Source organism: Megasphaera hexanoica (genome assembly GCF_043520715.1).
In the GTDB taxonomy this organism is placed as follows: domain Bacteria; phylum Bacillota; class Negativicutes; order Veillonellales; family Megasphaeraceae; genus Megasphaera; species Megasphaera hexanoica.
Genome location: NZ_CP171361.1, coordinates 1,322,658 through 1,380,328, shown reverse-complemented (window position 1 = coordinate 1,380,328; position 57,671 = coordinate 1,322,658). Strand labels below are relative to the sequence as shown.

The following is a 57,671-nucleotide window of genomic DNA, read 5'->3' as shown; positions in this document are numbered from 1 at the left end:
TGGCCGTACAAGGTCGTCATGCCATTGCCGTGATCAATGACGACGGCATTGCCATAGCCGCTGATCCAGTCGGCTTCGACGACGACGCCACCCATGGCCGCCTTGACTGGCGTACCGTAATCCACGCCGATATCCATACCGGAATGAAGGATCTGCCGGCCATAAATGGGATGGATGCGGTATCCGAAGGGAGATGTAATGACGCCCTTCACAGGCCAGATCATATCACCCTTGCCAGGGCCTGCAAAGGGTCTGCGCCCTTTAAAATCTTTTTTGATGGATTCACTGAAGGGCTTGGAAATGCTGTCTTTGGAATCGTGCCAGTGGCTCCATTGCTGTACCTTGCCCGACTTGTCGTTCACATCGATGACGACGCGGTTGCTGATTTTCTGTCTGGCATTGCCATCCAGCGTAAAGACTTTCAGGTCTTTCGTATTCACCGCTTTGGGCACGCGGATGCGGACCTCCGCATGAGGGCCCTTATTTCCCAGTTCCATCCGTGAAATGACGTTTCGATTTACCTGAGGGCGGGGATTGATACTCCGGCTCAGGTTGGTATTGGGAATCGTGACGACGATATTGTAGCCGCTTTTATCAATGGCAAACCGCGGCTGGACCGGCCCGGTGACATCCAGGACGGTGCGGACAAAGGGTGTATCGGCATCGTTGCGGGTCACGACGCGGACATTGGTAATATTCGTTTTAGATGCCCCTTGGGAAATTCCCACGGGCAGCAGGCTGGCCACGACAATGAGAGGCCAGATCAGAAATTTCTTGTACACACTATCTTCTCCTTTATGTGCTATGAATTCAACGCCTCTATTATAGCACATCGGGAATAGAAACTTAATCTCCACTCTAAGGAATTATCGTCACAGCCAGACGACCTGGGCGATGGCATACTGGCCGTCATGTGCCAGGGACAAGGACAACTCCCCCCGTTCCTCCAGCAGTACCGCACAGGCTCCGTGCAGGACAAAGGAGGGTGCGCCCAGCTCATCGTGCCGCACTTCCACATCGGTCCAGGCCCCTTTGCGGAAGCCCGTGCGGCAGGCTTTCCAGAATGCCTCTTTGGCAGCAAACATGGCGGCAAAGGAAGCATACTGTCCCTTTCCCCGGCTGCGGCAGTAGGCAATTTCCTGTTCCGTAAATAAGCGCTGCAGGGACTGGCCGCGGGTACAGACCAGTTTTTCCATGCGCCCGATTTCTACAATATCTACTCCACAAGTCATACAGAGTCCTCCCAGACGGGCATGTTCCCGTTTTAAATCTTGTTTGATGTTTGATGTTTGAGGTTTGATGTTTGAGGTTTGAGGTTTGATGCTTAAATCGACAAGAGGCTGCCGCATTAAGTATTTCCTTAATGCGGCAGCCTCTCTTCTGACCCATGCTCTTTACCATTTCTGCATGCGGATACAGACGGCAATGCCTTCCAGCAGCACCTTGAACGTGGCAAAGGCGACGGTCACATCATCATATACGTTAGGTGCCACTTTATACGAAATAGTGACTTCCTTTTTCTGATAATCATACCGCAGGCCATGCAGATTGGATTCAAACGTATACTGCGGCGCCGGTATCTTGAACTGTGGCGGCTTTTCGACCTGAAGGCCATGCAGCATGCGTTCCAGAAGAACGCGTTTAGGGACTTCTACCTGAAGCATTTCTTCCACAAAATTATCCAGCACAGACATGGATGCCTCAGTTTTCGTCAAAGAAATAGGCGTGGATGGCACGGACAGCTGTATCTACCTGGTCTTCAGAAATGAGGCAGGTGATGCTGATTTCCGAAGTGGAAATGATTTCAATGTTGATATTGTTTTTGCCCAGGACGCCGAACATGCCGGAAGCAATGCCCGGATGGCCGGCCATGCCGGCACCGACGACGGAGACTTTCGCCATCTTGTCATCGATGAGGATATCTTCGACAGGCATCATCCCTTTGATCTGTTCCAGTACGTCTTTAGCAGACGCCAGTTCATCCCGGGAAATCGTAAAGGTAATATCCGTTACGCCTTCGTTGGCAACGCGGACACTCTGGACGATCATATCGACGACTACGTTGGCATTGGCCAGTGTTTCAAACAATTTATACGCGTAGCCCGGTTTGTTGGGGATTCCCAGAACGGTGATTTTAGCAACATTTTTATCTTCTGCGACGCCGCGGATCAGATACTGTTTGATTTCCATGGAATAAGCCTCCTGTATGATAGTACCTTCGTTTTCGGAAAATGTGGAACGGACATGGATGGGAATATTGAAACGGCTGCCCATTTCAACGGCCCGGGGCTGCATGACGCCAGCGCCGAGTTTGGCCATTTCCAGCATTTCTCCGTAGGTAATTTCTTTCATTTTCTGCGCATTGGGCACGACGCGGGGATCCGATGTATAGATGCCTTCTACGTCCGTGTAGATTTCGCACACATCGGCATGGATGGCACCGGCGATAGCGACAGCCGTCGTATCCGAGCCGCCCCGGCCCAGTGTGGTGATATCGCCCGAATCCGTAATGCCCTGGAACCCGGCGACGATGACGATATTTCCTTCATCCAGCGCTTTTAAGATGCGGTCCGGCTGGATATCCAGGATACGGCCCTTGTTAAAGGCGTCACTGGTAGTGATGCCCGCCTGGGCACCCGTAAAGGAAATCGACTTGTGGCCGGCTTCCTGGAAAGCCATGGCCATCAGCGCAATGGAGACTTGTTCCCCCGTAGAAAGAAGCATATCCATTTCACGGCCATATGTTTTCGATGTGATCTGGCTGGCCAGTTCAATCAGTTTATCCGTTGACTTACCCATAGCTGATACGACGATGACGATTTTGTCATCGGGCTGGGATCCTTTGAGCACGCGCTGTACGATAGCGCGCATCTTATCCGGCGTGGCTACTGAGCTGCCGCCAAATTTCTTCACAATTAATGCCAACTTATATCCCTCGCTTTTATTGAATTAAAGCCTGTAGTATACGTCGCTAAACGACTACCTCCTGCCATGATATCATGCACTACGCCTATTGTAAAGTATCAAAAAAATGTATACAAAAATTTTGTCATGTCTGACGAAATTTATACTGGTAATACGCTGCCTCCTGTCATCCAGACCAGCAGAATGTACCAAAAAAGACTGCCACACCGCAGATGGTGCAACAGCCTTTCCCTGTCGTGATATGATGAGTAATCAGTAAGCCGAGTTTTGTTCTGCCCTGCGGCAGCGACAATCATCTATCTAGACATACTGTTGCCAGCATGTTCAAGCGACACAACCCGGAAGATCAGCGGGCCGCTTCATCCCTTCCCTATTCGGTCTTGCTCCAGATGGGGTTTACCTAGCCAGTACATTACTGCACTGCTGGTGCGCTCTTACCGCACCGTTCCACCCTTACCGCTTGCGCGGCGGTACACATTTCTGTGGCACTATCCCTAAAGTCACCTTCGCCGGACGTTATCCGGCATCCTGCCCTGCGGAGCTCGGACTTTCCTCTGACCCGGAGGCCAGCGATTGTCATTCATACTCATCTGCGTAATCGTATCATAAATCGCCCGTGCCGTCAAGGGATGGTCGTTCATCGTTCGTCGTTCATCGTTCGTCGTTTGTCCTATCGCGGCCAGTCGTAAAGGGCCGGAATGCCGTATGCCGACCGGGCCTGGCTGACAGCCCGGCGTACGGCCTGTTCCACCGCATAGGCAGCAAGGGTGCCGACGGTGTTGAGCTCTGCCGGCACATTCCCTACGCTGAGTGCGTACAGGGCATCGCCGTCGGCCGTCGTATTGACCGGCCGGATGGTCCGCACCAGACCGTTGCTGGCAAGTGCTGCGATTTTTCCCATATGGGCCTTGTCAAAGGCCCCGTTGGTCACGACGGCCCCGATAGTCGTGTTGGTCGTCCCGCCGGCGGCCTGGCGCTGGGAGAACAGCGTGTCCGTCGTGCCGTATTCTTCCAGGAGCACCCGGCGCGTATCGGCAAATCCCCTGCCTTCACGGCTGCGCATGCCTGCCAGGATCCGGCCGTCTTCCCCGAGCACGTCGCCCAGGGCGTTGACGGCCACGACGGCGCCGACCTGCAGGTCCCCGGTCTGTACGGCATAAACTCCCAGGCCGGATTTCATCATATAGGAAGGACCGCAGCATTTCCCGACCGTCGCTCCCGTACCGGCGCCGTGATTGCCCATGAGGGTATGATTCTGTTCGGCCTGTACACAGGCTTCATATCCCATGGCCGCATCAGGCCGCACATTGCTGCCACAGCCCAGATCGTAAATACACGATGCCAGTACGAGAGGGACCTTGCAGATCCGCGTGTCGAAGCCGATATCGTGTTCTTCCAGATACTGCATGACGCCGGCTGCCGCGTTGAGGCCAAAGGCACTGCCGCCGCTTAAGAGTACAGCATGGATGCGTTCCGCTGCCGCCCGGGGATTGAGCAGTTCCGTCTCCCGGCTGGCCGGGCCGCCACCGCGCACATCCAGTCCGCACGGCGCCCCATCGGGACAAATGAGGACGGTGCATCCCGTTCCTCCGGCCGCATCTTCACTGCTGCCGATACAAAAGCCCTGTATATCCTGTAAGGAAATTTCACGCAACATGTTCTCACCTGCTATTTCTTTTCAAAGTCTTTCCAGAGCATGCTGGGCTGGATGCCCGTATTGTTCTGATATTTGCCGCCGTGATAGGTATCGTATTCCCCATCGATATCGTGATAGTAAATCTGGCAGATTTCCACATCAGGATAAATGCGGATCGGCTGGACGCAGAAGATTTCCAGTGTCCAGTAGCCGGCAAATCCCACATCGCCGAATCCCGCCGTGACGTGGATGAACACGCCCAGACGTCCTACGGAAGAACGGCCTTCCAGCATGGGGATGTAGCCATCGGTCTTCGTGTATTCGTTGGTCCGGCCCAGATAGAGCTTATTGGGCTGGAGGACATATCCCGATTTGGGGATGTAAATAGTGGAAGCCGGATTGGGTTTTGCCATATCCAGTTCGTGATGATCGTACACCATCAGTTCGTGGTATAAGGACAGATTGTAGCTATTGGGGTTGACCCGTTCCGGATGAAAGGGCGTGATGATGATCTCCCTGCCCAGATGTTTGACGATTTCCTTGCCCGATAATATCATAATTTCACCTTTCTTCAGGAAATGTAGTAGTTCCGTTTTGTCTATTATAGCCCAGCACAAAGAGCCTGTGCAAGCTATTTGTTATGATAGAGACTGGGCACGCCGTCTACATCGGCACACCGCGTATGGCACGATGGCGTACTGCAAGTCCAGTAGACACCATACGGCCCTTCCCGCTTCTGGAAATAGCCATCCCGGCAGCGCGGGCACTTGTAGGTCTTATCGATGTCCGCCGGGGATGCCGCCTCCACCGGCTCCGTGGCCCGGCAGGACGGATACTGGCTGCATCCGTAAAAATCGCCGTACTTGCCATGGCGCAGGATCATCATGCTGCCGCACTTCGGACAGCGCCTGCCTTCGCCTTTCTGCCGGCCCATATCGGCTTTTCCTGCGGCGGCGATGAGGGTTTTCAGGAAGGCAATCTGATCGGCCAGGAAAGCATCGAGGCTGTCTTTTCCCTCACTCATCTTGTACAGCCGGTCTTCCCAGATGGCCGTTTCGTCGGGATAGACCATGGCATCGGGCAGGGCATCGACGAGGAGATAGGCCATATCCGTCGGTTTCAGATATTTCTTCTTTCCCTCTTCGACGAGGAATTTACGCTGGATGAGCTCACTGATGATGGTGGCCCGCGTCGCTTCTGTGCCGATGCCCTGCACTTCCTTCAGTTTCTTCTTCAGAGAATCGTCTTTAACATACTTATATATTTCCTTCATGGCAGCCAAAAGCGTAGACGCCGTGAACCGCGGCGGCGGCTTCGTCTGCTTCTGATCGACGTTCCCCTTTTCATAGCGGACCTTGTCCCCCTTGCGGACGGCCGGCAGGTCTCCTTTGGCTTCGTCGTCTTCCTGATTCTTATCGTTGCGGTACAGCTCTTTCCATCCCCACTGGGTTACGATTTTGCCATGGGCGGCGAACTGTTCTCCTGCCGCTTCGATGGTAATCTTCGTCTGATCGTATTCGTACAGGGGATAGAACTGGGCGATATAAGCCTGGGCAATGAGATAATACACATGCTGCTGCATTGCGTTCAGATGGGCAAAATCGCAGCGCACCGTCGTCGGAATGATGGCGTGGTGGGCTGTAATCCTGCTGTCGTTCCAGGCCCGGCTCTTGATGGACGGGTCGGCGCCGGAAACCCAGCCCGGCAGCTGTCCTGCCTGTATCTGCCGCAGGTTGTCCAGTATGCGCGGCACGTCCTTGCGCTGGTTGAGCGGCAGGTATTCGCAATCAGACCGGGGATAGGTCGTCAGTTTCCGTTCGTACAACTGCTGGGCCGTATCCAGGACCTGCTGCGGGCTGTACCCGTAGCGCCTGCCTGCCAGTACCTGAAGAGCCGAGAGGGATAAGGGCAGTCGCTGTGCTTCTTTTTTCTTCGTCTTCTTCCGTTCGGCAATCGTCCCGCCGGGATCAGCCTCCAGCCTGGAGAGCAGTTCCTCTGCCTGAGCCTTGTCGATGACCCGCCCTTCCGGGTCGAGGCCGGCCTGTGTATCCTTAGGCTGCCACTGCGCCGTGATCAGGCCGTTTGGATGACGGAAATCAGCCTTGACGACGTAATAGGTGACGGACTTGAAATCATCCAGTTCCCGCTGGCGGCGCACGACCAGGGCCAGGGTCGGCGTCTTTACCCGGCCAATGGGCAGGACCACCTTATGCCCCTGCCGGCGGGCCGCCAGGGTGTACGCCCGGGACAGGTTCATACCGATGAGCCAGTCGGCCCGGCTGCGGGCCAGGGCCGATTCTTTCAGGTGGCGGAAATCGCCGTTATCCCGCAAATCCGCCAGGGACTCATGAATGCTTTTTTCATCGAGGGCATTGAGGAGGATGCGCCGGACGGGTTTCGTATTGCCGATATAGTCCAGTATTTCATCGATGAGCAGCTGCCCTTCCCGGTCCGGGTCGCCGGCGTTGACCAGCGTATCCGCCTGTTCGATGAGCTGGCAGATGATCCGGAACTGGTCCTTGCTCGCCGGGCTGACCAGAAGTTTCCACGTCTGCGGTATGATGGGCAGGTCCTCTGCGCGCCACGTCTTATAACGGCCATCGTAGTCCTGCGGTTCCGCCTGCTGGAGGACGTGGCCGTATGCCCAGGTCACGATGCCCCCGCCCGTGCGGATGAAGCCATTGCCCCGCTGCTGCGGTGGAGGCAGGCAGCGGGCCAGTTCCCGGGCCATACTCGGTTTTTCAGCGATAAACAGTGTCGTCATTACCTAACATCCTCGTTCAACTATATATTACCGTTCTTCTTTTTCCTCTTCATAGCGGCGGCCCTCTTCTTCCCGCCGGAGGGTGACCCGTGCCAGGTCGCCGGCCGCCCGGATGGTACGGACAAAAGCCGGGGGAATGAGTCCGGCTTTCAGGGACTGGCCGATGAGCCGTCCCAGGATGACCCCCTTATTGCTGTACAGCCAGGAAAAATAGTAGACGCAGAGCGCATCCTGGTTGCGGGGATTCACATGCCAGAGCATGCGGGGCGGGTAGTCGTGATAATTGAGGTCGAGCTTGCGGCAGGCCTTCTTGAGCATGTCCGTCGTCGCCCGGGCATGTTCGCCATTGGCCGTATCGATGATGCGGTCCAGCTCGCGCCGTTTCCCGTGGGAAATCATCGTCTTCACCAGATCCATTTCGAAGCAGATGCCGTCGGTGAAAAACGTATTCTTCTCATGCCCCTTGCTGCCTTTCACATCGGCGTCGTACAACACTACCGTGGGAATATGGAAGAATTGCAGCAATTTCCGGATCTTGGCAATGGAACTTTCCCCGCGGGCATTGATCAGGCAGATGCCGTAGTAATCAAAGGGAAGTCCCAGGGTCGTGCCGAAGAGGGAAAAACAGCCATACTCCGTTTCCCCTTCCACGATGATGACACTCCGCGAATAAAGTGCTTCCTTCACTTCGGGGAAGTGCATGATCAGGTGCTTTTCGATTTCTTCACTGAAATGAATCGTCGCCCCGCAGGCCGCCCGGACCTGACCGCCGTCATGGCGGTAAAAGCGGACGATGTTGCGGTAGTCATCGACCAGGGCATCCGTAGAATGGGTGACGACGAACAACTGGCCCCGAAGGCCGTCTATGTGGAACAACCCCTTCAGCAGTTCGGCAAAGCGGGGATCCTCGTTGCTGAGGAGCTGCTTGTAATAATGGAGGATAGACCGCTGCATATACGGATGAAGATGGATTTCCGGTTCGTCGATGGACGTGATGAGCGGCAGCCAGCGCCGTCCTTTTTCATCGACGATCAGATTGTGCTCGATGGGAACGGCCTTGCTCTGGCACATGATATAAATCTGGGTAATCAGTTCCAGGGCGACGAGGGAAATGAATTTCATGTTATCTGCCAGGGACCGGTCCTGCCGGCGCAGCAGACAGGACAAGAGGAAAATATCGACATAATAAGACGAATCGAAATGACCGTACCGGGCTTCATGGCGGATGAAATTCTGCAGTTCCGGCGTAAACTCCGCAATCTGCGTCTGTCCCCACGAGGTAAGCATGTCTTCAATGGCCCGGTATACCCGTGCCGGGGCCGCGTATTCCTGGGGAAGGGACGAAGAATAGGACACGTAGCGGATGCGCCGGATGACATCCAGCGGCAGTTGTTCCCCCGTCTGTTCATCATAGAGCCGGGGATAGATTTCCTCTACGTTTTTTTCCATACGCACCCGGATAGAGGTCATATGCTCTTCCGGAAGGTCGGCAAAGGCCTCTTTATCGCTGTCGAGGAGCTGCAGTTCCAGGGTGATGACGATAGGCTGCAGTACTGAATCATAGTCATCTTCTGTAATGCCGCAGCCTTCGCTCATGAGCTTCAGCAGCCTCAGGAAACTGCTCTTGCCGATGGCATTTTCCCCGACGAGATAGTTCGCCTTTTCGTGAAACGTCATTTCTACATCCCGGAAATTCCGGTAATTTTCAATGCGTATATATCGTATGTACACATGCGTCACCTGCCCGTACTTCAGATTATCCTGTGTATGCCAACACAGAACCGCTATGTATAGTATTCGACACAAAAACACAAACCCCTGCCGTCACCGGGCCGGTTCTTTCCCCGGGGCAGTAAAATACGGCCGCAGCCGTACTGCAGCCGTATAGATCATCTCATATGGAATATAAGGAAAGCCATGATAACCGCCAGTAACAGCAGGGAAACGATGCGTATCATCCTGCCTCCGCCAGCGGCCTGTCTGCGGCGGGCGGAACTCTTCCGGTGCCTCCGCCGGACCGGCCCGGGATTTTCCCCGGCAGGTCTTATACTCCCGGCCATGCCATTTCCTTGCCGCCGAGAATGTGGGCGTGCATGTGATGGACCGTCTGGCCTGCTTTTTCACCCGTGTTGTAGACGACGCGGTAGCCTTCCTTGTCGAGGCCCAGTACCTGGGCTACTTTCTGGATGGCATAGAGCATCTTGCCGGCTACGTCGGCGTCGTCCGGCGTCAGGGCGGCGATACTGGCAATGTGTTTCTTGGGGATGACCAGGACGTGTACCGGTGCTACGGGAGCAATATCTTTGAAGGCATAGAAATCGTCGTCTTCATACACTTTCGTGCTGGGGATTTCACCAGCAGCAATCTTGCAAAATAAGCAGTCTTCCATTTAAATCTCCTCCTTAATGATGCCTGTTAATCTATGGTCGCAGGCTCCCGTCAGCACGACGGGAACGATGGAACCTTCCTGATGGGGTGCAAGGCCGCTGACGCAGACCCGTTCATAGTTTTCCGAAAAGCCTTCTCCTTCCGGGCCTTCCTGTTTTTCAATCAGCACCCGGACGGTCTGGCCAATCATCTCCTGCAGCCACTGGTCTTTCTGCCGGGCTGACAGATCCTGTACGATTTCTACCCGCCGTTTCTTGACGGCCGGATCTACCTGGTCTTCCATAGCCGCGGCGGGCGTTCCCGGCCGGGGCGAATAGGGAAAGGCGTGGATGTGGGAAAAGCGGAGCTTCTGTAGCGTTTCCAGTGTTTCCTCAAACAACTCATCCGTTTCACCGGGAAATCCCAGGATGAGGTCCGTCGAGACCGTCAGGTGGTGGATACGGCTGCGCAGTGTCTCTATAAGATGGATAAATTCCTCTTTTGTATATTTGCGGTTCATGGCTTTCAATATGGCGTCAGAACCCGATTGCAGGGGCAGGTGCAGATGGGGGCAGATGCGGTCCGACTGATTCATGACATGGATGAGCTCATCGTCTACTTCCAGAGATTCCAATGACCCGAGGCGGATGCGCTGTACGTCCGTTTCTGCCAGGAGACGCCGCAGTACCAGGGCCAGGCCCGGATGGTCTGGCAGCTCCCTGCCGTAGGCGCCGAGGTGGATACCGGTCAGGACCAGTTCTTTGAACCCCGCTTGTGTCAGCCGCCGGGCTTCTTCGATGATGGCATCGGGCTGGCGTGACTTCAGGGCGCCGCGGGTGTAGGGAATGATGCAGTACGAACAGAAATTATTGCACCCTTCCTGGATTTTGAGATCCGCCCGCGTATGTTCGACTGCCGAGGGATACAGAGGGATTTCCTCGAAGGCATCGGCGCTGCGGGCATCGTGGACGGCCGTCACAGCCGCCCCGCCGCCCCGTTCCAGGAGCATCTGCACCATGGGAACGATGCGGTGCCGTTCGTTGGTGCCTATGACGGCATCGACGTCGGGCATGGATGACAACAGCTCCGGCTTGAGCTGGGCATAACATCCCGTCACAACGACGACGGCTGACGGATTGACTTTCTTAGCACGGCGGATGAGCTGCCGCGATTTTTTTTCACCTACCTGGGTGACCGAACAGGTATTGATGACGTAGACATCGGCAGCATCGCGGAAATCCCGTTCCTCATAGCCTTCCTTTAAAAACAGGCCGCGCATACTGTCTGTATCGTACTGGTTGACCCGGCATCCCAGGGTCACAAAGGCAATAGTTGGCATTATCTGAATCCTCTTTCATACATAATGATGGCAAGGGCCGCTACGGCCGCCGTCTCCGCCCGCAGTATGCGGGGACCGAGGGAAACGGTCTGGCAGCTGGCAAGTTCCGTAACGGCCCTTTCTATTTCTTCCCTGGCAAATCCGCCTTCCGGTCCGATGCAGATGACCACGTCCCCGGTCTGCACGGCGGCACAACAATCGCGCAGTGGCCGCGTTTCTTTCTCAAAGGGAATGATAAAGGGCATCGTTCCGTACGCTTTCAGTAATTCTGGAAAAGACAGGACATCTGCTACTTCCGGTATATCATCGCGGCCGCACTGTTTGGCCGCTTCCTGGGCAATGCGCTGCCAGCGGAGGCGCCGGTCCCTGCGGCGCGTGTCGTTTAATTTTACTACACAATGCTCCATTTGTACAGGAACGATCATGCTGGCCCCCAGCTCGGCGGCCTTCTGGACGACCCATTCGAACTTGTCATTTTTGAGTAGTCCCGCCGCCAGGATCACCCGGCCGGAAGACCCGTCTTTCTGCCCGGTCTTCTCCAGGGGCTCGAGGAGCGCCCGCTGACTGTCGGCCTCACGGATGCGGCAGTCATAAGTCACGCCGGCTGCGTCCGTCACAGCGATAGAGTCCCCCTGGCGTTTGCGCAGCACCGTAATGATGTGGCGGGAATCGTCCGCCGACAAGTAAAAAGCGGATGTAATGGGAAAATTGACGAATACCTTGCGCATTAGTTCCTCCTGAGCAAAACGGCATACCAGCCATCCTGCAGCGTATCTGACACCCATTCATATCCCGTCTGTCCTGCCATGTCCCGTATTTCCCCTATGCGGTCATCAATGATGCCGCTGACGATGACATAGGAACCGGCATGGGTATAGCTGCCCAGGTCGGGCAGCAGGGATAGGACGGCGTTGGTGACCAGATTGGCCGTGACGACATCGGCTTTCTCCCCCTTGTCCGATATGGCGCCGAGGAGGTCGCTGTGCATGACTTCCACGCAGTCGCTCAGTTCATTGAGTTCCACGTTGACTACAGCCTGATCCACGGCCTTCTGGTCGAGATCGACGGCCGTCACATGACCGGCACCCAGCCGGGCCGCCGCAATCGCCAGGATTCCCGTGCCGGTCCCGATATCATAGACGAGCTGTCCCGGCTGTATGACCTGTTCCAGATAAGACACGCACATGGCCGTCGTCGCATGAAGGCCGCTGCCAAAGGCGACACCCGGGTCGATGCGGATGACCGCTTCGACCGGCCCCGGTTCAGCCGTTTCCCACGATGGCGATACCCAGAGACGGGGGGAAATCTTCGTGGCGTGAAAGTAATCCTGCCAGCGGTACAGCCAGTCGGAATCGCTCGTCTTACGGGTCATGATATGCCAGCGTCCCATGCGGGGATTCCGTTCCTGCAGCGCCTTCATGCCCTGCCGGACGGCCGGTTCGGCCTTGTCGTCGTCTGCCGGAAAATAGGCCGTGATGCGGATCAGATCATCGTACGTTTCCTCATCGTGGATAACCGATCCCTGGCTGCCACAGTCGCACAAAATAAGAGAGACTACATCGGTAAATTCCGGAGATACAAACACATCTATTTCTTTATATTCCATATCTTTCTCCTGTCTGCTTCGGCAATTCATCCAGCAGGCGGCCCGGATGCATCGCCTGCCGTCCGCTGATTTATTTACTATTATACCATATTTTCCCCGCCTTCTGGCGACGAAAAAAGAGCCGTCCTGAGACAGCTCTTCCGGTCCTCCCCCGTTTCTGTACCGCTAAAGGAACACCGCTTATATAATATAAAACCACGTTTCGTCGTTTTCATCGACGTTCTTGACGGCCTGTTTATCTTCATCGAAGCGCAGTTCCTGATTCTTGACACTGACCTTGGTCCCCGGCGCTACCGATTTGGTGATAAATACGTTGCCGCCGATGACCGAATCGTGGCCGATGACCGTATCGCCGCCCATGATGGAAGCACCAGAATAAATGGTCACATGGTCTTCAATGGTCGGGTGACGCTTCTTGTGGACCAGCTTGCGGCCATCTTTCAGGGAAAGCGCCCCCAGGGTAACGCCCTGATAGAGTTTGACGTGTTCGCCGATTACCGTCGTTTCCCCGATGACGATGCCCGTGCCGTGGTCGATCATGAAATACTTCCCTATTTCTGCACCGGGATTGATTTCAATGCCCGTCACGCCATGAGCGTATTCCGACATGACCCGGGGGATGATGGGAATCTGCATTTTATACAGGATATGGGCCACGCGGTGGACGGAAATGGCAAACAGGCCGGGATAAGAAAAGATGACTTCCGCCTTGCTTTCCGCTGCCGGATCGCCTTCGTAAATCGCCTCGATATCCGTTTCGATATATTCCCGGATTTTGGGAATTGTCTTGAGCAGGGTCAGTGTCGCCTGTTCGGCCCGCTGTTCCACGTTATCAATCTTGACGTTCTGGGTCATCCCCTTATATTTCAGGGCGATGGTAATCTGCTTGCAGAGATTATAGGCCACATCTTCGATGACGACGGTCAGATTGTTGCCGATGTCATAGAAGCGGTAGGTCTTGTCTTTGATATATCCCGGATAAATGATCCGCAGTAGTTTGGTAATGATATCGACAATGACCTTTTTATTCGGTTTATTGAAAATATCCAATTTATCGATTTCCCGCTGCCCGTCGTGATTGTAGTCCGCCAGGATGCTGTCGACAACGCCTTGTATGTTTTTTGAAATCAGTTCGCCCATGTTCAACCCTTCTTATCGCATAAATATAAATATAACTATTATAGTACACTTTATAAGTATACTTGTCAAGTGCATATTTCACATGGAAATAGAAAGATAACGTAGAAGGCTGCTGCATGGAGCAAAACCTGTCATGCAACAGCCTTCCGGTGAGTTTGATATTTGAAGTTTGATGTTTGAAGTTTAGTGTTTGACGTTTAGTGTTTTTGTTATCCGATATACGTGACCAGTATGTGCAGGATTTCTTTCATGTCGATGGTGTCTTCCAGTACGCGGAAGGTGCAGCAGTCAATGGACGGAGCCCAGATTTTGAATTCCGTATCCATTTCCGAATTATCGCTCACTTCTGCCGAATAAGCCGTAATCTTGCTGTACGGGATGACCAGGGCCGCTTTGTGCCGTGCCGTATAGGCTTCGACGCGGACGCCGATGATTTTCCGGTCCGTCAGCACGACTACATTGCGCTGGGCGTTGAATTCGAGCAGTACCTGTTCGCCTTCGGCCAGAAGGTTCTGATACAATTCTTTCCTGAATCCGATTTCGTTCTTTTCTGCCAGGGTAAACTTCTTATCGTCTTTATCTGCAAACATGGTATGATCCTCCTAACGTGTAATGGAAATAAGGCTCTCTGTGAGAGACAGACTATCCTTATTATAATATTCTCCGTCATGGGAAAAAATCCTGCCGGACCGGAAAAAAATTTTCCGGACAAAACAAAAACACTGCCCGTACAGATGATACCTGCACCGGCAGTGTCCTGTGGCAAATTATGCATTTCCGGCAATCGTACCGGAGTTATTCATGGAGCGGATGAAGTCGGTCACTTTCTTTTTTACTTTTTCAAAGAAACCTTCTTCTTTAGACTCCCCCACCCAGGTTTCTCCACCAGCCCGGGCAAATTCTTTCAGGAGTTCTTTTTGTTTGGCGTTCATGCGCTTCGGCGTCATAATGTTGACCTGCACATGATGGTCACCGCGGCGGCCATTGGAGCCCAGATAAGGTACGCCGTGCCCTTTGATCCGGAAAATAGTGCCGCTCTGGGTACCGGCCGGCACCTTCAGATCGACCTGCCCGTCGATGGTTTCCACGCGGATGGTGCAGCCCAGCGCCGCCTGTGCAAAGGTAATGGTCTGTTGGGACACGACATCGTTGCCCTGACGGGTAAACTGCGGATCGCGGCGCACGAATATGTACACATACAGATCGCCATGGCCACCACCGCGTACGCCCGGTTCGCCTTCGCCGGCTACGCGCAGGCGTGCGCCATCATCGACACCAGCAGGAATCTTGATTTTCAGTTTCTTGCGTACCTTCACTGTGCCTTCGCCGTGACATTTCTTGCATTTTTCATGGATAATCTTGCCAGTCCCGCCACAATGGGAACAGGTCCTGACGTTGACCATCTGGCCAAAAGGCGTATTCTGTACGACCCGCTGCTGGCCTGTGCCGTGGCAGACCGGACAGGTATCTACCTTGCTGCCCGGTTCGGCACCGTTGCCGTGGCAATGTTCACACGTTTCATTCTTCGGCACCTGGATTTCCATTTCCGTCCCGAAGGCAGCCTGTTTGAATGTAATGTCCACATCGAAGCGGAGATCAGCTCCCCGTTCCGGACCATTAGACTGTCGGCTGCCCTGGCCGCCAAAGAAGGAATCAAAGATATCACCAAATCCACCGAAACCGCCAGAGCTGAATCCGCCCTGACCGAATCCGCCGAATCCGCCAAAGCCTCCCTGGCCGAAGCCGCCGGCTCCGCCTGCGCCATTCTGGAACGCATCGGGGCCGAACTGGTCGTACTGGGCACGCTTGTTCTTATCGGACAAGACGCTGTAGGCTTCGTTGACTTCCTTGAACTTTTCTTCTGCAGCCTTAGGGTTGTCCCGGTTTTTATCTGGATGATATTTTATTGCCAGTTTGCGAAACGCTTTTTTGATGTCCGCTTCGCTGGCGTCCCTGGGAACGCCAAGTACTTCATAATAATCTTTTTTGCTCATATGGGCAGCCCCTCTTTACTTACAACTTACTTCTGGTCGTCATCGACAACTTTGTAGTCGGCATCGACGACTTTTTCACCGTTCTGGCTTTCCTGCTGCTGTGCGCCGGCACCCTGTTGTGCCCCGGCCTGCTGCTGGGCAGCCTGCTGCTGTGCATCGGCCTGTTTGTACATATCGCTGGTCAGGTCGTAGAGCGGTTTGGTCAGAGCTTCCGAAGCAGCTTTAATCTTATCGACATCATCCGTCTTGATGGCTTCTTTGAGGTCGGCAATCTTCGATTTGATTTCCGAAACTTTGGAAGCATCGGCTTTGTCGCCCAGATCCTTGATGGTCTTTTCAGCCTGATAAATCAGGGAATCGGCATTGTTCTTGGCTTCAATAGCTTCCTTGCGTTTCTTATCTTCCGCTTCGTGGGCAGCTGCTTCCTTGACCATGCGGTCGATTTCACTCTTGTCGAGGCCGGAAGACGATTTGATGGTAATCTTCTGTTCCTTGCCCGTGCCCAAATCCTTAGCTGCTACGTTTACGATACCGTTGGCATCGATATTGAATGTAACTTCGATACGGGGTACTCCACGGGGAGCAGCGGGGATACCGGTCAGTTCGAAACGGCCCAGCGTCTTGTTATCGGCAGCCATTTCCCGTTCGCCCTGCAGGACGTGGACATCGACAGACGGCTGGTTATCGACGGCTGTCGAGAAAATCTGGCTTCCCGAAGTCGGGATGGTCGTGTTGCGGTCGATGATCTTGGTGAAGACGCCGCCCAGCGTTTCAATCCCTAAGGACAGCGGCGTTACATCGAGGAGCAGTACGTCTTTGACATCGCCTACGAGGACACCGGCCTGGATAGCAGCGCCGACGGCAACGCATTCATCGGGGTTGACGCCTTTGCTCGGTTCTTTGCCCAGTACCTGTTTGATGGCTTCCTGAACAGCCGGGATACGGCTGGAACCACCGACGAGGATGATCTTGTCGATTTCATTGATGGAGAAACCCGAATCGGCGATGGCTTTACGGGTCGGTTCCATCGTAGCCTGTACGAGGTCTTCCGTCAGTTCGTTGAATTTAGCACGGGTCAGTGTCAGATCGAGGTGTTTCGGGCCCGTGGCATCGGCCGTGATGAACGGCAGATTGATATTGGTCGAAAGGACCGTAGACAATTCAATCTTGGCTTTTTCAGCGGCTTCTTTCAGACGCTGTTCAGCCATCTTATCCTGCGACAGGTCAATGCCGGTCTGGCTCTTGAATTCACTGATCATCCAGTTCATGACTTTATTATCGAAATCGTCGCCGCCGAGGTGGGTATTACCGTTGGTAGCCTTTACTTCGAATACGCCGTCGCCCAGTTCGAGGATGGAAACATCGAAAGTACCACCGCCGAGGTCGAATACGAGGATCTTGCCGTCGCCGCCTTTATCCAGGCCATAAGCGAGGGCTGCAGCCGTCGGTTCGTTGACGATACGGAGTACATCGAGGCCGGCGATCTTACCGGCGTCTTTCGTAGCCTGACGCTGGGCGTCGTTGAAGTACGCCGGAACGGTGATGACAGCCTGGGTAACTTTTTCACCGAGATAACTTTCGGCGTCTTCCTTCAGTTTCTGCAGGATCATGGCCGAGATTTCCTGAGGCGTATATTTCTTGCCCTGGATATCGACGGTGTAATTTTCACCCATATGACGTTTAATAGAAGAAATCGTGTTTTCCGGGTTGGAAACAGCCTGACGTTTTGCCAGCTGGCCGACCAGGCGTTCGCCCGTCTTGGAAAAACCAACGACAGACGGCGTCAGTCTGGAACCTTCTGTATTCGTGATAACCGTCGGTTCGCCGCCTTCCATAACAGCTACAACCGAGTTTGTCGTACCTAAATCAATACCAATTACTTTAGACATAAGTAATTCCTCCAATCTTATACTTTCTACGATACTTAACCGTTAAATGCAACTTTAACCATAGCCGGGCGCAATGTCTTGTCACCCAGCAGATATCCTTCCTGCAGGACTTCCACAACGACGTCATTATCGTATTCATCGCTGGGGACCCGCATGACTGCCTGATGATAATTCGGATCAAACGGTTTGCCTACGGCATCAATTTTCGTAACACCTTCTTTTTCGAGAACCGTCATGAGCTGTTTGTAAATCATGGTATAGCCATCTACAAACGATTTGAGCTCATCGGAAAGGGAATCCTGCGGCACTTGCAGGGCCCGTTCGAAATTATCGATGACCGGCAGGATGTTCTGGAGGACATCCATTTTGACGACTTCAGAAATCTGCTGCTTTTCTGTTGCAGTCCGCTTCTTGAAATTGGCAAAATCGGCCTGGAGGCGCAAGTAGCGCGATTTCATTTCCGCTGCTGCCGCCTCTGCCTGTGCGCTGGCATCCGGCTGCTGTGCCTTCTGGCTGTCCGCCTGTCCGGCACCGGCACCATCATCTGCCGCTGTTTCTTCTGCTATTTCATCAGCCGGCTGTTTCGTTTCTTCCACAGCCTCTGTCGTCGTCTGTTTTTCTTTTTCTTCTTTTTTCTTGTCTTTACTCATGACCTGCATCCCTCCTATTTATCGTCCTGGTAATGTTCCAGAATATGGGTCACATGCTGTTTCATAAAATCGAGTAAGCCAATGATCCGGGCATATTCCATGCGGGCCGGTCCCAAAACAGCAATCTTACCGAGGACTACGTCATTGGCCGTAAAGGTCGCTTCAATAATGCTGCAGTCATTAATCGGAGATAATTTAGTTTCTTCACCGATACGCACCGTTACCGGTTTGTCCGTTTGTTCTCCCTCATCATGCAGGATATTGGCTACAATATCCTGTTCCTCCAGCATGGTAAACAGGCTTTTCGCCTTATCGACATCCTTGAACTCCGGCTTATTCAGGAGTTCCATCGTCCCGCCTTTATACAACTGCTGCTGACGGCGGAACGCCCTGTGAAGTGAGCGGAAAGCAGTCCGGTACAAATCAAGGTCATCTACCACATCGTCGTGGAACTGCTGCAGCATGTCCATGTTGATTTTGGCCATGGGCACGCCGGACAGGAAATTCGTCAATTTCTCAGCGACGATGTTGAGTTCGTCCACATCGACGCCATCCGGTTTGGAATAAATACAGTTTTCAATCTGCCCGGAATCGGTAACGACAATCATGATAGCGCGCCGGTGATCCAGCGGCAGGAACCGTATGTATTTCAGCCGGGAACCGGGCTGCTGCGATGTCATGACGAGGGTCACATTGTGCGTAATCCTGGCCAGTCCCTTCGCCGTATTCTGAAATATCTGATCGACATCGCTTACCTTGTCCTGAAACCATGTTTCGACAAATTTCTTTTCATCATTTGTCACCTTTTCCGGTTTCACCAGGCAATCGACGTAGAACCGATACCCTTTAATGGATGGAATCCGGCCAGCCGACGTATGGGGCTGTTCCAGATAGCCCATCATTTCCAGGTCAAACATTTCGTTACGGATCGTTGCGGCACTGACGCCCAGATTATACTTCCGGGCAATGGTCCGGGACCCGACAGGTTCGGCAGACGTGATGTAATCCTGAATGATAGCTTGCAATATTTTTTGTTTTCTTTCATCCAAATTCATTTCCTGTCACCTCGATGCCGCGTTGTTTTAGCACTCTTTTTATTGGTGTGCTAACAACTATATAAAAGATAGCATGATTGAGCCGATTTGTCAATGATTTTAGGTCAAAAAAGTCAAAAAGTCAAAAATATTTTTCTCTCATACTATTCTTTTGACTTTTATGGTCAAAAAAAATACAGTGCCATCACTGACACTGTATTTTTATTACCTTGTAGAAAAACCGGTTATTCGCCTTTGAAATCGGCTTTACGTTTTTCCATGAACGCTTTCATGCCTTCCTTCTGATCTTTTGTAGCAAAGCAGAGGCCGAAGACATTGCTTTCGAACTGGATACCTGTAATGATGTCGCACTGTAAGCCGTTGTTGATAGCTTTCTTAGCGATCTGTACTGCTACAGGACCCTGTTTCATGATTTTCTTAGCGGTCTTGATGGCAGCCGGCATTAATTCAGCCTGAGGAACGACTTTGTTGACCAGGCCGATGCGGAGAGCTTCAGCCGAATCAATATTCTGGTTGCTCAGGATGATTTCTTTTGCCATGCCAGGACCTACGAGGCGTGCAAGACGCTGTGTGCCACCGAAGCCGGGGATGATGCCCAAGCCGACTTCCGGCTGGCCGAATACGGCGTTATCCGAAGCATAACGGAAATCGCAGGCCATGGAGATTTCGCAGCCGCCACCCAGAGCATAGCCGTTTACAGCGCAGATAACCGGCTGTGGCAGTCTTTCAATCTTGGTGATGACGCCAGCACCATATGTGCCCCAGTCACCAGCCTGTTTCGGGTTGTAATCAGCCATTTCTTTGATATCTGCACCAGCAACGAAGAATTTGTCGCCAGCACCGGTAATGATGACTACCTGTACGTCTTTCGAGCCGGCAATGTAGTCAACGGCTTTTTCAATATCACGGACCGTAGCGGCGTTCAGGGCGTTAGCCTGTTTCGGACGGTTGATCGTAATTGTAGCAATACCTTCTTCTACGGTGAAGAGAATGTTTTCAAATTCCATAGGTAGAATCCTCCTTAAGGTCAGTATCAAGCTATCCAGCGGGCATTATTTGCTGTAATCGTAGAAGCCTTTGCCCGTCTTGCGGCCGAGCCAGCCGGCAGCAACGTATTTACGGAGGAGCGGGCACGGACGATATTTCGGATCGCCAAAGCCTTCATAGAGAACTTCCATAACGTGGAGAACGACATCGTTACCAATCAGGTCGCACAGTTCGAGCGGTCCCATCGGATGGTTGTAGCCGAGTTTGCAGACAGCGTCGATACCTTCTTTGGAAGCAACGCCTTCCATGAGGGCATAGCATGCTTCATTCAGCATCGGAACGACGACACGGTTAGCAGCGAAGCCCGGGAAGTCTTCAACTTCAACAGGGGATTTGCCAAGGCCTTCAGCGCATTCTACAACGGCTTTCGTCGTAGCATCGTCAGTTGCGATACCTTTGATGATTTCGACCAGTTTCATGACCGGAGCCGGATTGAAGAAGTGCATGCCGATAACTTTTTCCGGACGTTTCGTAGCCGTAGCAATCTTGGTGATAGGCAGGGAAGACGTATTGGAAGCGAGGATTGTATTAGCCGGGCATTTTTCATCGAGGTTCTTGAAGATGCCGCATTTGATCTTTTCGTCTTCGATAGCAGCTTCGACAACGAGTTCAACATCTTTCATGTTGTCTTCCGTGATTTCTACGATACCGGTCAGACGGCCCATGATTTCAGCTTTCTGGTCTTCCGTCATTTTACCTTTCGTAACTTTTCTGGTCAGCTGTTTGTCGATTTTTTTCATGCCGCCATCGATGAATTCCTGTTTGATATCGTTCAGGATAACATCTACACCGTGTTCAGCAAATACCTGAGCAATACCGGAACCCATCGTACCTGCACCAATAACCATGACTTTTTTGAACATTTGAAACTCCTCCTTTATTAGCGTGATTTTTTTCACTTTTTGTCTCAAAAAAAAATCACTTTTTGGTAAATATAAGATGCACTGCTTACATTCATAGTATAACACGTTTGGAAAAAAAGTCCACTAAAAAAACAGACATTTTCATAACTTTACAGAATCATTGCCTATTTTACCTTTTATATACGGCATTAAAACGGCCTTTTTCCATGCATTTATGTTGTTTAATCATCGATTTCCATAAATCAATGAACTTTAGGCATGGCCAGATAACTTTGTACCAGTAATGTACAACATACATAACAATAAAATAAGAACCGGAAAAATATCCGGTTCTTATTTGTGAATTTGTACACATTCACGAACTATTTTATAAATTTTTGATATTGTTTAAGGCTTCCAACAGTCCCTTGCGGCGTTCATACTGGTTCCGGTACAGGGCCGTATGATCACGGCAGGGCACAAACTCTTCCCTGACGGCCAGCTGCTGCTGCAACGCTGTTTTCAGGTCGGTCACATCCCCGGCGGCAAAGGCTGCCACCAGGCAGTTGGTCGGCACGGCCCCGCCGGCGACCTTCAAGGTCACGACACGGGTATCGAGCATATCGGCCTTGATCTGATTCCACAGCCGGTCGCGGCTGCCGCCTTCGGTGATGGTCAGCTGCGTAAGATCAATACCGGCGCTGCGATAGCGGTCGGTGACTTCCATATAGTCGTAGCCGATGCCCTCCAGCACACAGCGCCACAACGCCCCCTGGTCGTCGTCCAGGGTCAGGCCCGTAAAGGTACCGCGTACATTAGGATAATCGCCATTGCCACCGGTCAGGTACGGGATGAACATGGCGCCGCCGCAGCCTGCGGGATGACGCCGGGCCAGGTCGTCCATTTCTCCGTAATAGGCATCATCATCGGCCTTGCGGGCAATGTTATCCTTGAACCAGCGCAGGGCCAGCCCTCCCGTACGCACCATGCCCCAGTAAAAATACGTGCCGGGAAGGGTCCCCGAATTAAAGACCGGTCCCGTACCCGGCGCCGACAGTTCAGGAATAATGCCATCCGTAGCCGCGCAAAACATGGCACAGGTCCCGGCCACATCGACGGCCCGGCCGGCTTCCAGGATGCCGCTGCCCATCATCGATTCCATGGTGTCGCCAGCACCGGCGCAGATGGGGATGCCAGCGGGAAATCCCGTTTCCGCCGCATCGGCTTCACACAGATGGCCGATGATATCCCAGGGCTTTACGATACGCGGCATATACGACCGGGGAATGCCCAGGATACGGAGCTGCTCCTCCGACCAGCACTTGTTCACCACATCGTAGCCGAGCCCCCAGCCGGACATGGTCCCCCAGTCGATGAAGGCATCGCTCCCGGAAAGGCCGGCCAGGTGCAGGAGGATATACGGGCAGTTGTGGACGAACTTGACGCCTTTTTCCCGTACGTCCGGCACGTTCTGCAAAAACCAGCGGGCAAACATGGCCGGGAACATGACGTTCGGTTCGGCATTGCCCGTTTCCCTGGCCCAGATATCCAGATGCTGCTCTTTCAGCTGCGATACATCTTCCGCTGTCCGGCTGTCGAGGTAATTGATGTACGGCGTCAGGGCATGGCCATCTTCGTCTATGCAGGCAATGCCGCAGATGATGCCATCGCCCATGATGGCCCGCACGCCCGAAGGAGAAATCCCCTTTTCCTTCATGCCGTCGCTGCAGACGCGCATGCACTGCTTGATCAGGCGGTAATATTCATCGATATCCATCTGTACCCAGCCGGGCTGTGGATAGGACAAGGTCGTCTTGGCCGTTGCCATGACAATTTCCTCCATGTTTTCATCATATACCGCTACCTTTACGCTCTGCGTCCCCGCATCAAATCCGAGATAATACTTCGTTCCCATATACTCCGTCCTCCCCTGTTCCAATTCTTCCACAGACCTGATGGCCCGTGTCGGTCTCTAACTCGTTATATATATTGTATCATATTCCTGCATGGCCAAAAAGAGGCCGCCCCGTTACACAACCCGGGGCAGCCTCTGATCATCCCATATTATTTTCTGTACTTTTCAACAAACCGTGCCATCCGCTTCAATGCTTCCTTGATGGTTTCCATGGAAGCAGCGTAGGAAATGCGGACATGATTTTCTCCGCAGGCACCAAATGCCGTGCCGGGAACGACGGCTACTTTTTCTTCCTTGACCAGTTTTTCACAGAATTCTTCACTGTTCATACCCGTGCAGCTGATATCGGGGAAGATGTAAAAAGCGCCTTTCGGTTCAAAAACGGGAAGACCCATATCGACCAGGCCTTTATAAATGACTTTACGCCGTGCATCGTATTCCTGACGCATCGATTCCACGTCAGCGGCGCAGTCCCGGAGAGCGGTGATGCCGCCGTACTGGGCCTGCGTATTGGCACACATGATCATGTACTGGTGCAGCTTCAGGATATTGGCCAGGCCGTCCCGCGGGGCACAGACATAGCCCAGGCGCATGCCCGTCATGGCGTAGGCCTTGGAGAAGCCGTTGAGTACAATCGTCCGTTCGCGCATATCCGGCAGGTTGGCAAAGGACGTGAATTTCGTATCGCCGTACACCAGTTCGCAATAGATTTCATCACTCATGACGACCAGGTCATGCTTCTTGACAAATTCCGCAATGGGCAGCAGTTCTTCCCGGGTCATGACCGTCCCCGTCGGGTTATTGGGGTAACCCATGACGATAGCTTTCGTTTTAGGCGTCACGACCTGTTCCAGCGCGTCTGCCGTCACTTTGAAGTCATCTTTGGCATAAGTCGGCACGAAAACGGGAATGCCGCCGGCAGCTTCTACGGCCGCCGGATAGGCTACATACGCCGGGTCGGGAATGATGACTTCATCCCCCGGTTCGGTCAGTGCCAAAAGAGCCATGGTCAGCCCTTCCGAAGCCCCGACAGTCACCATGATTTCATCGACCGGATCGTAATCAACGCCATAGCGGTCATGGAATAATTTTGCAATTTCCTGCCGCAGTTCGATGAGGCCCGAATTAGCCGTATAGCTGGTCTGCCGGGCATCGATACTGGCTTTCATCGCTTCGCATACCTTGTCCGGTGCCGCAAAGTCCGGTTCGCCGATACTCAGGGACAGCACGCCTGGTATCTGATTGGCAATATCGAAGAACTTACGGATCCCCGACGGTTTGATAGCCTGCACGTTTTTCGAAATCTTGTCATCCCAATTCATAACACGCACCACCTTATTCAGATTATTTCTCTCTGCGCATACTGGATATGCACGTATCTTATATCTTTATAGTATACCTTATACTTGCCGATTGCAAGGTTTATATTTTAGGTTTATCGTTTATCCTGCGAAACTTTTAAGGTTTGTCAAAGAGATATTCTTCCCGTTCCACCACCCTGCCGTTGCGGATATAGACCCGTGGCACCCGGCGGTTGATGTTGCACATGATTTCGTAATTGATGGTCCCAGCCTTGTCGGCCAGTTCTTCAATGGGGATGAACTGATCGCCCTGGCGGCCAAATAACACGACTTCATCGCCGGCCCGGCAGTTCGCTTCGCCCGTGATGTCGATCATGCACTGGTCCATGCAGATCGTGCCGACCTGAGGGACGCGGTGACCGTGGAACAGGACGTCGGTCTTCCCCGACAAGGCCCGCATGTAGCCATCGGCATACCCGGCAGGAAGCGTCGCGATCTTGCGCCGCCGGTCGCAGGTAAAATGACGGCCATAGCTGACCGTCGCCCCGGCATCGATGAGCTTGACGTGGGCCACGCAGCAGCGCAGGGACATGACCGGCCGGAAATCAAACCCGGCAAGAGATACGTCATGGCTCGGCTGGCAGCCGTACTGGATGATGCCGGGACGGACCATGTCGAGATGATACTGGGGCAGTTCCAGCGTCGCCGCACTGTTGCAGCAGTGGCGTATGGGGATATGGACTCCTTCATCTTCCAGGCGGCTGCAGACCCACATAAACCGCTTGAACTGTTCATGCGTAAAGGTCTTGTCCTTCTCATCGGCCACAGCAAAATGAGTGAATATCCCCCGGATTTCGATGCGCGGCAGGGCGGCAATTTCCTTGATGACGGAAATGCTTTCCTCATCGGGCAGGAATCCGATACGGCTCATACCGGAATCAATGGCAATATGAACCTGCAGGGTCTGGCCCAGGCGGGACGCTTCCGACGAAAAGTATTCGGCATTCTTCAGATTGAACACGGCCGGCTCAATATGATAGGCCAGGAGTTCCTCTGTCCTCCGTCCGTCCGTATGGCCGAGGATGAATATATTTTTGGTAATCCCCGCATAACGGCGCAGTTCCACCGCTTCATCCAGACTGGAAACGGCAAAGCAGTCGGCCCCGTTTTCCGCAAAGGTACGGGCCAGTTCGACGGCACCGTGGCCATAGGCATTGGCCTTGACAACGGCCGCAATCCGTACATCCGGCCCGACATGACGGCGGATGACCTGCATATTATGAGCGGCCGCGTCGAGGTCGATCTGGGCCCAGAGGGCGCGGCGCGTAAAATTTTCAGTCGTGCTGTAGACATCCATCATATACTCAGCTTCTTTCCTCTCGTAGTATGGGATTTTTGTACATCTATGGTCTATTTTATCACACTTACGATATAACTGAAACGTAAAACCACTATTTCTTTTTCCTTTTACTTATGTATACAATTTACAGAATACAAAAAAAAATGTATGAACCCTTTTCCCCTGTTTTTTGCTACAATACAGTATATACAATACAACACGGGTATAATAGGAGGATACAATGAAAGACTCATATATCAAATTCATTCTGGCAACGGTCATCTTCGGCACCAACGGCATCATTGCCAGTCATATTCCCTTATCAAGTTATGAAATCGTACTGTGCCGTACGGTCCTGGGCGGGACCTTCCTGCTCATCCTGGCCCTCTGCCGCCGGCAGTGGCACGTACTCTTTACGGCGCCGCGCCGTTCCCTCGTCTGGCTGGTACTGTCGGGCATATTCCTGGCCGGGAACTGGCTTTTCCTGTACGAAGCCTACCAGCAGATCGGCGTCAGCCTGGCCACACTCATCTGCTATTTCGGCCCCGTCCTCATCATGATTCTGTCACGGTTCGTCTTTCACGAACCGTTCACCCTGCCCAAAGTGGCCGGCATGATCATCGTCACCGGCGGCATGATCTGCATCAATGGCGCCGATTTTCAGGCCAACGGCCTCTCATGGGGACTCGTGTGTGGCCTGCTGTGCGCCCTGTGCTTTGCCCTGCTCATCGTCGCCATGAAAAAAACAGCCGGCATAAGCGGGATCATATCTCCTGCCTGCCAGCTGCTCGTCGCCTCCCTTGTCGTAGGCCTCGTGACCTGTACCATGTCCTCCGGCCCGGCCGCACTGGACGGCACGGCCATCGCCTGCATTCTCTGCCTGGGCATCGTCAATACGGGTATCGGCTACTCTCTCTATTTCTCCGGTATTCAAAACCTGTCTGCCCAGACCGTCTCCATCTGCGGCTACATCGAACCCCTGACGGCCCTGGCCCTGTCGGGACTGCTCCTCGGCGAAGTCCTGACAGCCGTGCAGTGGCTGGGGGCCGTCCTCGTCCTGGGCGGCGTAGCCCTGTCCGAGTTATGGCACCGGAGAGCCTGATGGCGGCGTGCGCCGGTCCGTCATTTGGCCGCTTTTCCATGCCCAGAGCGTAAAGGCAATGTACAGCCCCATGACGGCCAGGACGCCATAGAAGATAGCCACGTATCCCACATGGCCGGCCAGGGTCCCCAGGAGGACAATGCCCAGGCATGTTCCCAGGTCCATGGTGTTGTAATAGGTCGCACTGGCATTGCTGCGCCGCGCCGGAGCCACCACATTAAACAGCCAGGTCATGATGGCCGGCATGAGAAGTCCGGCACCCAGGCCATAGAAAACCGAACCACACAGCAGATAGATTGGTGAATGAGCCGTACAGATCATGAAAATGGCCACACTGTACAGGAGTACGCCGGGAAACATGACGGAAAACGGGCCGTGACGGTCATAGACTTTGCCGCCAACTATCCGGGAGAGAAACACGAATAACGTGCCAGACACAAAGAACAGGCCGGCATAGGCGATGTGCGCTTCTTCCGCCATGAGCGGCAGATACGTATTGACCGACGCATTGACGAAGCCAAAGAGGAAGGAAATAACGCCCGGCACGGCCGTCCCTTCTTCAAAGAAATGATGCAGAAGGGAAATCCGTTCCTTCTTCACCTGCCCTGCCGGCCGTTCCGGAACCCGTGCCAGCAGGAACAGGGTCATGGACACGATACAGGCCGCCGAAGCCAGGGCAAACAATATCTGCGGCGGAAATGCCGAGAAGACCGCCACCCCGACAGCCGGTGCCGAGCCCATGGAAATCGTGTTGCCCAGACCGAAATACCCGACGCCTTCCCCGCGGTGCTCCGGCGGTATGACCTCGACGGCCAGGGCCGCCGCGAACGTCGTAGACAGCCCAAAGCCAAATCCATGGAGGATACGGGCCGTCAGGAGTCCGCCGAATGTCGGGAACAGCCCGTATCCCGCCGTGGCGACGAGGGACGTCAAAAGTCCCAGGAAGAGACAGCGTTTCTTCCCCAGTCTGCCTACGAGGGCGTCCGTAAACAGCCGCACAACGATGGCCGACAGGGCGAAGATACCGGCAATGATGCCGATTTCACCGCCGCTGGACCCGATGGAAGCGGCGTACATGGCAATGGTCGGGACGAGCATATGAAAATTGACAAACAACAAGCCGTTCCCTACTGTAATAAGAATAAAATTCCCGTTCCAAATGCGATTCTGCTGATTCACTATATTCACCTGATAGCATAAAATATTTCACTACGTTTTAAATAATCTATAAAGGGAAAGGAGCTGCCGCAGTGAGGACAGCTCCTTTTTAGGCCCTATTATTGCGAAATGCCTTTTTGTTTGCGCACATAGGCAGCTGCGCTGATACCGGCCTGGGCTCCTTCGTACACGGCCTTGGCAATCTGCAGCAGACCACCTGTGGCATCGCCGGCGGCGAACAGGCCTGGAACGGCCGTCGCCATGTGTTCATCGACGAGGATATGCGAGCCCGAAAGGGGCGCCCCGATTTTACGGGCCAGGTCCGCACTTCCTGCCACACCACTGGCGACAAATACACCGGCCGCTTCAATCTGGCTGCCATCCGCCAGACGGACTGCCGATACGCGGTCCGTACCTTCTACGGCCTCTACGGGCTGGGTGCATACAGCCAGCCCTTCCGGTACACCGGCAGGCGCATCGCTGCCATTAGTGCAAAGTGTGACCGAAGAGGCAACAGGCAGCAGCACCTGCGCTTCGTGCAGGGCGTATTCTCCGCCGCCGAGGACGACGACGGGCTTTTTCCGGTAGAAAAAGGCATCGCAGATAGCACAGTAGCTGACACCCTTTCCTTCCAGCTCACGGAGCCCCGGGATGGGAAGACTCTGACGGGCCGCACCAGTCGCCAGGATAATGCTGCGCGTTTCGATTTTCTCCGTCGTCGTTTCCACGACAAAATGAGTCAGCGTATCATCCATGCCAATCCAGACGACTTCCGCTTCCTTGAAAAGGACGCCGAGGCGCCGTGCCCCGGCTATCCCCCGGCTGGCCAGCTCAGCTCCGCTGACCGGTTCGGGAAATCCGTAATAATTTTCAATGAGCTCCGCCTTTTCCAGGGCACCCGTGCCTTTGGACAGCACCTCTACGGACAGCCCTGCCCGCCGGGCATAGAGCGAAGCCGAAACGCCGGCCGGGCCGGAGCCAATAATGATGACATCAGTCATAATTACCTCCTATTTGTACAATGCCAGCAACTTTTTGAATGCCGGCAGGCTACGGCGGATCATATCGGCATCGACGCAGTAGGAAATGCGGGCATATCCCGGGCAGGCAAACTCATCAGCTGCCACCAGGAGGATATTAAATTTCTTGGCATTTTCCATGAACTGCAGCGAATTTCCATCAGGCGCTTTTACGAACAAATAAAACGCTCCCGACGGATAAACACAGTCGTAGCCCATCTTCGTCAGATTATCATAGATAAGATGACGGTTCTTGTCGTACTCACTGATGTCCGCCGTCGCCCCGCGTACGGCCGCAATGACCCGCTGGTACGTACTGGGCGCGCAGACATAGCCATACATGCGGGCCGTCCCCAGGATGGCCGTCATGAGATATGCATGATCGTCCACCGTCGGCGGCACGAGGATATAGCCGATCCGTTCACCGGGCAGGCTCAGGGACTTGCTGTACGAATAGGTCACGATCGTATTGTCATAATAATGCGGCAGATAGAGAATGGGGAGATTGTCGTAGACGATTTCCCGGTACGGTTCATCGGAAATAAGGAAAATAGGATGACCGATTTCTGCCGACTTCTCCTTCAAAAGGGCCGCCAGCCTGCGGATCGTATCTTCCGAATAGACTGTCCCCGACGGATTATTAGGCGAATTGACGATAATCGCCCGCGTATGCGGCGTAATAGCCTTTGCCACCCCTTCGATGGACAACTGGAAATGCTCCGTATCGGGCGGAACGACGACGCATTTGGATCCGATAGGTTCGATGAAGATGCGGTATTCCGGATAGAACGGCGCAATGACGATGAACTCATCGCTCGTATCTTCCTGCAGGGCCCGGATGATGACCGCCAGGGAAGCCGAAGACCCGACGGTGAGATGGAAATTGTCCGGTCCGACGCCGGCATCATAAGTTTCATTCATATAATCGGCCAGATACTGGCGTACTTCCAGCAGGCCCCGGGCATTGGTATAACTGTGGATTTCCCGGCTCGTCTTATGATCGAGCATGTCGATGATGGCTTCCTTGACGCAATCCGGTGCGGGAATCGACGGATTTCCCAGACTGAAATCATAAATATGTTCCCAGCCGATTTTCGCCGCCTGGGCCTGTCCATATTCGAATAATTCACTAAACTTGGAGCGCACGGCCCCCAATTCATACATTTTTTTATCTGCCATCGTATATCCCCCTCCGGTTCTGCCATGGCGGCAGCCCCTCTCACTGAATATCGCAAATCATGTAATCAGACAAATTACAAAGCACAAATGATATTGTACCATGTTTTACACCGCATTTCTATCCTTTACGGCAGAGCAATGTGCCAATTTTCCCCGCTTTCACAACGTCAGCCGGTGGAACACCGTACCATCCATCTCTTTCCAGATCACGTCCCGGCCGGAAAGGACCAGGTACGAATGAGGGCTGTCTTCCTTGGGAAGAGCGGCCGAACCGGGATTCAGGTACAATACGCCTCCGTCCAGCTCCTCCCAGGCCGGCACGTGCGTGTGGCCATGAAGGAGGACATCGCCCGGGGAAAGGGACGGCAGGTGGTCCTTGTGGAACACATGGCCATGAGTGGCAAAAATCATCCGATCCTCTATCAGGAGCAGGCACGAATCAGACAGGATGGGAAAGGGCAGTACCATCTGATCGACATCGGCATCACAATTTCCCCGTACAGAAGAAACGGGGACCGTAAGACCGGACAACATGGCTATGACCGCCCTGGGATCGTACTCCCGGGGAAGGTCGTTGCGCGGCCCATGATACAAAATATCACCCAGGAGCAGCAGCCGTCCGGCCCGTTCCCGTTCCACCGCTTCCATCAGCAGCCGGCAATAGTAAGCCGAACCATGAATATCTGAAGCTATCACTATATTCGTCACAGTACATCCTCCTCATTTCAGGCTCCGGGCCAGCGAATACGCCAGCTGCTTCCGGTCCAGACTGCCCGCATGCTTGTCTAAGATCGTCCCGCCGCGGCCAATCATGAACCACTGGGGCACTTCATATACATTATATATACCGGCCGTTTCCATACTGGCAAAATACAAGGGCATATCGTACGGCCAGGCAGACTCAATCTGCTGCCGCGCCGCCTCTCCCCGGTCCAGGCAGACGACGACAAAATACACCTCCCGGCCCTGCTCCCGGTACATCTCATCCAGGACAGGCAGCTCTTTTGCAGCCATATCGCTCCAGCTCATCCAGAAATACAGGAATACGGGCTTCTTATTATATAGCGACTGGATCGACACGGAATGACCGGCCTGGTCGGTCAGGGACACATTGTGGGCCAGCACCTCCGTCTGCGAGCGGGATACCGCTTCGGCCTCCTTGATTTCCTCCTTCGTCAGGACATGGGGATACGGCTCCGGCAGATACCCGATGGTCAGGCCAATGCAAAGCAACGTCAGCAGCACAACAACTTTCTTCCTGAGTGGCAGTTTCCTCCACATGTCTTTCATATCATTTCCTCCATGCCCATAACATAACATATTATGTAAATAATTGTACCATAGTAAGGCCAGAGAAAGAAGTGGAATTGGCAAGCGGAAAGGGCCGTAGGTCGGGAAGGACCGTTTGTCGTAGTTCGTGGGTCGTTCGTCGTAGGGGGAAGAGCCTCAGATAGCGGCTGGTAGCTGGCGTTCAGTGGTACGGACGCAAACAAGCACCTGCAATTTCTCACAGATGCTTGTTTTAGTAAAACTTTACTACGTAAAACTTTACTACATTTAACTTTACTACATTTATTAATATTCTTTAGGCTGTTTATTTTCTGATCGGTAGAATCTCTGAACCGTTAACCGGTATACCTCTACTTATCGATCAGGTACTCGTCCATATCATTAAAAAAGCCTTCCCTGATCATCTTCTGAACCCTGGGAGTTTTAAATACTTCTTCAATAGGGGTATCCCATTCACCCGAATTACGTACCCTGTAATCACATATTCTAGCTAGTAATTCTCTTTGAGCATCTTCAGGAAAACGTTTCCAGGTATCGTCTTCATACCACGTTTCCAATGACTCTATATCAGCGTTTTTTATATCTTCTACATTCATCATCAGACCGCATCCCCTGTCAGAATTGCATAGGCTTTCTTATATTTTTCTACCCGTTTCAAATCCTTGTCTGTCACTTTCGGCAGACGCGATAAATCCATATTATTTCTTAAATCTGCTTTTTTTACAGCAATGGCCAGTGCGTTCCCGGATTTTTTTACTCCCCGCACATAGTCCAGATACGGGACCGCATCATCATGGGTCAAAAGAGAAACGGCATCAGCTATCTCTTTTCCGAATAAGGAAAAAAGAGTTTCCTTCGTCATCTCCGTATCCTCTAACGTGTCATGTAACATGCCGACTACAGCATAGTCTTCTCCCAGAGGCAATACCGCGTTAGAAACAGACGTTAAATGGCACATATAAGTTTTCCCCGCCTTATCAGTCATATCAGCATGATATTTTTCAGCTACTTCAACGGCTAAAGAAAGTTTCTTTCCCACTTCTACCAATCCTCTTTTCCTAATTCACATACCGTAGGGAAATCTTCAAATTCCCCTGTTTCCCAGTTATAGTATCTGTCAATAAAGTAATCCGAAGCTCTGACAATCGCTATGATACCAGATGGACCCCGTTTCTATTCATTATAACATATTCGTCCCCTTACGGGGATGAAGGTAATGTACAGCACCCCTTACGAAGCCTGTATTTATGCAGGTCTACGAGGCGGTTTGCGGGGCGGATTCTGATTTTCTTGATTTTATAGCATTTTCAGTGATACTCATCTTCACAATCGCAGCTATCCCGCATGGTTGTCACAGCGGGGCGGATTTTCCATTTTTCCTGAAAATTCGTTTTTATTATACCACATCCAGCTTCAAAAGGGTACGCCGCTTTTCCTTCATACAGTATCCCCGCAAGCACCACTCCCTCTGCTGCATGCAACTTAGTTGATAGTTCAACTAAGTTGCATGCAAACTCTTGTGCAAGGCTGATTTTTCCAGCTTCATAAAAAATACCCACAAAGCTCGCCATAATGAGCTTCGTGGGCATGTCAGCAGTACCAGAGTTCTGATATTAAAGGCCTGGAAGTATGTCTCCGTATTGTTCATCAATGTGTTTTTTTAGATTCTGGAAAGCAGGAATATATACTTGGATAATCTTCGTTACCAGGCGCTTAGCCGCTTTACCATCATAAAGATGTGTCATGTCATTTCGATCTCTGAGCATCACCAGGAAAATGTCCGGATCGACAAAATCATAGACGGCGTACGCTTCCTTAATGATTTCCCGCGGTGAACCACTATGAGCTGCGTTACGGCCTTCGTATTTCAATAATTCCTTTAATAATTTCCACGTCAATTCAAATTGCAGGGAGAATTTGTTGATAATGCCGCTGAGTATAAATTCGTTATCTAAATCTTCCTTTCCGGCACTGGCCAGTACGGCCAGATTGGAACAAAAATTTTCATATTTTTTCATAAAGCGTGACACCTTCTTTCTGAATCATAGTCCGAAATTCTGGTTCCAATGGATTATCCAGATTAATGATATCAAATTTCAATAATGTCCATGTGTTTTCCTCCACATCCAGGCAGAATTGTGTGAAATCCCCCCCAGAGACAGCAAGGTCTATGTCACTGGCACGTCCATAATCTCCCCGTGACCGGGACCCAAAAAGAATAACTTTTTGCACTTCCCATTTGCTGGCAATGGTACCTATTTCTTTTATTAATTCTTCACTGAGTCCTGTTTTCTGTATATCCATTGTATCTATCATATACATCACCTGAAATATGTTTGTATAAAACGGTATATATCCGTATCTCATTGCCTCATAAATGCGATATAGTCATTTCTGTATAATAGATATATTTATTATATCATTACGGATTTCTCTACTCAACACTAAGAAACACTGCGTTAGTGTCAGCTTTTTATCAGTGAAATGCTCCATTTTTTACTACCCATCCCGGCCCTGCAGCTTTTTCTTTAAACTTGAAACTATCCCTTTCCCGCATGCAAAAAAACTCACGGCTGGAAGCGTTTCCAGTCGTGAGTTCTGTGTCGATGTTACATAGATGATATATATTAGTGATGGAACAGGCGCAGGTGGGTCATGTCCATGGCTATGCCGTATTTGTCGCAGGTTTCGATGACGTTGTCGTCACGGATGGAGCCGCCGGCCTGGGCGATGTAGTCTACACCGCTACGATGGGCCCGTTCGATGTTGTCGCCAAAGGGGAAGAAGGCGTCGCTGCCCAGGGCTACACCGTGGAGCTGGGCAATCCAGGCTTTCTTTTCTTCCCGTGTGAGCGGTTCCGGTTTTTCCGTAAACAGATCCTGCCAGATGCCGTCGGCCAGGACGTCTTCGTAGTCATCGGAAATGTAGACGTCGATGGCATTGTCCCGGTTCGGACGGCGCACGTCGTCGCGGAAGGGCAGGGCCAGGACTTTCGGGTTCTGGCGGAGCCACCAGATGTCCGCTTTGTTGCCGGCCAGGCGGGTGCAGTGTACACGGGACTGCTGTCCGGCACCGACGCCGATGGTCATGCCGTCTTTGACGTAGCAGACGGAGTTAGACTGGGTGTATTTCAACGTGATGAGGGCAATCATGAGGTCGCGGATTGCCGAAGCGGGGAGATTCTTGTTTTTCGTCGGGATTTCCTTGAAGAGATCTGCCGTAATTTTGGCGTTGTTCCGTTCCTGTTCGAAGGTGACGCCGTATACTTCTTTCGATTCGATAGGAGCCGGCGTATAATCGCTATGCATCTGGAGGACGCAGTATTTCCCTTTTTTCTTTGTCTTGAGCAGTTCCAGTGCTTCGTCGGTGTATCCCGGGGCAATGACGCCGTCCGATACTTCCCGTTTGAGGAGGGTTGCCGTTTCGACGTCACAGACGTCGGACAGGGCGACGAAATCGCCGTAGGAGCTCATGCGGTCGGCACCACGGGCACAGGCATAGGCCGAGGCCAGCGGGGACAGGGCCAAGTCATCGACCCAGTAGATTTTCTTCAGGGTATCGCTCATGTCCGTCGCTACGGCTGCACCGGCGGGGCTGACGTGTTTGAAAGAAGCTGCTGCCGCAAGGCCCGTCGCTTCCTTCAGTTCTTTGACCAGCTGGTAGCTGTTGAACGCATCGAGCAGGTTGATATAGCCGGGGCGGCCATTTAAGACATCAAAAGGAAGGTCGCTGCCGTCTTTCATATACACTCTGGCCGAAGCCTGATTGGGATTGCAGCCGTATTTTAATTGCAGTTCTTTCATCGTTATTACCTCCGTACGCAGATAAAAAAAATACCGACACTTCCGGGAACCTTCGCCCAGACGGTCGGCTATATCGAATCATGCTCCCCGTGGTATGCTCCACTTTCCGTCAGTCACATGTTTCACGTCTATTATACAAGGGGAATCGCGGCACTGTCAATCATCTTGCCGGGAATCGATAGAAAAATCTGACCGGTTCCTTGCTTCTTTATAAAAATCATGTAAAATTCCCTCTTTGGCACTTTTAAAATAAAAAATGCTTATAAAGCCTGTTGTAGTAGACTTCGTGTCACTTTTTCCCGGTTGCATGTGTCGAACTCGCGTGAACATCAATCAGGACATCTTAAAAAAAGAATGGAATTTTCGGAAATTAAAGTACTGCACCTACATTCCTGAAAAAGCGGATCATATGCCAGGCCGTGAATCCACCTTGACAGGCGGATGGATGCGACTAGTAGAAAACGGCGGCTATCAGCATATTATGCAGCTTTATACCAAAGTCTTTTTCTCATCCCTAAAAATGCCTACACCCTCCTGACACTATCACTATACCTGAATTTTTTATTGTTCTGGTGATTTCTGCTACAATAGTTTTCATAGAAGACCCTGATAATAATGAAATCGGTGCAATGACCTATCATTATTATCAGGGCCTTCTTTCTGGCAAGTCTCACTTAGAACTATGTTACACTATCCCGGGAATCGATAGAAAAATCTGGCCAGTTCTTTGCTTCTTTGTAAAAATCATGTAAAATAGATACAGTTCTTTTTTTGGGATGGGGGTACCACTATGTATGACAGGGAAATGGAAAAAGCTGCCCGTATGGCCATGGATAAACAGCCGAAGAAGCGGGTTCTGTCTTTTACCTATCAGGATGCATCGTATTTTATCAAGCGCAGCCTGTCCAACGGGCGCAACCGCTTTGCCAAGCAGAACGCGCACACGGCCTATCTGACGGAGGTCTATAAAATCGGACTGGTGAACAGCCGGATTCCTCTGGCGCCGGCCATCGTCCTCCTGGGTCCCGATTATTTCGTCATGAAAGCCAGCGGCCGGCCGCTGCAGCGCATCGTAAAGGAATATCCGCAGGACGCGGCCGAAGCCTATCACAAGGCAGGAGTGGCCCTGGCCCAGCTCCATTCATACGGACTGCATCATGGCCGGCCCGCCCTGCGCGATATTGCATGGAATCCCGCTACCCGTTCGATTACCTTTCTCGACTGGGAAAATGAAATGAAATTCTTCCATATCGATGGCCGCGTCCTCGATCTGTTTTTATTCATCCACAGCTATTTCCGCGAAGAGTGGCCCGAAAACAATCTGCTGGATCAGGCTATAGAGGGGTATCGCTCTGTTCCGGGCTGGGAAGCGCGGCTGAGTGAACTCCAGCACTTCATCACAGGCCACGGCATCGTCTTTGGCATCTGCCGGCACCTGATAAAGACCGGCTGGATCGACGTCGTGTCGGTCAGCAAGGCTGAAGCGTATATACGGGGGCTTTCCTGAGTGTTACGGAAAAGGGACTGGATAAGAACGCATATTTCACAGAAGTATGCTGTCATGCCCAGTCCCTTTTTCTTATTCTTTTGTCTGTACGGTTATACCGGCCAGTTTTTCATAGAAGGTCACCATGCAGCTGTTGTCTTCCCGGCCGCGGCCTTCCTGCATGAGGCTCTGGGTAATCTGCTGTACGATTGGTGCCAGCAGCAGGGGGACGTCCAGTTCCTGTGCCGTTTCCATGACGTGATTGATATCTTTCATCTGACTTTCCAGGAATCCGCCGGGAGCAAAATCGCGGCCATAGATACGGGCTGCTTTTTGTTCCAGTATGGCACTGCCAGCCAGACCACCCCGCACAGCTTCATACACTTTCTTAGGATCCGCACCGGCTTTCTGGGCCAGCACCAGGGCTTCGGAGACGGCAGCGATATTGATGAAACACATGATCTGATTGCACAGTTTCGTCACCGATCCGGCCCCGTTAGGTCCTGTTACGACGGCCGATGAGCCCATGGCCAGAAAGACGTCCCGGACCCCTTCTGCCACCGTTTCGTCGCCGCCGATCATGAAAGCCAGCGTGCCGGCTATGGCACCGGGTTCGCCACCACTTACGGGTGCATCGAGGAAGGGACAGCCGGCTTTTTGTGCCAGGGCGGCAAATTCCTGCGATTCGACTGGAGCCACCGAGCTGGAGTCGATGAGGACCGTACCGGGGCGGATGCCGGCCAGTACGCCGTCTGGACCGGTGAGGACATCTTTTACAATGCGCCCGCTGGGGAGCATGGTGATGACCACATCCTGATTCCGGGCCGTTTCCCTGCCCGTCAGTGCCGTGTGGACCCCTTGCTGTTTTAGTTCCGCTATGGCTTTCTGGTTGCCGTGTCCATTGTCTATGATTGTGACATCCATTCCTGCCTTGCACAGGTTGCAGACCATGGGGACACCCATGATGCCCAGTCCGATAAATCCGATTCGTTTCATATCATTCATCTCCTCTGTGAAAGTGAGTCATCGTCCGTATGGGTTCAAAACTACGCCGGTGAATCGGGCAGGGCCCGTAGGTTTCGATGGCCTCTTTGTGTAGTCTGGTCAGATAGCCTTTGTGCACGGCAAAACCGTATTCCGGGTAAGTCTTATCGTACTGTTCCATGAGCCGGTCCCGGGTCACTTTGGCAATGATCGATGCCGCCGCAATAGACGCGCTGAGGGCATCGCCGTGGACCAGGGACTGATGGGTCACCGTAAGGGCCGGCAGAGGCATGGCATCGACCAGGACGGCTTCTGCCGGGACGGACAGGGTCCGGACGGCATCGTACATGCCCTGTTGGGTCGCGTGATAGATATCGAGGTCATCAATTTCCTTTTCCGATTTGGCAATACACGAGACGGCGACGGCTTCGGCCATGATTTTGTCGTAGAGCCGTTCCCGCTTTGCCGGCGGTACTTTTTTGCTGTCGTTCAGGCCGGGACATTCCCAGAAGGGAGGCAGGATGACGGCGGCGATCATGACGGGCCCTGCGACGGGGCCCCGCCCGGCTTCGTCGATACCTGCCACGTGATAAATATTTTCATTATAAAATCTGGTTTCGTACGTATACAGGGAAAGGAGCCGTTCCCGTTCCTTTTCTTCCCGCACCATGCGGCGCATGAAGGCGGCGGCTTCTTTTTGTACGGACACGCGGGCGTCTTCCTTCATGGCCTGCAGGAGAGCCGGGATGTCGGTCTGCCCGTCTTCCAGCATGGCTTTCAGCTGTGCCAGTTTATATGCAGCCGTATCCATTACGCATCCTCCCCGCTGAGTTCTTCTACCCTGTCGAGAGAAATGGCGCCGATGCGTCCTTCACGGAACTCTTTCAATATGAGTTTGTACGTTTTTTCCATATCGACGGTGCCCCCCGATACGATACAGCCCCGTTTGCGCCCGATGGTTTCGACCGTAGCAAGCGGAGCCTCGTCCAGTGCATCGAGCTTGAACCGGCTCTTCAGTTCTTCCGGATACCACTGGCCCAGTTCCCGGATCAGTTCGGAAATGACCGTTTCCATGTCAAAGACCGTGTCGGAAATGGCCCCCGTCGCGGCCAGCCGGCAGGCATAAGTCTGATTTTCCAATTTCGGCCAGAGGACGCCCGGCGTATCGAGCAGTTCCAGCTTGTCTCCCAGATGGACCCATTGCTTGCCCTTGGTTTCGCCGGGTTTATCGGCCGCCTTGGCCACGTTCCGGTGTGCCAGGGTATTGATCAGCGTCGATTTGCCTACGTTGGGAATACCCAGAATCATGGTACGGACGGACCGGGTCTTGAGTCCTCTCATCTTCCACCGTTCCAGCTTGGGAGCTGCCAGCTGGCGCACTTTGCTGAGGAGCTGCTTGACGCTGCGGCTGTCTTTGCTGTTGAGAGCCAGGACGAGGCGGCCCTGCTGTTTATAATAAGCCAGCCATTCTGCCACGCAGTCCGGGTCGGCCAGATCGGCTTTATTCAGGACGACCAGGGACGGCTTCTGCCCGATGAGCTTTGCAATCATGGGATTGGTACTGCTCATGGGAATCCGGGCATCGACCAGTTCGATGACGACATCGATGACCTTCAGATTGTCTTCGATGAGCCGGCGGGCCTTGGCCATATGGCCGGGAAACCAGTTGATAATCATATATACTACCACCTTTCTATCTTCTATTCTACTGGATTCGGCAAAAACCGTCAAACACCTATCCAAAGATGGTCCGTGCTCTGCCTGATAATCGAAAAAACAGGACCCGCGTGGAGCGGATCCTGTTTTTGTCTATTCTATGCCGTTGTATCGATCAGCCTTTACGGGTTGCCGTTAATTCCTGTACATGGGCAATGAAGTCGTCTACCGGCTGTGCACCGATATCACCTTTGGCGCGGTCGCGGATGGAGAGGGTATTGTTTTCCATTTCCTTATCGCCGATGACAGCCATGTAGGGAACTTTTTCCATCTGGGCCTTGCGGATCTTGTAGCCAATTTTTTCATTGCTTTCGTCTACTTCTACGCGGATACCCATCTTCTTGAATTTCTTGCGCAGTTCTTTGGCATAGGCCAGATGTTTGTCCGAAATGGGCAGGAATTTGACCTGTACCGGAGCCAGCCATACGGGGAAGGCACCGTTGTAGTTTTCAATGAGGATGCCCAGGAAACGTTCGACTGAACCGAAGACGGTACGGTGAACCATGACCGGACGATGTTTCTGGCCATCTTCGCCGATGTAAGTCATGTCGAATCGTTCCGGCATGAGCATATCCAGCTGGATAGTACCGCACTGCCAGGTACGGCCGATGGAGTCTTTGACATGGAAGTCCAGTTTCGGGCCGTAGAATGCGCCGTCACCTTCGTTAATCTGGAAGGGAACGCCTTTTTCTTCGATGACTTCACGCAGCGTCTTCGTAGCCAGATCCCAGATTTCATCAGAGCCCATGGAATCTTCCGGACGGGTGGACAGTTCTACGTGATAATCGAGGCCAAAAATCTTGTAAGCTTTATCAATGAGATCCATGACGCCGGAAATTTCCTGTTTCATCTGGCTCGGCAGCATGAAGATGTGGGCATCATCCTGCGTGAAGCAGCGGACGCGGAACAGGCCGTGGAGGGCACCGTGGAGTTCGTGACGATGGACGAGGCCCAGTTCAGCCATCCGCATGGGGAAATCACGGTAGCTGTGGACGTTGCTCTTGTAGACGAGGATGCCACCCGGGCAGTTCATCGGTTTGATGGCGTACGGTTCATCATCAATAGTGGTGAAATACATGTTTTCCCGGTAATGATCCCAGTGACCAGACTGTTCCCAGAGATGACGGCTCAGGATGGTCGGCGTACTGATTTCGTCGTATTCGGCTTCATCATGGAGTTCGTACCAGAGTTTGAGCAGTGTCTTGCGAAGGACCATGCCTTTGGCGTGGAAGAACGGGAAGCCCGGGCCTTCTTCGTGGAAACTGAACAAGTCGAGCTGTTTGCCCAGTTTACGATGATCACGCTTTTCGGCTTCTTCCAGCATGTGGAGGTAATCATCGAGGTCAGATTTCTTTTCAAAAGCCGTACCGTAAATACGCTGGAGCATCTTGTTGTGTTCGTCACCGCGCCAGTAGGCACCGGCAACGGTCTGCAGCTTGAAGGCCTTAACAGCGCCCGTAGAAGCTGTATGGGGGCCGGCACAGAGATCGACGAAATCGCCCTGGCGGTAGAGGGAAATTTCAGCGTCTTCCGGCAGGTCCTGGATCAGTTCTACTTTATAATCCTGACCGGCTTCTTTAAAGAGTTTCAGCGCATCTTCACGGGATACGACTTCTTTCGTAAGAGGCAAGTTTTCTTTGACGATCTTGGCCATTTCGGCTTCGATTGCCGGGAAATCTTCCTGTGTGAAGCGGTGTTCTGTATCGAGGTCATAGTAAAAGCCGTTTTCAATGGACGGGCCAATAGCGAATTTTACGCCCGGGAAGAGATGCTGGATAGCCTGGGCCATGACATGGGATGCTGTATGGCGAAGGGTATCTTTGCCAGCCTGATCGTCAAAGGTGAGGAATTCAACAGTCGAACCGTCGGTAATCGGTTCACGCAGGTCTGTTACTTCTCCATTTACCTTTGCGACTAATACTTTTTTTGCCAGGCTGTTGCTAAGCTGTTTGACGGCTTCGGCAAGAGAAATGCCATCGGCAAATACTTTCTTGCTACCATCTTTCAAAATTAATTCTGCCATAAAAAACATCCTCCTTTGTAATACAAAAGCTCCCGTCCTCAAGGGACGAGAGCTTGCTCACGTGGTTCCACCCTAGTTCAGCAGACAATACCTGCTGTACTCGAACGCGGTAACGGTGCGACCGGACATCCATACTCTATTCCGGATGCCAGTTCCAAGGCGGTAACGAAGTCGTGTCTTATGGGGTACTCTCACCACCGTACCCTTCTCTGGTATAAAACGAACAACCAGTCATGTCCTTGTCAAAACTGTTTTCTTATCACTAGGTATGCGTAAATTATACGACCGCCTTTGCAGCTTGTCAAGGGGGAATAGGGTTTGAAGTTTGATGTTTTGGGTTTGATGTTTGGGGTTTGATGTTATTGCCTCAGACAGAAAAAAGGACTGTGCATGACAGCCTTTGCTTTCATGCTACAGTCCTTTACCTATCTCAGCTATTAGCCTTTGATTTTTTTGATAGCAGCAGTCAGGAGCGGAACGATCTTGAATGCGTCGCCTACGATACCATAATCGCAAACTTTGAAGATAGGAGCATCTTCATCTTTGTTGATGGCGATAACGCAGTCAGAACCACTCATGCCAGCGAGATGCTGGATAGCGCCGGAAATACCGCAGGCAATGTAGATTTTCGGACCTACCGTCTTACCTGTCTGGCCTACCTGATGGAGAGCATCGATCCAGCCAGCGTCAACAGCAGCACGGGAAGCGCCTACAGCACCGCCGAGAACGTCAGCGAGGTCTTTCAGCATGCCAGTGAACGGTTCAGGACCATTCATGCCACGGCCGCCGGATACGATAACGTCAGCTTCTTCGATTTTGATGCCTTCGCCGCCCATTTTGATGAGTTCAACGAATTTGGTCATGAAATCAGCGTCGCTGAGGTTAGCAGTCTTTTCGATAACTTCACCTTTGGCATTAGGATCAGCTTCCGGTTTTTTGAATACGTTCGGGCGAACGGTACCCATCTGCGGGCGGTTGTCCGGGCAAATAATTTCAGCCATGATGTTGCCGCCGAGAGCCGGACGAGTCCAAACGATGGTCTTGCCGTCGTCGTCAACAGCCAGGCCCGTGCAGTCAGCCGTAAGGCCGGTCTGGAGGGAGTTGGCAATACGGGGGCCGAGGTCACGGCCGATGTTCGTAGCGCCTACGAGGAATACATTCGGTTTTTCTTCATGGAAGAAATCGCAAATGACTTTTGCATATGCCGTCGTGTTGTAGTTTTCCAGTTTCGGATCGTCATATACATATACTTTATGTGCACCGTGGGCAATCAGTTCCTGTGCCAGCGGTTTTACATCTTTACCAATCAAGATAGCGCCAACTTCGTCACCGATGGTGTCAGCCAAAACGCGGGCCTGACCCAACAGTTCGAAAGATACGTTGCGCAATTTGCCTTCGAATTGTTCAGCAATGACATAAATGCCTTTGTATTCTGCTAAATCCATTTTCACTTTTCCTCCTTAGAATTAAATGATTTTCTGAGCAGTCAGTTTTTCCATCAAGGTATCAACAGCTGCCTGGTCGTTGTCATCTTCAACAGGAATGATGAGGCCCTGTGTTCTCTGAGGCGGTGTGAAAATCTTACGAACTTTCGTCGGGGAGCCGCTCAGGCCGATTTTGGTTTCGTCAGCTTTAACGTCATCAGCGGAGAGTTCAGGAATTTCGCGACGTTTTGCTTTCATCGTGCCACGGATGGTCGGGAAGCGCGGTTCGTTCAATTCTTTAACAGCCGTAATCAGGACAGGGAAGTTAGCTTCCGTAATGATGTAGCCTTCTTCGTTCTGCTGTTTTACTTTTACGCATTTAGCTTCTTCGTTTACTTCGATAGCTGCTGCATAGGTAATCTGCGGGATGCCGAGTTCGCAGGCGATCTGCGGGCCGACCTGTGCCGTATCACCATCAATAGCCTGTTTGCCGCAAAGGATGATATCGAACTGTTCGATGCCTTTGAGTTCAGCTACTTTTTTAACAGCCTGAGCCAGGCAATAGCCTGTAGCCAGCGTATCGGAACCGCCGACTTTGCGGTCTGTGAGGAGGTATGCTTCATCAGCGCCCATAGCCAGACCTTCACGGAGAACGTCTTTAGCCTGCGGGGGCCCCATGGAGAGCAAAGTTACCTTTGCGCCCTGGTTATCTTTTAACTGAAGAGCAGCTTCCAAAGCGTTCTGGTCGAACGGATTGAAGATGTTCGGTACACCGGCACGAATGACGGTATGTTTTACGGGATCAATTTTTACTTCTGCTGTGTCCGGAACCTGTTTGACACATACCAATATTTCCATATTTCTGTTGCCTCCTAAAAATAATTTTTATGTCAACAGCGCTAATGGCTGCCTCATAAACAAGGATAGGTTATTTGAGCAGGAAGCCCGATGTAACCATGAGCTGTACTTCGTTGGTGCCTTCATAGATCTGCGTAATCTTGGCGTCGCGCATATGACGGGCAACGGGGTAATCTTCGGTGTAGCCATAGCCGCCAAAGATCTGGACAGCTTCTGTCGTAACTTCCATAGCGATATCGGAAGCCATTCTCTTGGCAATGGCAGCTTCCAGAGAGAAACGGCCGCCGGCCTGTTTGGCTTCGGCTGCTTTGTAAACCAGGAGACGGGCTGCTTCGATCTTCATCTTCATATCAGCCAGTTTGAAGGAAACGTTCTGGAATTTGCAGAGCGGACGACCGAACTGTACACGTTCTTTCGAATAGGCGACAGCGTCGTCAAGGGCAGATTCAGCGATGCCGAGAGCCTGGGCAGCGATGCCGATACGGCCGCCGTCGAGGGTCTGCATAGCGATGATGAAGCCTTTTCCTTCTTCACCGAGCAGGTTTTCTGCCGGAACTTTGACATCCTGGAAGATGAGTTCCATAGTCTGGGACGTATGGATGCCCAGTTTGTCTTCTTTCTTGCCAAAGGTGAAGCCTTCCCAGCCTTTTTCAACGATAAAGGCGGAAATGCCTTTCGTGCCTTTGGATTTATCCGTCATGGCAAATACGATGTACGTATCGGCCTTACCGCCGTTGGTGATGAAAATCTTGTTGCCGTTGAGGATGTAATGATCGCCATCCTTGACAGCCGTCGTCTGCTGCATAGCAGCGTCGGTGCCGGCACCCGGTTCGGTCAGGCAGAACGCACCGAGTTTTTCACCCGTTACGAGCGGTTCGAGATATTTTTTCTTCTGTTCTTCCGTACCATACTGCCAGATGGGGTTGGTACCGAGGGAAATGGAAGCGGAAACGGTTGCTGCCATACCGGCATCATATTTGGCAATTTCTTCCACGCAGAGGATATACGTCAGTACATCGCCGCCGTCATTGCCCATTCCACCGTATTCTTCAGGATAGTAAATACCGGCAATACCCATGTCCTGCATCAGAGCTTTTACATGTTCTTCGCCAAAATCACCTGCGTGATCGCGTTCGCCGATATCCGGTTTTATTTTCTTTTCACAATAATCATGGACGGTTTTAACGATGTCTTTCTGCAGATCATTCAATTTAAAATCCATACTGTTCCCACTCTCCTTAAACATCTATTACGTAAAAACTAAAAGGTCTTCTTTCCTGCCATTGATACTGCATAAATACAAAAATTTTACACTATCTATACGGAACGTCGCTTGCAACAAGGCAAACGTATCCGACCTGCAAGCTCTTACACTTGCATTGTACAACTTTTCACGTATTTAATCAATAGAAAAAGACGCTATTTATACAATGCATTTATTCCTTTTTTTCATGATTGAATAGTTATCATTGCAAACGATAGTTTACAAAATATTTATAAATGATTTATGAATACACGTTTGAATTATAAAGTAACATTTTTAAAGGCCATATATAGCTATATTGTATATCCGTACAAAAACGTATAGCCGTACCAGACTAGTGGTCCTGCCGATACAAATACATGTGGCATCATCTTCCTTTATTCTCTTTCCTCTCATGCCTCGTACAGGGACAGGAAATGTCGCAGGATATGAGCTGTAATGCCCCATATGGGCCACTTCTGATACCGATAAATATAAACGGAATATGTTTTGCGCCGCTTCCAGCTGCGGTCACCGCGAAAGCTGTTGTACAAGACGTCTTCCGGGAAATCAGCTCCGGGACGGGTGGCGATTTCCATATGCTTTTCCTCTGGCCGGACCGAGCGAAGGTAGGAAATGGGGGCCGTAAATATTTCCGCTATTTCTCCGCGGCTCAAAGTGAAATCCTGCGTATGAATCCGGGCCGCAAAAGGCCAGACAGTGACGCCCGCCATGGATTCAATATAATCTAAGGGTCCCAATATGTCTATATCGCCGCGGCATACCCCCAGTTCCTCCATCGTTTCCCGTATGGCCGCATCGAGGGCGCTGGCATCGCTTTTTTCTATACGGCCGCCGGGAAAACAGATATCCCGCGGCTGCCAGGCCAGTTTGCTGCTCCGGACTTCAAAGAGGATGTGTTCTTCCCCGCCAATGGTGAGAATTGGCAGGATGACAGCACAGGGCGTATTATTCAGGGACGTAAGGTGATGCACCGTCCGGTTGGGAGTGAGTTTATCTTTCATGACACGGCTCCTTCTGCAAAAAAAGGGATGCCCGGCGGCACCCCTTTTCCTATATTATTTTACGACGATATTGATGATTTTCTTCGGTACGACAATGAATTTGACAACCTGCTTGCCATCGGTAAAGGTCTTGACGTGAGGACGGGCGAGAGCCAGTTCCTTCAGTTCGTCTTTCCCCATTTCGACAGGAACGGTGATGCGGTCACGTACTTTGCCGTTGACCTGGATTGGCAGTTCGATTTCATCGACCTGAAGGGCGCTTTCATCGACTTTCGGCCAATCCTGTTTGTGGACATCGCCTTCAAAGCCGACTTTCTGCCACAATTCCGCTGTGATATGAGGTGTAAACGGTGCCAGAATCTTGAGCAGATTTTCTACGACTTCTACGGCCACATCCTTGCGGATGGACGTATTCTTGTCCACGTAGTTGTACATGGCGTTGACGTATTCCATGATGGAGCTGACCGCCGTATTCAGTGCATAGTGGTCATCGGCCCCTTTGACATCGACCGTTACTTTGCGGATGGACGTGTATTCGACGAGACGCAGTGCTTTTTCTGCTTCCGTGTACGGACGGCTGCTGTCGTCGCCGGCTTTCGCCAGATCCATGTACTGGAAGACGATGCGCCATACACGGTTCAGGAAGCGGTACGAGCCTTCTACGCCCGTATCCGACCAGGGCAGATCCCGTTCGGGCGGAGCGGCGAAGAGGATGAACAGGCGGGCCGTATCGGCACCGTATTTCGATACAATTTCTTCCGGCGATACGACGTTACCTTTGGATTTACTCATCTTGCTGCCATCGAGGAGTACCATCCCCTGGGTGAGCAGGCGTTCGTACGGTTCGACTTTATCAACATAGCCGGCATCGTACAGGACTTTCATGAAGAAGCGGGCGTAGATCAGATGGAGAATGGCGTGTTCAATGCCACCGATGTACTGATCGACATTCATCCAGTAATTGGCTTTCTTCGGATCGAAAGGCATTTCCGTGTTGCGCGGATCGGTATAGCGCAAATGATACCACGACGAGCACAGGAAGGTATCCATCGTGTCCGTTTCACGGATAGCCGGGCCACCGCATTTCGGGCAGGTCGTGTGGAGGAATTTTTCGCTCGTTTCCAGAGGAGACGTAGCGCCCGCCGTAAATTTGACGTCTTCCGGCAGTTCGACCGGGAGCTGGTCTTCCGGTACGAGCTGTTCGCCGCATTTTTCGCAGTAAACGACCGGAATCGGAGCACCCCAGTAACGCTGACGGGAAATCAGCCAGTCGCGGAGACGGAAGTTGACCGTCGCGTGACCATAGTCGTGATCGACGAGCCATTTCGTAATGGCTTTCTGCCCTTCTTTAATGGACAGGCCGTTGAATTCACCGGAATTGATGAGGTAGCCTTCGCCCGTGTAGGCTTCGGTGATGTCATCGTGTTCGTAGTCGATCTTGCCTTCCGGATCCTGGATGACATATTTGATGGGAATATTGTATTTCTTGCAGAATTCAAAGTCACGCTGATCGTGGCCGGCAACGCCCATGACGGCGCCGGTACCATAATCGACGAGGACATAGTTGGCAATCCAGATAGGCACCTTGGCCTGGTTGAGCGGGTTGATGGCATAGGCACCGGTGAACATGCCAACTTTTTCGGCGTCATCGGACGTACGTTCAATATCGCTCTGATTGCGCATCTTTTCGATGAAGGCGCGCAGTTCGGCTTCATTGGGCTTACCTTTGATGATCCGTTCCACAAAGGGATGTTCCGGAGCCAGGACGACGAAGCTGGCACCAAAAATCGTATCAACACGGGTCGAGAACAATTCTACACGTTCACCGATTTCCGGGATGTCAAAGAAGAAGTTGGCACCTTCGCTGCGGCCGATCCAGTTGCGCTGCATGGTCTTGACCCGTTCCGGCCAGCCCGGCAGCTTGTCCAGATCGTCGAGGAGACGGTCTGCATAATCGGTAATCTTGAAGAACCACTGTTTGAGGTCTTTCTTGACGACCGGGTTGTCACAGCGCCAGCAGACGCCGCCTTCAGCCTGTTCGTTGGCAAGGACGGTGTGGCAGTGTTCGCACCAATTGACCTTGGCTTCCTTGCGGTATGCCAAGCCCCGTTTATACATCAGTTCGAACATCCACTGTGTCCATTTATAATATTCTTTATGGCAGGTGGCAACTTCCCGGTCCCAGTCGTAGGACAGGCCCAGGGATTTCTGCTGCCGTTCCATGTTGGCTATGTTGTCATAGGTCCATTTTGCAGGCGGGATATTATGCTGGATAGCCGCATTTTCTGCCGGCATGCCGAATGCATCGAATCCCATAGGATGAATGACGTTGTAACCAATCATTCTTCTATAACGGGCAATGACGTCACCTATAGCGTAGTTGCGGACATGGCCCATATGCAGATTGCCCGACGGATACGGGAACATTTCCAGTACGTAGTACTTGGGCTTGTCACTTTCGTCCGGGCATTTATCTACTTTATTATCAAGCCAGATTTTCTGCCATTTCTTTTCTATTTCTTGTGGAATGTATTTTTCCATTCTTCGACCCCCCACGTCGTAAATAAAATAGAAGGTAAGGTTGTTGACCTTTCTATTATAAAGGGGTTGTAACGTCAAGTCAATTCATGTTTTGCAAATCCGTGCCAAAAGTTTTCCGGTTCAAAGCCTTTGCGCCAGAAGGAGGCACCGGCCAGCTGATAGGTGTGGATGAGGTCTTTTTTTTCTTTGAGAGACTTTTCATCTTCGAACCAGATGCGCAGTCTTCCCTTGGGAAGGCGGGTATCGAGGTAATACAGTCCCAGGTCTGCATCCCAGGTGATGAAAGAGGCATATTTTTCGCGGACACGGTGGCTGTCAGCCATGGTGAGGGTGCGGACGAACAGTTTCGGTTTCGCCTTTGCCGTACCTGTCCGGGCGGGTGCTGTACCTGCCGGGGGGGCGGTTGCTTTGACAGATTCAGGCCAGCTTTCTATGTCTTTGGGAAGGTCTTTACCATCGTCTGCTTCATACCAAATCCGCATGTAAAGGGGCATGCCCAGGACGACCTTATGGGCAGGAACGAATTTCAGAGTATTCTGTATGGCCGTCTGCACCCACGGGTATGTGGCCGTCGGGCCCGGCACGGGGCTGGTGCGGCCCACCTGGTCATAAGCCATGAGCATGACGTAATCGACGCTCTGTCCCAGGGCCGCCCGGTCGTACACGAGGGACCAGTTGGGGCTGTCCGAAAGAGGCGTCACATCGATGGACGTTTTCAGGCCATACGCCCGGGCGGCGTCGGAAAATTCGCCGACAAACCGGGTAAGCAGGTCTTTATCGCCGTAGTTGACGTTTTCAAAATCAATATTATACCCGGAAAATTCATAGAGGATGCCATAGCCGATGAGTTCTTTGATGAGCTGTTCCCGCAGCTCTTTCCGGCTCAGTATGTCGTGGGTCTGGCCGGGATTGAAGTTATTATCGACCAGCGGCCAGACAGCGTATCCCTTGGCTTTCCATTCCATGATAAGCGTATCGAAATCGGGATTCCTGAGGAGGACGCCGTCTTTGGTAATACGGAAGGCACAGGGGGATACGACGGGCTGCTTCGTCCGCAGGGGCGGTACCTGGGCGTTTTCATCCATGACCGGATCCCAAAGCAGCACCATGCCCAGGGCGTCGCGGCCATATTTTTTCATGACTTCTCCTTCAGGCAGAGGCTGCTGGCGCAGTTTCAGGGCAGACCGTTCCTGCCGCGCTGCCGGGAGCAGTTCCATATGATCCGGTTCGAGGACATAGCTGATGCCCAGGGGGCGGCGTACATGGGAAATGCTGATATTGCGGCCTTCTTTGCTTTCTGCGCCGGGCAGGGTCAGGCTCACATTGCGGTCCTTCCACAATTCCCTTCCATCATCAGCAGCGGGAAGGCGGAACCAGTACTGCCCTTTCTTTGACCGGTTGGGATAGATGCCGTATTGCTGCAGTGCCTTGTCACTGACCAGCCATCGCCGGCCATCTTCTACAATCTGCAGGTCCCTGATATTCTGATTGGAAATGGGATTTTCCACGACCGGGACGGTAAAAACGGGATCGGCTGCTTTTCCTGCCGGGCTTTCCCCTTTCGGCGCAGCCCAGGCACCGGTAGTGGCCGCACAGGTCAGGAATGCGGCAAGGCAGATTTTTTTTATGTTATGTCTATGCATGGTATGTTCTCCTCATCGTTGAGTACGGCTTCCATAATGACCGCCTCTGTTGTATAATGAATCAGCTGTATTCATTGCAGCAGTCTTCATTATATCACAAAGGAGCGGCATTTTTTATGCATCAATACTTATTTTTTATCGGTTCCTTCCCAATCCGGGCCTATGGTCTGTTATTTATGCTGGGAATCATTTCGGCTGGCATCACGGGATATTACATCATGAAGAGGGACGGACGCGGCTGGCATGTCCATATCTTCGACTTTACCATGTACTGCGGCCTGTCAGGCATCGTCGGCGGCCGGCTGTGGGATGTCTTCTTTTTTGACTGGGCCTATTATCACAATCATCTCACGGAAATCCCCTACGTCTGGCAGGGCGGCATGGCCATCCAGGGCGGCCTCTTATTCGGAGCCATTGCCGGTATCCTCTACACGAAGTATCATCACATCGACACCTGGGCTTTTGCCGATCTCCTGGCACCGGCCATCATCCTGGGCCAGTCCGTCGGCCGCATGGCCAATCTCATGAACGGCGACGCCTTCGGTCATCCTACGGGCGGGAATTTTGGCATCGTTTACCCCGATACGACTCTGGCCTACCATACATACGGGAACCAGCCTCTCTGGCCGGCTGAAGTCTGGGAAGGACAGGGCGATATCCTGATTTTTGTCCTCCTCCTCTTTTACAGCGCCTTTCCTCACAAGAAAGGGCAGGTATTCTGCCTGTACGTCATGCTCTACGCCATCGAACGGTTCTTCCTGGAATTTCTCCGTGGCGACTACGTCAACCTGACACTGGGCCTGAAATCAGCCCAGATGACCAGCGTCATCGCCTTCGCCATCGCTCTCATCGCCTTCATCATCCTCCAGTGGAAAGGAAGCCGGGACACTGGAGATGCCATGCAGAAATGATGGATATTTGATATTTGATGTTTGACGTTTGATACTGGCTGTCTGACTTATCACGTAAATGCCAAAACAGGCTGTTCCATTAAGCAAATTTGCTTAATGGAACAGCCTGTTTTTCATATACAGCACTGCTAACAGTCAGCCGCTGACTGCTAAATGTTAGCCGCTAGCCACTAATCACTGGCCACTAATCACGGCCTGCGGACTGCTAGCCACTACTTTTCTTCCCGTTCCAGGGCATCTTTCAGCGTATGCCATGCCAGGACAGCGCACTTGACACGGGCCGGCATGTTGGAAATATTCTTGAGGGCAATAGCATCTTCCAGTTCTTCCAGCTTGTCATCGTCAGTCACTTCCCGCTTGATCATTTCCAGGAAGAGGTTGACCAGGCGCAGCGCTTCTTCGACGGTCTTGCCCTTGATGAGGTCAATCATGATATCAGCCGAAGCCTGGCTGATGGCACAGCCATGGCCTGTATAGGCGGCATCTTTGATGACCCCGTCCTGAATATCAGCCTGCAGGGTAATATCGTCGCCACAGCTCGGGTTATGGCCGTGTTCGCTGAGGTTGGCACCATCGAGGGGATGCTTGTTTTCCTGACACTGGTTGTGTTCCAGGATGATGTCGGAATACAATTCATTCATATTTTCCATGACTTTTTATCTCCTTAATCGTTGAAGCCCATCTGCTTGCGGACGAGAGGCAGTTTTTCAAGGAAGTAATCCACTTCTTCGAGGGTATTGTAGATATAGAAGCTGGCGCGGTTGGACGCTTCTACGCCGAGATGAGCACCGAGCGGCTGGGCACAATGGTGGCCCGAACGGATGGCAATGCCGAAGCTGTCGAGGATGGTAGCCGCATCATGAGGATGGACACCGTCGATGGTAAAGGTAATGACGCCCGTCTTTTCTTCCGGATCGGTGCTGCCGATAATGTGGATATGGGGAATCTTCTTCATCCCTTCCAGGCAGTGTTTCGTCAGTTCGTATTCATGGGATTCGATATTGTCCATGCCGATGTCTTCCAGATAATCGATAGCGGCGTGGAGGGCGACGGCACCTTCTACGTTCTGGGAGCCGGCTTCGAATTTAAAGGGCAGTTCATTGAACGTCGTGGACTGTTCCTGAACGTATTCGATCATATCGCCGCCCAGGAGGAACGGTTCCATTCCTTCCAGGATGGCTTTCTTGCCATAGAGTACGCCCGTGCTGGCCGAGCCGCACATCTTGTGGCCGGAGAATACGAAGAAATCACAATCCAGGTCCTGTACGTCCGTCTTCATATGAGGCGTAGACTGGGCGCCATCGACGATGGCAATGGCTCCTACGGCATGAGCTCTGGCCACGATGTCCTTTACAGGCCGTTTCATGCCAAAGACATTGCTGACGGCGGCAAAGGAAACGATTTTCGTCTTGTCATCGATCTTAGCCAGGTCTTCTTCCGTAAAATGGCCTTCCTTGTCGAGATACATATAGACCAGTTCAGCTCCGGTCTTCTGGCAGACGCGCTGCCAGGTAACCAGATTGGAATGATGTTCCGAAATAGGAATGACGATTTTATCGCCTTTTTTCAGTTTCGGTTCGGCGTAGCTGCGGGCAATGAGGTTCAGGGCTTCCGTCGTATTGCGCACGAAGACGACTTCTTCACTCGATGCGGCATTGATGAAGCGCCGTACGGCTTCGCGGGCTTCATCATAGACTTCACCGGCTTCGATGCTCAGGATATGGGCACCGCGATGGGGATTGCCATTGTGATGTTCCAGGAGATCCACGATGGCATGAATGACCTGATAGGGTTTCTGCGTCGTTGCCGCATTGTCAAAATAAACAATCTGATGACCATTGTGGACTTTAGTCAAGATGGGGAAATCTTTGCGTACATTTAGCATGGCAATCACCTTTCTTATAGCAGAACTGCATCTTTTCCCGTACAGCCTGCAGAACTTTATTTTCTAAATCAGTATCACCCAGTTTATCGATGACCGGGCGGATATTGGATTCGACGATGATCAGCTGGGCTCCTGCTTCATTGAAGCCGCGGCTCATGAGGTAGAACAGCTTGTCCTTATCGATCTGGCCGGCACTGGATGCATGGTTGCCGACGACGTCGTCTTCCTTGCAAAGCAGCAAGGGAACCGAAATGGAATGGACGTTGGGGCTCAAAAGGATGCATGTATCCGATTCGGACCCGACGGCCTTTTTGCCACCGCGGAGGAAATCAATGGTGCCGCGGAAGTATTTCTTCGACGTATCGAGAAGGGCACCCGTCGTCACGATATCCGTGTTGGTCTTGACGCCTTTTGTCGGTACCCAGTAGGAAAAATCGACAATCTGGTCATCATTTCCCAGATACATGGCCTGACTGTTGAAATTGCTTTCATCGTGCATCAGGTCTGTCTTATAGTAGACGATAGCCGCCTTGGCGCCGATTTCCGCACTGACATAATCGATTGTGCTTTCCTTACCGGCATCGGCATAGCGGTGTTCCACATGGCGGACGTGATGGCCGTGGAGCTGTACTTTGCTGATTTTGACGTGAGCCTGTTCGCCTGTCTTGACATAAGTCAGGAAATTAACATATCCACCGGCTGCATCGCCGTCAAAAATCAGGTATACGGTGAGGTCGCTGTGATCTCCGGCCTGAATGGTGAGCTGGCCCGTAATCTGCGGGACGGCAGCACTGACCGTATAGTCAAGCCATACGGCACCTTTCTGGCCTGCACCGACCGTTACGGCACAGCCCGTATTGCTTTCATCGAGGGCCTTGTTCAGGTCTTTTTCATTGGATCCCTGGAAGTCCCCCAAATCCGGTACCTGCCGGCCCGTATAAAAGGATACGGCAGCATCGCCGGTATGACGTTCAGCCGGTGTATAGGAGGGCACGGATTTCTGTGCCAGTGGTTCTAAATCGAGGTGATTGACTTTCATCCAGCGGAAGGTAGGACGCGGAAGCTGATTATATTGTACGACTACTTTATCTTTTGCCATTCTTCTCCTCCTCCCTTATTTCAACGAACCTTTGAGTTCGAGGTTGATCAGGTTATTCATTTCAACGGCATATTCTAATGGCAGTGCCTTGGAAACCGGTTCTACGAATCCCCGTACGAGCATGGCCCGGGCTTCATCTTCGCTGAGGCCGCGGCTCATGAGATAGAAAATCGCTTCGTCGGAAATACGGCCGATAGAGGCTTCATGGCCCAGGTCGATGTTGTCGTTCTTGACGACGATAGCCGGGATCGTATCAGACTGGGACTGTTCATCCAGCATGAGCGATTCACAGCTGACGTTGGCCTTGGCTCCTTCTGCCTTGGGATTGATGACGACGCTGCCTCGGTAAATGCAGACACCGCCGCTCTTGCTGATGGATTTGGAATTGATGTTGCTCGACGTATGAGGTGCATTGTGGACGACCTTGGAACCCGTATCGAGATATTGTCCCTTACCGGCAAAGGTTACACCCGTGAATTCGCAGTGTGCCCCTTCTCCCTGGAGGATACTCATAGGATAGAGACAGGACGTATGGGATCCAAAGGAACCGGTGACCCAGTTGATGGTCCCGTTCTTGCCGACAATGGCCCGTTTCGTATTGAGGTTATACATATTTTTGGACCAGTTTTCGATTGTCGAATAGGTCAGCGTAGCATCGTCACCTATGAAGAGTTCGACGCAGCCGGCATGGAGGTTGGCCACGTTGTATTTCGGTGCCGAACAGCCTTCGATGAAGTGGACTTTGGCACCTTTTTCGACGATGATCATGGTGTGTTCGAACTGGCCTGCTCCCGGTGCATTGAGACGGAAATAGCTCTGCAGGGGAATGGACACATCGACACCGGCCGGTACGTAGACGAAGGAGCCACCAGACCAGACGGCGCCGTGGAGGGCAGCGAATTTATGATCCGTCGGCGGCACGAGTTTCATGAAATGGGCCTTGACGATATCTTCGTACTTTTCCAGTGCCGAATCAAAATCCGTATAGACGACGCCCTGCTGCACCAGTTCGTCCTGGATGCTGTGGTAGACGACTTCCGAGTCGTACTGGGCGCCGACGCCGGCCAGGGATGTCTTCTCCGCTTCGGGGATGCCCAGGCGGTCGAACGTATCTTTGATATCGTCGGGAACGTCATTCCAGTCGGCTTTCATCTGAGCGTTCGGGCGGACGTAAGTGACGATATTGTCCATATCGAGTTCACTGATATCCGGACCCCAGTCGGGATATTCCATGTGGTTAAAAATATCGAGTGATTTAAGACGGAAATCGAGCATCCACTGCGGTTCGTGTTTCTTTTCCAAGATTTCACGGACGATATCTTCCGTAAGACCCGCTTCCGTCTTATAGGAATAGTTGAAATCCTTTTTAAAATTATACATATTGCCGAAATCGGAGAAGGTATCGATTTTCTGACGTTCTGCATTCAGTTTTTCTTCCCGTTCTTCGACCAGCTTTTCTTTTTCATCAGCCATAGTCCTACCTCCTATTCAGCCTGTCCTCTGAATGATTCGTACCCGTTGGCTTCAATGGTCTGGATGAGCGAGGCGTCGCCACTCTTGACAATGCGGCCGTTGATGAGGACGTGAACGAAATCCGGTTTGAGATGCTGCAGGATTTCACTATGATGAGTAATGACCAGGATAGAATTGTTTTCGTTATGATACTGGGATACCGTTTCCGAAACGATGCGGACGGCATCGACGTCGAGGCCCGAATCGATTTCATCGAGCATAGTCAGCTTGGGTTCGAGCATGCACATCTGCAGGATTTCCGTCTTCTTCCGTTCGCCGCCGGAAAAGCCGTCATTGACATACCGTTCGGCATAGGATTTATCCATTTTCAGCTGATCCATCTGGGCATGCAGTTTTCTACGGAACGGCATGATGCGCTGCTGCTGGCCGGAAACGGTGCTCTTGGCATTACGGATGAAATTTTCAACAGAAATACCCTGTACAGCGATAGGCTGCTGAAATGCCATAAAAATACCGGCCTTAGCTCGTTCATTGACGGGGGCATCGGTAATATCATTTCCTTCAAAGAAAATCTTTCCTGCTGTTACGACGTATTTCGGATTGCCCATAATCGCATTGAAAAGCGTCGATTTGCCGGCGCCATTGGAACCCATGATAACGTGGGTTTCTCCTGTATTGATTGTTAAATCGAGACCTTTCAGGATTTCTTTGCCTTCTACGGCGATGTGTAATCCTTCTACTCTCAGTAATTCGCTCATGTTGTATCACTCCTATGAAACTTCTTGAACCGTGTCAGAGCTAATTTGTAATGTATACTGTTTAGCTACACATAAGATTACTCCAATACGGAATTAAAGTCAACTCTTTTGGTGCATTTTATCATGCAATTTGGAAAAAAACTATGTCCAGCAAGAAAACGGAGCTGCCATCACAGCCCCGTCTACTTATTTCTTTTTCCGACGCCATCCGATGATCTGAGCCAGGACGGCAAGAACTGCCAGCACCAGCAGACCGATCATCTTGGCCGTCGGCCCTTCCATGACCAGCGCGTAAATCAGATAAAAGAATACGACAAGCCAGAGAAATATGTTTATCTTGCGGACCATATCATCACTCCTGTGCAGCTTCCTGCCGCTTCATGGCCAGTTTCGCCTGGATATACATGGCGCATTCGATGCGCTTCTTCTGGATGCGGCAGCTCAGTTCGTACGGTGTCTGGATGTTGCCGCCATATTTGATATTGTTGGCATGACATCCGCCACTGCAGAAAAACTTGGCCCAGCACTTGCAACACTCCGGTTTATTGAGGACATGCATATCGCGAAACAGGGCCGGAATAGTATCATTCGTCACGCCATCGTAGACGTTGCCGATGACATAACCGTCCTGGCCTACGAACTGATGGCAGGGATAGATGTCACCATTGGGGACGACACACATGTATTCATGACCGGCACCACAGCCGCGCAGCCGTTTGGCGATGCAGGGGCCGCGGTACAAATCCATAATAAAATGATAATAAACGAACGGACGACCTTCATCATAACGCTGAAGATAAAAATCCGTAAGGCGGTCGTATTCATCAAAAATCCTGGGAAGATCGTCGTCCGTAATGGCATAGGATAAATCGTCGCCTACGACAGGTTCCATGGAAAGACCTTCAAAACCCAGATCCGCCATATGCCGGACATCTTCTGTAAAATCCAGATTATATTTGGTATACGTACCGCGCACGTAATATTCTTCGCCATTGCGGTGTTTGGCTGCATAAACCTGATTCCGTGCACATGTGTCGTACGAGCCGTGACCGCCTGCATCGGGACGCATGCGGTTGTGGACTTCCGGACGGCCATCGAGGCTCAGGATAAGACTGATATGCTGGTCGGTCAGGTATTTCACTTTGGCCGGATCCAGGAGCATACCATTCGTCGTGAGCGACAGCTTAAATACCTTATCGTGGATTTTTTCCTGTTCGCGGATATATTCAATAGTCTGTTTCA

At 52.1% G+C, this 57,671-nt stretch carries 55 protein-coding genes, 1 other RNA gene and 1 riboswitch (2 of these 57 cut by a window edge); of the genes, 4 read left to right on the top strand and 52 right to left on the bottom strand.

Annotated features, from left to right (window positions below):
• The 24 genes from ACGTIC_RS06725 to alr all read right to left on the bottom strand — a co-directional run.
• Nucleotides 1-782: the 5' portion of a M23 family metallopeptidase gene (locus ACGTIC_RS06725; RefSeq protein ID WP_257536536.1), read on the bottom strand. It extends 151 nt beyond the left edge of the window; 782 of the gene's 933 nt are visible here — the first part of the coding sequence; it begins with the start codon at nucleotides 780-782; its stop codon lies off the left edge, out of view.
• Between the two features lie 90 nt (nucleotides 783-872).
• Nucleotides 873-1,232 carry a holo-ACP synthase gene (gene acpS / locus ACGTIC_RS06720; RefSeq protein ID WP_113856172.1) on the bottom strand — a complete coding sequence of 120 codons (360 nt, stop codon included), beginning with the start codon at nucleotides 1,230-1,232 and terminating at the stop codon, nucleotides 873-875.
• A gap of 162 nt (nucleotides 1,233-1,394) precedes the next feature.
• Entirely contained in the window at nucleotides 1,395-1,694 is a 300-nt protein-coding gene (locus tag ACGTIC_RS06715) for a hypothetical protein (RefSeq protein ID WP_059077279.1), read from the bottom strand.
• Nucleotides 1,695-1,701: 7 nt separating this feature from the next.
• Entirely contained in the window at nucleotides 1,702-2,925 is a 1,224-nt protein-coding gene (locus tag ACGTIC_RS06710) for an aspartate kinase (RefSeq protein WP_075582188.1), read from the bottom strand.
• A 241-nt stretch (nucleotides 2,926-3,166) separates the two neighbouring features.
• An RNA gene (gene rnpB, locus ACGTIC_RS06705) (RNase P RNA component class A) lies at nucleotides 3,167-3,514 on the bottom strand.
• A gap of 81 nt (nucleotides 3,515-3,595) precedes the next feature.
• The gene (locus ACGTIC_RS06700; RefSeq protein WP_113856173.1) at nucleotides 3,596-4,582 is read right to left on the bottom strand and encodes a P1 family peptidase; all 987 of its coding nucleotides are present in this window, start codon (nucleotides 4,580-4,582) and stop codon (nucleotides 3,596-3,598) included.
• A gap of 11 nt (nucleotides 4,583-4,593) precedes the next feature.
• Entirely contained in the window at nucleotides 4,594-5,118 is a 525-nt protein-coding gene (gene dcd / locus ACGTIC_RS06695; RefSeq protein WP_059077282.1) for a dCTP deaminase, read from the bottom strand.
• A 74-nt stretch (nucleotides 5,119-5,192) separates the two neighbouring features.
• Nucleotides 5,193-7,325 (bottom strand): DNA topoisomerase 3, encoded by a 2,133-nt coding sequence (locus ACGTIC_RS06690; RefSeq protein WP_113856174.1) that lies wholly within the window; start codon nucleotides 7,323-7,325, stop codon nucleotides 5,193-5,195.
• Nucleotides 7,326-7,352: 27 nt separating this feature from the next.
• Nucleotides 7,353-9,056, bottom strand: coding sequence for an ATP-dependent endonuclease (locus tag ACGTIC_RS06685; protein ID WP_059077284.1), 1,704 nt, complete (start codon nucleotides 9,054-9,056; stop codon nucleotides 7,353-7,355).
• 313 nt (nucleotides 9,057-9,369) lie between these two features.
• Entirely contained in the window at nucleotides 9,370-9,714 is a 345-nt protein-coding gene (locus tag ACGTIC_RS06680; RefSeq protein WP_059077285.1) for a histidine triad nucleotide-binding protein, read from the bottom strand.
• Nucleotides 9,715-11,031, bottom strand: a complete 1,317-nt coding sequence (gene mtaB, locus ACGTIC_RS06675; RefSeq protein WP_113856175.1) for a tRNA (N(6)-L-threonylcarbamoyladenosine(37)-C(2))-methylthiotransferase MtaB — start codon at nucleotides 11,029-11,031, stop codon at nucleotides 9,715-9,717.
• Nucleotides 11,031-11,759: a 16S rRNA (uracil(1498)-N(3))-methyltransferase gene (locus tag ACGTIC_RS06670; protein WP_113856176.1), complete on the bottom strand. Its 729-nt coding sequence runs from the start codon at nucleotides 11,757-11,759 to the stop codon at nucleotides 11,031-11,033. Before ACGTIC_RS06670 ends, mtaB begins: the two co-directional genes overlap by 1 nt.
• The gene (locus ACGTIC_RS06665) at nucleotides 11,759-12,637 is read right to left on the bottom strand and encodes a 50S ribosomal protein L11 methyltransferase (RefSeq protein ID WP_059077288.1); all 879 of its coding nucleotides are present in this window, start codon (nucleotides 12,635-12,637) and stop codon (nucleotides 11,759-11,761) included. Before ACGTIC_RS06665 ends, ACGTIC_RS06670 begins: the two co-directional genes overlap by 1 nt.
• Nucleotides 12,638-12,817: 180 nt before the next feature.
• Nucleotides 12,818-13,777 (bottom strand): serine O-acetyltransferase, encoded by a 960-nt coding sequence (locus tag ACGTIC_RS06660; RefSeq protein ID WP_113856177.1) that lies wholly within the window; start codon nucleotides 13,775-13,777, stop codon nucleotides 12,818-12,820.
• A 209-nt stretch (nucleotides 13,778-13,986) separates the two neighbouring features.
• Complete coding sequence (locus ACGTIC_RS06655; protein WP_059077290.1) at nucleotides 13,987-14,367, bottom strand: PH domain-containing protein; 381 nt, start codon at nucleotides 14,365-14,367, stop codon at nucleotides 13,987-13,989.
• 177 nt (nucleotides 14,368-14,544) lie between these two features.
• The gene (gene dnaJ / locus ACGTIC_RS06650; protein WP_113856178.1) at nucleotides 14,545-15,771 is read right to left on the bottom strand and encodes a molecular chaperone DnaJ; all 1,227 of its coding nucleotides are present in this window, start codon (nucleotides 15,769-15,771) and stop codon (nucleotides 14,545-14,547) included.
• A gap of 26 nt (nucleotides 15,772-15,797) precedes the next feature.
• Nucleotides 15,798-17,660, bottom strand: coding sequence for a molecular chaperone DnaK (gene dnaK / locus ACGTIC_RS06645; protein ID WP_113856179.1), 1,863 nt, complete (start codon nucleotides 17,658-17,660; stop codon nucleotides 15,798-15,800).
• A 35-nt stretch (nucleotides 17,661-17,695) separates the two neighbouring features.
• Nucleotides 17,696-18,310 (bottom strand): nucleotide exchange factor GrpE, encoded by a 615-nt coding sequence (gene grpE, locus ACGTIC_RS06640; protein WP_059077293.1) that lies wholly within the window; start codon nucleotides 18,308-18,310, stop codon nucleotides 17,696-17,698.
• Between the two features lie 14 nt (nucleotides 18,311-18,324).
• Nucleotides 18,325-19,365 carry a heat-inducible transcriptional repressor HrcA gene (hrcA, locus tag ACGTIC_RS06635; protein WP_113856180.1) on the bottom strand — a complete coding sequence of 347 codons (1,041 nt, stop codon included), beginning with the start codon at nucleotides 19,363-19,365 and terminating at the stop codon, nucleotides 18,325-18,327.
• Nucleotides 19,366-19,589: 224 nt separating this feature from the next.
• Complete coding sequence (locus ACGTIC_RS06630; protein WP_059077295.1) at nucleotides 19,590-20,372, bottom strand: enoyl-CoA hydratase-related protein; 783 nt, start codon at nucleotides 20,370-20,372, stop codon at nucleotides 19,590-19,592.
• 45 nt (nucleotides 20,373-20,417) lie between these two features.
• Complete coding sequence (locus tag ACGTIC_RS06625) at nucleotides 20,418-21,275, bottom strand: 3-hydroxybutyryl-CoA dehydrogenase (protein ID WP_059077296.1); 858 nt, start codon at nucleotides 21,273-21,275, stop codon at nucleotides 20,418-20,420.
• 367 nt (nucleotides 21,276-21,642) lie between these two features.
• Nucleotides 21,643-23,169, bottom strand: coding sequence for an FGGY-family carbohydrate kinase (locus tag ACGTIC_RS06620; RefSeq protein WP_394522577.1), 1,527 nt, complete (start codon nucleotides 23,167-23,169; stop codon nucleotides 21,643-21,645).
• 149 nt (nucleotides 23,170-23,318) lie between these two features.
• Complete coding sequence (locus ACGTIC_RS06615) at nucleotides 23,319-24,491, bottom strand: pyridoxal phosphate-dependent aminotransferase (protein ID WP_113856182.1); 1,173 nt, start codon at nucleotides 24,489-24,491, stop codon at nucleotides 23,319-23,321.
• A gap of 136 nt (nucleotides 24,492-24,627) precedes the next feature.
• Nucleotides 24,628-25,830: an alanine racemase gene (alr, locus tag ACGTIC_RS06610; protein WP_113856183.1), complete on the bottom strand. Its 1,203-nt coding sequence runs from the start codon at nucleotides 25,828-25,830 to the stop codon at nucleotides 24,628-24,630.
• 220 nt (nucleotides 25,831-26,050) lie between these two features.
• On the opposite strand from alr, the gene ACGTIC_RS06605 reads away from it, so the two are divergent.
• Nucleotides 26,051-26,911 carry a DMT family transporter gene (locus ACGTIC_RS06605; protein ID WP_113856184.1) on the top strand — a complete coding sequence of 287 codons (861 nt, stop codon included), beginning with the start codon at nucleotides 26,051-26,053 and terminating at the stop codon, nucleotides 26,909-26,911.
• Here ACGTIC_RS06605 and ACGTIC_RS06600 read toward each other — a convergent pair.
• The 11 genes from ACGTIC_RS06600 to ACGTIC_RS06550 form a co-directional block, all read right to left on the bottom strand.
• Entirely contained in the window at nucleotides 26,891-28,090 is a 1,200-nt protein-coding gene (locus ACGTIC_RS06600; RefSeq protein WP_257536537.1) for an MFS transporter, read from the bottom strand. The two genes, ACGTIC_RS06605 and ACGTIC_RS06600, sit on opposite strands and share 21 nt — an antisense overlap.
• A 98-nt stretch (nucleotides 28,091-28,188) precedes the next feature.
• Nucleotides 28,189-29,070 carry an NAD(P)/FAD-dependent oxidoreductase gene (locus ACGTIC_RS06595; RefSeq protein ID WP_059077301.1) on the bottom strand — a complete coding sequence of 294 codons (882 nt, stop codon included), beginning with the start codon at nucleotides 29,068-29,070 and terminating at the stop codon, nucleotides 28,189-28,191.
• Between the two features lie 9 nt (nucleotides 29,071-29,079).
• Nucleotides 29,080-30,267 (bottom strand): pyridoxal phosphate-dependent aminotransferase, encoded by a 1,188-nt coding sequence (locus ACGTIC_RS06590; protein WP_075582180.1) that lies wholly within the window; start codon nucleotides 30,265-30,267, stop codon nucleotides 29,080-29,082.
• A gap of 159 nt (nucleotides 30,268-30,426) precedes the next feature.
• Nucleotides 30,427-30,975, bottom strand: a complete 549-nt coding sequence (yfcE, locus tag ACGTIC_RS06585; protein WP_113856185.1) for a phosphodiesterase — start codon at nucleotides 30,973-30,975, stop codon at nucleotides 30,427-30,429.
• A 12-nt stretch (nucleotides 30,976-30,987) separates the two neighbouring features.
• Complete coding sequence (locus tag ACGTIC_RS06580; RefSeq protein ID WP_059077303.1) at nucleotides 30,988-31,557, bottom strand: TlpA disulfide reductase family protein; 570 nt, start codon at nucleotides 31,555-31,557, stop codon at nucleotides 30,988-30,990.
• 350 nt (nucleotides 31,558-31,907) lie between these two features.
• Complete coding sequence (locus tag ACGTIC_RS06575) at nucleotides 31,908-32,156, bottom strand: hypothetical protein (RefSeq protein WP_113856186.1); 249 nt, start codon at nucleotides 32,154-32,156, stop codon at nucleotides 31,908-31,910.
• Nucleotides 32,156-32,596 carry an HD domain-containing protein gene (locus ACGTIC_RS06570; protein ID WP_070807783.1) on the bottom strand — a complete coding sequence of 147 codons (441 nt, stop codon included), beginning with the start codon at nucleotides 32,594-32,596 and terminating at the stop codon, nucleotides 32,156-32,158. Before ACGTIC_RS06570 ends, ACGTIC_RS06575 begins: the two co-directional genes overlap by 1 nt.
• A gap of 268 nt (nucleotides 32,597-32,864) precedes the next feature.
• Nucleotides 32,865-33,128, bottom strand: a complete 264-nt coding sequence (locus tag ACGTIC_RS06565) for a hypothetical protein (protein WP_113856187.1) — start codon at nucleotides 33,126-33,128, stop codon at nucleotides 32,865-32,867.
• Between the two features lie 42 nt (nucleotides 33,129-33,170).
• Nucleotides 33,171-33,575 carry an HI0074 family nucleotidyltransferase substrate-binding subunit gene (locus ACGTIC_RS06560; RefSeq protein WP_075582171.1) on the bottom strand — a complete coding sequence of 135 codons (405 nt, stop codon included), beginning with the start codon at nucleotides 33,573-33,575 and terminating at the stop codon, nucleotides 33,171-33,173.
• Nucleotides 33,562-33,873 carry a nucleotidyltransferase family protein gene (locus tag ACGTIC_RS06555; RefSeq protein ID WP_113856188.1) on the bottom strand — a complete coding sequence of 104 codons (312 nt, stop codon included), beginning with the start codon at nucleotides 33,871-33,873 and terminating at the stop codon, nucleotides 33,562-33,564. Before ACGTIC_RS06555 ends, ACGTIC_RS06560 begins: the two co-directional genes overlap by 14 nt.
• Nucleotides 33,874-34,184: 311 nt before the next feature.
• The gene (locus ACGTIC_RS06550; protein WP_113856189.1) at nucleotides 34,185-35,360 is read right to left on the bottom strand and encodes a phosphoribosylaminoimidazolecarboxamide formyltransferase; all 1,176 of its coding nucleotides are present in this window, start codon (nucleotides 35,358-35,360) and stop codon (nucleotides 34,185-34,187) included.
• Between the two features lie 47 nt (nucleotides 35,361-35,407).
• Nucleotides 35,408-35,487: riboswitch (ZMP/ZTP riboswitch) on the bottom strand.
• Nucleotides 35,488-35,682: 195 nt separating this feature from the next.
• Between ACGTIC_RS06550 and ACGTIC_RS06545 the strand changes: the two genes are divergently transcribed.
• Together ACGTIC_RS06545 and ACGTIC_RS06540 are read left to right on the top strand one after the other, a co-directional pair.
• Nucleotides 35,683-35,898: a hypothetical protein gene (locus ACGTIC_RS06545; protein ID WP_162816277.1), complete on the top strand. Its 216-nt coding sequence runs from the start codon at nucleotides 35,683-35,685 to the stop codon at nucleotides 35,896-35,898.
• A gap of 252 nt (nucleotides 35,899-36,150) precedes the next feature.
• Nucleotides 36,151-36,867: a hypothetical protein gene (locus ACGTIC_RS06540; protein WP_113856190.1), complete on the top strand. Its 717-nt coding sequence runs from the start codon at nucleotides 36,151-36,153 to the stop codon at nucleotides 36,865-36,867.
• A 72-nt stretch (nucleotides 36,868-36,939) separates the two neighbouring features.
• On the opposite strand, the gene ACGTIC_RS06535 is transcribed toward ACGTIC_RS06540, so the two are convergent.
• From ACGTIC_RS06535 to ACGTIC_RS06490, 10 genes are all read right to left on the bottom strand, one after another.
• Complete coding sequence (locus ACGTIC_RS06535; RefSeq protein ID WP_113856191.1) at nucleotides 36,940-37,842, bottom strand: NAD(P)-binding domain-containing protein; 903 nt, start codon at nucleotides 37,840-37,842, stop codon at nucleotides 36,940-36,942.
• A 1-nt stretch (nucleotide 37,843) separates the two neighbouring features.
• Nucleotides 37,844-38,641, bottom strand: a complete 798-nt coding sequence (locus ACGTIC_RS06530; protein WP_113856192.1) for a ribonuclease HII — start codon at nucleotides 38,639-38,641, stop codon at nucleotides 37,844-37,846.
• A complete protein-coding gene (gene ylqF / locus ACGTIC_RS06525; protein ID WP_113856193.1) occupies nucleotides 38,641-39,507 on the bottom strand; it encodes a ribosome biogenesis GTPase YlqF in 867 nt (288 codons plus the stop codon). Before ylqF ends, ACGTIC_RS06530 begins: the two co-directional genes overlap by 1 nt.
• Before the next feature lie 154 nt (nucleotides 39,508-39,661).
• Entirely contained in the window at nucleotides 39,662-41,569 is a 1,908-nt protein-coding gene (thrS, locus tag ACGTIC_RS06520; protein WP_113856194.1) for a threonine--tRNA ligase, read from the bottom strand.
• A gap of 437 nt (nucleotides 41,570-42,006) precedes the next feature.
• A complete protein-coding gene (locus tag ACGTIC_RS06515; protein ID WP_075582160.1) occupies nucleotides 42,007-43,014 on the bottom strand; it encodes an electron transfer flavoprotein subunit alpha/FixB family protein in 1,008 nt (335 codons plus the stop codon).
• Nucleotides 43,015-43,035: 21 nt separating this feature from the next.
• The gene (locus ACGTIC_RS06510) at nucleotides 43,036-43,851 is read right to left on the bottom strand and encodes an electron transfer flavoprotein subunit beta/FixA family protein (RefSeq protein ID WP_059077322.1); all 816 of its coding nucleotides are present in this window, start codon (nucleotides 43,849-43,851) and stop codon (nucleotides 43,036-43,038) included.
• A 70-nt stretch (nucleotides 43,852-43,921) separates the two neighbouring features.
• A complete protein-coding gene (locus ACGTIC_RS06505) occupies nucleotides 43,922-45,073 on the bottom strand; it encodes an acyl-CoA dehydrogenase (RefSeq protein ID WP_059077323.1) in 1,152 nt (383 codons plus the stop codon).
• Between the two features lie 434 nt (nucleotides 45,074-45,507).
• Nucleotides 45,508-46,119 (bottom strand): CoA pyrophosphatase, encoded by a 612-nt coding sequence (locus tag ACGTIC_RS06500; protein WP_059077324.1) that lies wholly within the window; start codon nucleotides 46,117-46,119, stop codon nucleotides 45,508-45,510.
• 54 nt (nucleotides 46,120-46,173) lie between these two features.
• Nucleotides 46,174-48,660, bottom strand: coding sequence for a leucine--tRNA ligase (leuS, locus tag ACGTIC_RS06495; RefSeq protein ID WP_113856195.1), 2,487 nt, complete (start codon nucleotides 48,658-48,660; stop codon nucleotides 46,174-46,176).
• 74 nt (nucleotides 48,661-48,734) lie between these two features.
• Nucleotides 48,735-50,303, bottom strand: a complete 1,569-nt coding sequence (locus ACGTIC_RS06490; RefSeq protein WP_113856196.1) for a glycosyl hydrolase family 18 protein — start codon at nucleotides 50,301-50,303, stop codon at nucleotides 48,735-48,737.
• Between the two features lie 116 nt (nucleotides 50,304-50,419).
• Between ACGTIC_RS06490 and lgt the strand changes: the two genes are divergently transcribed.
• Nucleotides 50,420-51,214: a prolipoprotein diacylglyceryl transferase gene (gene lgt / locus ACGTIC_RS06485; RefSeq protein ID WP_113856197.1), complete on the top strand. Its 795-nt coding sequence runs from the start codon at nucleotides 50,420-50,422 to the stop codon at nucleotides 51,212-51,214.
• 212 nt (nucleotides 51,215-51,426) lie between these two features.
• On the opposite strand, the gene sufU is transcribed toward lgt, so the two are convergent.
• The 7 genes from sufU to scfB form a co-directional block, all read right to left on the bottom strand.
• Nucleotides 51,427-51,864, bottom strand: a complete 438-nt coding sequence (gene sufU, locus ACGTIC_RS06480; RefSeq protein ID WP_059077328.1) for a Fe-S cluster assembly sulfur transfer protein SufU — start codon at nucleotides 51,862-51,864, stop codon at nucleotides 51,427-51,429.
• A 14-nt stretch (nucleotides 51,865-51,878) separates the two neighbouring features.
• On the bottom strand, nucleotides 51,879-53,099 hold the full coding sequence (locus ACGTIC_RS06475) for an aminotransferase class V-fold PLP-dependent enzyme (protein WP_075582157.1): 1,221 nt from the start codon (nucleotides 53,097-53,099) through the stop codon (nucleotides 51,879-51,881).
• A complete protein-coding gene (locus ACGTIC_RS06470) occupies nucleotides 53,062-54,198 on the bottom strand; it encodes a SufD family Fe-S cluster assembly protein (RefSeq protein ID WP_059077330.1) in 1,137 nt (378 codons plus the stop codon). Before ACGTIC_RS06470 ends, ACGTIC_RS06475 begins: the two co-directional genes overlap by 38 nt.
• Nucleotides 54,199-54,213: 15 nt before the next feature.
• Nucleotides 54,214-55,578 carry a Fe-S cluster assembly protein SufB gene (gene sufB, locus ACGTIC_RS06465; protein ID WP_394522612.1) on the bottom strand — a complete coding sequence of 455 codons (1,365 nt, stop codon included), beginning with the start codon at nucleotides 55,576-55,578 and terminating at the stop codon, nucleotides 54,214-54,216.
• Between the two features lie 104 nt (nucleotides 55,579-55,682).
• Entirely contained in the window at nucleotides 55,683-56,429 is a 747-nt protein-coding gene (gene sufC / locus ACGTIC_RS06460; protein ID WP_059077332.1) for a Fe-S cluster assembly ATPase SufC, read from the bottom strand.
• Nucleotides 56,430-56,615: 186 nt separating this feature from the next.
• Nucleotides 56,616-56,777 (bottom strand): hypothetical protein, encoded by a 162-nt coding sequence (locus ACGTIC_RS06455; protein ID WP_154662689.1) that lies wholly within the window; start codon nucleotides 56,775-56,777, stop codon nucleotides 56,616-56,618.
• Between the two features lie 4 nt (nucleotides 56,778-56,781).
• Nucleotides 56,782-57,671 carry the 3' portion of a thioether cross-link-forming SCIFF peptide maturase gene (gene scfB, locus ACGTIC_RS06450; RefSeq protein ID WP_059077333.1) on the bottom strand. It continues 505 nt past the right edge of the window, so only the last 890 of its 1,395 coding nucleotides appear in the window; its start codon lies off the right edge, out of view; its stop codon occupies nucleotides 56,782-56,784.

Coding starts and splice junctions, on each gene's coding strand:
- dcd (WP_059077282.1), bottom strand. CDS start 5,118: ATGATATTATCGGGCAAGGAAATCGTCAAACATCTGGGCAGGGAGATC.
- ACGTIC_RS06515 (WP_075582160.1), bottom strand. CDS start 43,014: ATGGATTTAGCAGAATACAAAGGCATTTATGTCATTGCTGAACAATTC.
- sufU (WP_059077328.1), bottom strand. CDS start 51,864: ATGGAAAATATGAATGAATTGTATTCCGACATCATCCTGGAACACAAC.
- ACGTIC_RS06510 (WP_059077322.1), bottom strand. CDS start 43,851: ATGGAAATATTGGTATGTGTCAAACAGGTTCCGGACACAGCAGAAGTA.
- leuS (WP_113856195.1), bottom strand. CDS start 48,660: ATGGAAAAATACATTCCACAAGAAATAGAAAAGAAATGGCAGAAAATC.
- ACGTIC_RS06680 (WP_059077285.1), bottom strand. CDS start 9,714: ATGGAAGACTGCTTATTTTGCAAGATTGCTGCTGGTGAAATCCCCAGC.
- hrcA (WP_113856180.1), bottom strand. CDS start 19,365: ATGAATTTGGATGAAAGAAAACAAAAAATATTGCAAGCTATCATTCAG.
- lgt (WP_113856197.1), top strand. CDS start 50,420: ATGCATCAATACTTATTTTTTATCGGTTCCTTCCCAATCCGGGCCTAT.
- sufC (WP_059077332.1), bottom strand. CDS start 56,429: ATGAGCGAATTACTGAGAGTAGAAGGATTACACATCGCCGTAGAAGGC.
- ylqF (WP_113856193.1), bottom strand. CDS start 39,507: ATGATTATCAACTGGTTTCCCGGCCATATGGCCAAGGCCCGCCGGCTC.
- ACGTIC_RS06490 (WP_113856196.1), bottom strand. CDS start 50,303: ATGCATAGACATAACATAAAAAAAATCTGCCTTGCCGCATTCCTGACC.
- ACGTIC_RS06500 (WP_059077324.1), bottom strand. CDS start 46,119: ATGAAAGATAAACTCACTCCCAACCGGACGGTGCATCACCTTACGTCC.
- ACGTIC_RS06715 (WP_059077279.1), bottom strand. CDS start 1,694: ATGTCTGTGCTGGATAATTTTGTGGAAGAAATGCTTCAGGTAGAAGTC.
- mtaB (WP_113856175.1), bottom strand. CDS start 11,031: ATGCCAACTATTGCCTTTGTGACCCTGGGATGCCGGGTCAACCAGTAC.
- ACGTIC_RS06670 (WP_113856176.1), bottom strand. CDS start 11,759: ATGCGCAAGGTATTCGTCAATTTTCCCATTACATCCGCTTTTTACTTG.
- ACGTIC_RS06530 (WP_113856192.1), bottom strand. CDS start 38,641: ATGGATACGGCTGCATATAAACTGGCACAGCTGAAAGCCATGCTGGAA.
- thrS (WP_113856194.1), bottom strand. CDS start 41,569: ATGGCAGAATTAATTTTGAAAGATGGTAGCAAGAAAGTATTTGCCGAT.
- ACGTIC_RS06620 (WP_394522577.1), bottom strand. CDS start 23,169: ATGGGAACGAAGTATTATCTCGGATTTGATGCGGGGACGCAGAGCGTA.
- dnaK (WP_113856179.1), bottom strand. CDS start 17,660: ATGTCTAAAGTAATTGGTATTGATTTAGGTACGACAAACTCGGTTGTA.
- ACGTIC_RS06565 (WP_113856187.1), bottom strand. CDS start 33,128: ATGGCGAGCTTTGTGGGTATTTTTTATGAAGCTGGAAAAATCAGCCTT.
- ACGTIC_RS06590 (WP_075582180.1), bottom strand. CDS start 30,267: ATGGCAGATAAAAAAATGTATGAATTGGGGGCCGTGCGCTCCAAGTTT.
- ACGTIC_RS06580 (WP_059077303.1), bottom strand. CDS start 31,557: ATGAAAGACATGTGGAGGAAACTGCCACTCAGGAAGAAAGTTGTTGTG.
- ACGTIC_RS06475 (WP_075582157.1), bottom strand. CDS start 53,099: ATGCTAAATGTACGCAAAGATTTCCCCATCTTGACTAAAGTCCACAAT.
- ACGTIC_RS06665 (WP_059077288.1), bottom strand. CDS start 12,637: ATGGAATATAAAGAAATAGATGTGTTTGTATCTCCGGAATTTACCGAT.
- ACGTIC_RS06505 (WP_059077323.1), bottom strand. CDS start 45,073: ATGGATTTTAAATTGAATGATCTGCAGAAAGACATCGTTAAAACCGTC.
- ACGTIC_RS06655 (WP_059077290.1), bottom strand. CDS start 14,367: ATGTTTGCAGATAAAGACGATAAGAAGTTTACCCTGGCAGAAAAGAAC.
- ACGTIC_RS06560 (WP_075582171.1), bottom strand. CDS start 33,575: ATGAAAAAATATGAAAATTTTTGTTCCAATCTGGCCGTACTGGCCAGT.
- ACGTIC_RS06575 (WP_113856186.1), bottom strand. CDS start 32,156: ATGATGAATGTAGAAGATATAAAAAACGCTGATATAGAGTCATTGGAA.
- ACGTIC_RS06535 (WP_113856191.1), bottom strand. CDS start 37,842: ATGAAACGAATCGGATTTATCGGACTGGGCATCATGGGTGTCCCCATG.
- ACGTIC_RS06555 (WP_113856188.1), bottom strand. CDS start 33,873: ATGATAGATACAATGGATATACAGAAAACAGGACTCAGTGAAGAATTA.
- ACGTIC_RS06550 (WP_113856189.1), bottom strand. CDS start 35,360: ATGAAAGAACTGCAATTAAAATACGGCTGCAATCCCAATCAGGCTTCG.
- ACGTIC_RS06595 (WP_059077301.1), bottom strand. CDS start 29,070: ATGACTGATGTCATCATTATTGGCTCCGGCCCGGCCGGCGTTTCGGCT.
- ACGTIC_RS06470 (WP_059077330.1), bottom strand. CDS start 54,198: ATGGCAAAAGATAAAGTAGTCGTACAATATAATCAGCTTCCGCGTCCT.
- alr (WP_113856183.1), bottom strand. CDS start 25,830: ATGATGGATGTCTACAGCACGACTGAAAATTTTACGCGCCGCGCCCTC.
- ACGTIC_RS06700 (WP_113856173.1), bottom strand. CDS start 4,582: ATGTTGCGTGAAATTTCCTTACAGGATATACAGGGCTTTTGTATCGGC.
- ACGTIC_RS06690 (WP_113856174.1), bottom strand. CDS start 7,325: ATGACGACACTGTTTATCGCTGAAAAACCGAGTATGGCCCGGGAACTG.
- ACGTIC_RS06660 (WP_113856177.1), bottom strand. CDS start 13,777: ATGGGCGAACTGATTTCAAAAAACATACAAGGCGTTGTCGACAGCATC.
- acpS (WP_113856172.1), bottom strand. CDS start 1,232: ATGACTTGTGGAGTAGATATTGTAGAAATCGGGCGCATGGAAAAACTG.
- ACGTIC_RS06455 (WP_154662689.1), bottom strand. CDS start 56,777: ATGGTCCGCAAGATAAACATATTTCTCTGGCTTGTCGTATTCTTTTAT.
- ACGTIC_RS06630 (WP_059077295.1), bottom strand. CDS start 20,372: ATGGAATTTGAAAACATTCTCTTCACCGTAGAAGAAGGTATTGCTACA.
- ACGTIC_RS06625 (WP_059077296.1), bottom strand. CDS start 21,275: ATGTTCAAAAAAGTCATGGTTATTGGTGCAGGTACGATGGGTTCCGGT.
- sufB (WP_394522612.1), bottom strand. CDS start 55,578: ATGTATAATTTTAAAAAGGATTTCAACTATTCCTATAAGACGGAAGCG.
- grpE (WP_059077293.1), bottom strand. CDS start 18,310: ATGAGTAAAGACAAGAAAAAAGAAGAAAAAGAAAAACAGACGACGACA.
- dnaJ (WP_113856178.1), bottom strand. CDS start 15,771: ATGAGCAAAAAAGATTATTATGAAGTACTTGGCGTTCCCAGGGACGCC.
- ACGTIC_RS06605 (WP_113856184.1), top strand. CDS start 26,051: ATGAAAGACTCATATATCAAATTCATTCTGGCAACGGTCATCTTCGGC.
- ACGTIC_RS06615 (WP_113856182.1), bottom strand. CDS start 24,491: ATGAATTGGGATGACAAGATTTCGAAAAACGTGCAGGCTATCAAACCG.
- ACGTIC_RS06540 (WP_113856190.1), top strand. CDS start 36,151: ATGTATGACAGGGAAATGGAAAAAGCTGCCCGTATGGCCATGGATAAA.